Source organism: Leifsonia sp. 10L418, from assembly GCF_056395445.1.
Genome location: NZ_JBFTJN010000005.1, coordinates 114,314 through 168,890 on the forward strand (window position 1 = coordinate 114,314; position 54,577 = coordinate 168,890).

General features: G+C 62.5%; 58 protein-coding genes and 1 tRNA gene (2 of these 59 cut by a window edge). 31 read left to right on the forward strand and 28 right to left on the reverse strand.

All coding sequences use genetic code 11. From position 1 onward, the window contains the following. Window positions 1-665, forward strand: partial view of a hypothetical protein gene (locus AC1DCF_RS12165; RefSeq protein ID WP_477211230.1) — the 3' end only. 2,605 nt of this gene lie to the left of the window's left edge; 665 of the gene's 3,270 nt are visible here — the last part of the coding sequence; its start codon lies off the left edge, out of view; it ends in the stop codon at window positions 663-665. Between the two features lie 55 nt (window positions 666-720). Here the strand turns inward: AC1DCF_RS12165 and AC1DCF_RS12170 are convergent, their stop codons facing one another. Continuing rightward, window positions 721-2,325, reverse strand: coding sequence for an ABC-F family ATP-binding cassette domain-containing protein (locus tag AC1DCF_RS12170; RefSeq protein WP_477211231.1), 1,605 nt, complete (start codon window positions 2,323-2,325; stop codon window positions 721-723). A gap of 370 nt (window positions 2,326-2,695) precedes the next feature. On the opposite strand from AC1DCF_RS12170, the gene AC1DCF_RS12175 reads away from it, so the two are divergent. Then, window positions 2,696-3,064: a hypothetical protein gene (locus AC1DCF_RS12175; protein ID WP_477211232.1), complete on the forward strand. Its 369-nt coding sequence runs from the start codon at window positions 2,696-2,698 to the stop codon at window positions 3,062-3,064. A gap of 50 nt (window positions 3,065-3,114) precedes the next feature. Here AC1DCF_RS12175 and AC1DCF_RS12180 read toward each other — a convergent pair whose 3' ends face one another. Together AC1DCF_RS12180 and AC1DCF_RS12185 are read right to left on the reverse strand one after the other, a co-directional pair. Beyond that, on the reverse strand, window positions 3,115-3,840 hold the full coding sequence (locus AC1DCF_RS12180) for a potassium channel family protein (RefSeq protein ID WP_477211233.1): 726 nt from the start codon (window positions 3,838-3,840) through the stop codon (window positions 3,115-3,117). A 91-nt stretch (window positions 3,841-3,931) separates the two neighbouring features. Next, on the reverse strand, window positions 3,932-5,062 hold the full coding sequence (locus AC1DCF_RS12185; RefSeq protein ID WP_477211234.1) for a M24 family metallopeptidase: 1,131 nt from the start codon (window positions 5,060-5,062) through the stop codon (window positions 3,932-3,934). 146 nt (window positions 5,063-5,208) lie between these two features. Between AC1DCF_RS12185 and AC1DCF_RS12190 the strand changes: the two genes are divergently transcribed. The 3 genes from AC1DCF_RS12190 (at window position 5,209) to AC1DCF_RS12200 (ending at window position 6,685) form a co-directional block, all read left to right on the forward strand. Continuing rightward, a complete protein-coding gene (locus AC1DCF_RS12190) occupies window positions 5,209-5,541 on the forward strand; it encodes an ArsR/SmtB family transcription factor (protein WP_477211235.1) in 333 nt (110 codons plus the stop codon). A gap of 26 nt (window positions 5,542-5,567) precedes the next feature. Further along, entirely contained in the window at window positions 5,568-6,065 is a 498-nt protein-coding gene (locus AC1DCF_RS12195; protein WP_477211236.1) for an SRPBCC family protein, read from the forward strand. 179 nt (window positions 6,066-6,244) lie between these two features. Further along, a complete protein-coding gene (locus tag AC1DCF_RS12200; protein ID WP_477211237.1) occupies window positions 6,245-6,685 on the forward strand; it encodes a VOC family protein in 441 nt (146 codons plus the stop codon). Window positions 6,686-6,697: 12 nt separating this feature from the next. Here the strand turns inward: AC1DCF_RS12200 and AC1DCF_RS12205 are convergent, their stop codons facing one another. Continuing rightward, window positions 6,698-7,300 carry a hypothetical protein gene (locus AC1DCF_RS12205; protein ID WP_477211238.1) on the reverse strand — a complete coding sequence of 201 codons (603 nt, stop codon included), beginning with the start codon at window positions 7,298-7,300 and terminating at the stop codon, window positions 6,698-6,700. Window positions 7,301-8,131: 831 nt separating this feature from the next. Here AC1DCF_RS12205 and AC1DCF_RS12210 point away from each other — a divergent pair. Genes AC1DCF_RS12210 through AC1DCF_RS12220 form a run of 3 tightly spaced genes read left to right on the forward strand, consistent with a single transcriptional unit; the run spans window position 8,132 to window position 10,174 of the window. Beyond that, window positions 8,132-8,542, forward strand: a complete 411-nt coding sequence (locus tag AC1DCF_RS12210) for an SgcJ/EcaC family oxidoreductase (RefSeq protein ID WP_477211239.1) — start codon at window positions 8,132-8,134, stop codon at window positions 8,540-8,542. A gap of 43 nt (window positions 8,543-8,585) precedes the next feature. Then, the gene (locus AC1DCF_RS12215) at window positions 8,586-8,921 is read left to right on the forward strand and encodes a YciI family protein (protein ID WP_477211240.1); all 336 of its coding nucleotides are present in this window, start codon (window positions 8,586-8,588) and stop codon (window positions 8,919-8,921) included. Continuing rightward, on the forward strand, window positions 8,921-10,174 hold the full coding sequence (locus AC1DCF_RS12220) for an RNA polymerase sigma factor (protein ID WP_477211241.1): 1,254 nt from the start codon (window positions 8,921-8,923) through the stop codon (window positions 10,172-10,174). Before AC1DCF_RS12215 ends, AC1DCF_RS12220 begins: the two co-directional genes overlap by 1 nt. A 7-nt stretch (window positions 10,175-10,181) precedes the next feature. Here AC1DCF_RS12220 and AC1DCF_RS12225 read toward each other — a convergent pair whose 3' ends face one another. Further along, window positions 10,182-10,469, reverse strand: a complete 288-nt coding sequence (locus AC1DCF_RS12225) for a DUF1905 domain-containing protein (RefSeq protein WP_477211242.1) — start codon at window positions 10,467-10,469, stop codon at window positions 10,182-10,184. A gap of 222 nt (window positions 10,470-10,691) precedes the next feature. Between AC1DCF_RS12225 and AC1DCF_RS12230 the strand changes: the two genes are divergently transcribed. The 4 genes from AC1DCF_RS12230 to AC1DCF_RS12245 are packed head-to-tail and all read left to right on the forward strand — an operon-like array spanning window position 10,692 to window position 13,031. Beyond that, complete coding sequence (locus AC1DCF_RS12230; RefSeq protein WP_477211243.1) at window positions 10,692-11,084, forward strand: PadR family transcriptional regulator; 393 nt, start codon at window positions 10,692-10,694, stop codon at window positions 11,082-11,084. Window positions 11,085-11,086: 2 nt separating this feature from the next. Then, a complete protein-coding gene (locus tag AC1DCF_RS12235; protein WP_477211244.1) occupies window positions 11,087-11,455 on the forward strand; it encodes a DUF1048 domain-containing protein in 369 nt (122 codons plus the stop codon). Further along, on the forward strand, window positions 11,452-12,270 hold the full coding sequence (locus tag AC1DCF_RS12240) for an ABC transporter ATP-binding protein (protein ID WP_477211245.1): 819 nt from the start codon (window positions 11,452-11,454) through the stop codon (window positions 12,268-12,270). The genes AC1DCF_RS12235 and AC1DCF_RS12240 overlap by 4 nt, the downstream gene beginning before the upstream one ends. After that, entirely contained in the window at window positions 12,267-13,031 is a 765-nt protein-coding gene (locus AC1DCF_RS12245; protein ID WP_477211246.1) for an ABC transporter permease, read from the forward strand. Before AC1DCF_RS12240 ends, AC1DCF_RS12245 begins: the two co-directional genes overlap by 4 nt. A 90-nt stretch (window positions 13,032-13,121) precedes the next feature. Here AC1DCF_RS12245 and AC1DCF_RS12250 read toward each other — a convergent pair whose 3' ends face one another. From AC1DCF_RS12250 to AC1DCF_RS12270, 5 genes are all read right to left on the reverse strand, one after another. Then, window positions 13,122-16,712 (reverse strand): outer membrane protein assembly factor BamB family protein, encoded by a 3,591-nt coding sequence (locus AC1DCF_RS12250; RefSeq protein WP_477211247.1) that lies wholly within the window; start codon window positions 16,710-16,712, stop codon window positions 13,122-13,124. Between the two features lie 275 nt (window positions 16,713-16,987). Next, on the reverse strand, window positions 16,988-18,253 hold the full coding sequence (locus AC1DCF_RS12255; RefSeq protein WP_477211248.1) for a HupE/UreJ family protein: 1,266 nt from the start codon (window positions 18,251-18,253) through the stop codon (window positions 16,988-16,990). 208 nt (window positions 18,254-18,461) lie between these two features. Next, window positions 18,462-18,803 (reverse strand): cupin domain-containing protein, encoded by a 342-nt coding sequence (locus AC1DCF_RS12260; protein WP_477211249.1) that lies wholly within the window; start codon window positions 18,801-18,803, stop codon window positions 18,462-18,464. Continuing rightward, on the reverse strand, window positions 18,800-19,258 hold the full coding sequence (locus AC1DCF_RS12265) for a GNAT family N-acetyltransferase (protein ID WP_477211250.1): 459 nt from the start codon (window positions 19,256-19,258) through the stop codon (window positions 18,800-18,802). Before AC1DCF_RS12265 ends, AC1DCF_RS12260 begins: the two co-directional genes overlap by 4 nt. Window positions 19,259-19,365: 107 nt before the next feature. Then, a complete protein-coding gene (locus tag AC1DCF_RS12270) occupies window positions 19,366-19,788 on the reverse strand; it encodes an ASCH domain-containing protein (RefSeq protein WP_477211251.1) in 423 nt (140 codons plus the stop codon). Window positions 19,789-20,011: 223 nt separating this feature from the next. On the opposite strand from AC1DCF_RS12270, the gene AC1DCF_RS12275 reads away from it, so the two are divergent. Beyond that, window positions 20,012-20,230, forward strand: coding sequence for a hypothetical protein (locus tag AC1DCF_RS12275; RefSeq protein ID WP_477211252.1), 219 nt, complete (start codon window positions 20,012-20,014; stop codon window positions 20,228-20,230). A 753-nt stretch (window positions 20,231-20,983) separates the two neighbouring features. Here the strand turns inward: AC1DCF_RS12275 and AC1DCF_RS12280 are convergent. Together AC1DCF_RS12280 and AC1DCF_RS12285 are read right to left on the reverse strand one after the other, a co-directional pair. Beyond that, window positions 20,984-21,232, reverse strand: coding sequence for a hypothetical protein (locus tag AC1DCF_RS12280; RefSeq protein ID WP_477211253.1), 249 nt, complete (start codon window positions 21,230-21,232; stop codon window positions 20,984-20,986). Between the two features lie 157 nt (window positions 21,233-21,389). After that, window positions 21,390-21,854, reverse strand: coding sequence for a GNAT family N-acetyltransferase (locus tag AC1DCF_RS12285; protein WP_477211254.1), 465 nt, complete (start codon window positions 21,852-21,854; stop codon window positions 21,390-21,392). Between the two features lie 382 nt (window positions 21,855-22,236). On the opposite strand from AC1DCF_RS12285, the gene AC1DCF_RS12290 reads away from it, so the two are divergent. Together AC1DCF_RS12290 and AC1DCF_RS12295 are read left to right on the forward strand one after the other, a co-directional pair. Next, entirely contained in the window at window positions 22,237-23,190 is a 954-nt protein-coding gene (locus AC1DCF_RS12290; protein ID WP_477211255.1) for an alpha/beta fold hydrolase, read from the forward strand. Window positions 23,191-23,363: 173 nt separating this feature from the next. Continuing rightward, window positions 23,364-24,344 carry a Dyp-type peroxidase gene (locus AC1DCF_RS12295; RefSeq protein WP_477211256.1) on the forward strand — a complete coding sequence of 327 codons (981 nt, stop codon included), beginning with the start codon at window positions 23,364-23,366 and terminating at the stop codon, window positions 24,342-24,344. A gap of 12 nt (window positions 24,345-24,356) precedes the next feature. On the opposite strand, the gene AC1DCF_RS12300 is transcribed toward AC1DCF_RS12295, so the two are convergent. The 3 genes from AC1DCF_RS12300 to AC1DCF_RS12310 are packed head-to-tail and all read right to left on the reverse strand — an operon-like array spanning window position 24,357 to window position 27,930. After that, window positions 24,357-25,916: a multicopper oxidase family protein gene (locus AC1DCF_RS12300; RefSeq protein WP_477211257.1), complete on the reverse strand. Its 1,560-nt coding sequence runs from the start codon at window positions 25,914-25,916 to the stop codon at window positions 24,357-24,359. A 2-nt stretch (window positions 25,917-25,918) separates the two neighbouring features. Next, the gene (locus AC1DCF_RS12305; protein WP_477211258.1) at window positions 25,919-27,568 is read right to left on the reverse strand and encodes a SulP family inorganic anion transporter; all 1,650 of its coding nucleotides are present in this window, start codon (window positions 27,566-27,568) and stop codon (window positions 25,919-25,921) included. Next, the gene (locus AC1DCF_RS12310; RefSeq protein WP_477211259.1) at window positions 27,565-27,930 is read right to left on the reverse strand and encodes an ArsR/SmtB family transcription factor; all 366 of its coding nucleotides are present in this window, start codon (window positions 27,928-27,930) and stop codon (window positions 27,565-27,567) included. Before AC1DCF_RS12310 ends, AC1DCF_RS12305 begins: the two co-directional genes overlap by 4 nt. A 390-nt stretch (window positions 27,931-28,320) precedes the next feature. On the opposite strand from AC1DCF_RS12310, the gene AC1DCF_RS12315 reads away from it, so the two are divergent. The 4 genes from AC1DCF_RS12315 (at window position 28,321) to AC1DCF_RS12330 (ending at window position 34,668) form a co-directional block, all read left to right on the forward strand. Continuing rightward, window positions 28,321-31,587, forward strand: a complete 3,267-nt coding sequence (locus tag AC1DCF_RS12315) for an ATP-binding protein (protein ID WP_477211260.1) — start codon at window positions 28,321-28,323, stop codon at window positions 31,585-31,587. Between the two features lie 68 nt (window positions 31,588-31,655). After that, window positions 31,656-33,062, forward strand: a complete 1,407-nt coding sequence (locus AC1DCF_RS12320) for an FAD-binding oxidoreductase (RefSeq protein WP_477211261.1) — start codon at window positions 31,656-31,658, stop codon at window positions 33,060-33,062. A gap of 889 nt (window positions 33,063-33,951) precedes the next feature. Beyond that, window positions 33,952-34,461 carry a YciE/YciF ferroxidase family protein gene (locus AC1DCF_RS12325; protein ID WP_477211262.1) on the forward strand — a complete coding sequence of 170 codons (510 nt, stop codon included), beginning with the start codon at window positions 33,952-33,954 and terminating at the stop codon, window positions 34,459-34,461. A 45-nt stretch (window positions 34,462-34,506) separates the two neighbouring features. After that, entirely contained in the window at window positions 34,507-34,668 is a 162-nt protein-coding gene (locus tag AC1DCF_RS12330) for a hypothetical protein (RefSeq protein ID WP_477211263.1), read from the forward strand. 89 nt (window positions 34,669-34,757) lie between these two features. Here AC1DCF_RS12330 and AC1DCF_RS12335 read toward each other — a convergent pair whose 3' ends face one another. The 5 genes from AC1DCF_RS12335 to AC1DCF_RS12355 all read right to left on the reverse strand — a co-directional run bounded on the left by AC1DCF_RS12335 (window position 34,758) and on the right by AC1DCF_RS12355 (window position 37,462). Then, window positions 34,758-34,931 carry a CsbD family protein gene (locus tag AC1DCF_RS12335; protein WP_477211264.1) on the reverse strand — a complete coding sequence of 58 codons (174 nt, stop codon included), beginning with the start codon at window positions 34,929-34,931 and terminating at the stop codon, window positions 34,758-34,760. A gap of 83 nt (window positions 34,932-35,014) precedes the next feature. Next, window positions 35,015-35,197 carry a DUF2795 domain-containing protein gene (locus AC1DCF_RS12340; RefSeq protein ID WP_477211265.1) on the reverse strand — a complete coding sequence of 61 codons (183 nt, stop codon included), beginning with the start codon at window positions 35,195-35,197 and terminating at the stop codon, window positions 35,015-35,017. 82 nt (window positions 35,198-35,279) lie between these two features. Then, entirely contained in the window at window positions 35,280-35,576 is a 297-nt protein-coding gene (locus tag AC1DCF_RS12345) for a hypothetical protein (RefSeq protein WP_477211266.1), read from the reverse strand. A gap of 44 nt (window positions 35,577-35,620) precedes the next feature. Then, window positions 35,621-35,800 carry a hypothetical protein gene (locus AC1DCF_RS12350; RefSeq protein ID WP_477211333.1) on the reverse strand — a complete coding sequence of 60 codons (180 nt, stop codon included), beginning with the start codon at window positions 35,798-35,800 and terminating at the stop codon, window positions 35,621-35,623. Between the two features lie 285 nt (window positions 35,801-36,085). After that, the gene (locus tag AC1DCF_RS12355) at window positions 36,086-37,462 is read right to left on the reverse strand and encodes an Nramp family divalent metal transporter (RefSeq protein WP_477211267.1); all 1,377 of its coding nucleotides are present in this window, start codon (window positions 37,460-37,462) and stop codon (window positions 36,086-36,088) included. A gap of 387 nt (window positions 37,463-37,849) precedes the next feature. On the opposite strand from AC1DCF_RS12355, the gene AC1DCF_RS12360 reads away from it, so the two are divergent. Together AC1DCF_RS12360 and AC1DCF_RS12365 are read left to right on the forward strand one after the other, a co-directional pair. After that, on the forward strand, window positions 37,850-39,736 hold the full coding sequence (locus tag AC1DCF_RS12360; protein WP_477211268.1) for a transketolase: 1,887 nt from the start codon (window positions 37,850-37,852) through the stop codon (window positions 39,734-39,736). Window positions 39,737-39,804: 68 nt separating this feature from the next. Continuing rightward, the gene (locus AC1DCF_RS12365) at window positions 39,805-40,278 is read left to right on the forward strand and encodes a hypothetical protein (RefSeq protein ID WP_477211269.1); all 474 of its coding nucleotides are present in this window, start codon (window positions 39,805-39,807) and stop codon (window positions 40,276-40,278) included. Window positions 40,279-40,305: 27 nt separating this feature from the next. Here the strand turns inward: AC1DCF_RS12365 and AC1DCF_RS12370 are convergent, their stop codons facing one another. Next, window positions 40,306-40,572, reverse strand: coding sequence for a DUF7218 family protein (locus AC1DCF_RS12370; RefSeq protein WP_441791267.1), 267 nt, complete (start codon window positions 40,570-40,572; stop codon window positions 40,306-40,308). Between the two features lie 153 nt (window positions 40,573-40,725). Further along, the gene (locus tag AC1DCF_RS12375; RefSeq protein WP_477211270.1) at window positions 40,726-41,025 is read right to left on the reverse strand and encodes a hypothetical protein; all 300 of its coding nucleotides are present in this window, start codon (window positions 41,023-41,025) and stop codon (window positions 40,726-40,728) included. Window positions 41,026-41,494: 469 nt separating this feature from the next. Here AC1DCF_RS12375 and AC1DCF_RS12380 point away from each other — a divergent pair, with 469 nt between their 5' ends. Next, window positions 41,495-41,674: a hypothetical protein gene (locus AC1DCF_RS12380; protein ID WP_441791265.1), complete on the forward strand. Its 180-nt coding sequence runs from the start codon at window positions 41,495-41,497 to the stop codon at window positions 41,672-41,674. A 469-nt stretch (window positions 41,675-42,143) separates the two neighbouring features. Then, window positions 42,144-42,488 carry a hypothetical protein gene (locus tag AC1DCF_RS12385; protein ID WP_477211271.1) on the forward strand — a complete coding sequence of 115 codons (345 nt, stop codon included), beginning with the start codon at window positions 42,144-42,146 and terminating at the stop codon, window positions 42,486-42,488. A gap of 70 nt (window positions 42,489-42,558) precedes the next feature. Here the strand turns inward: AC1DCF_RS12385 and AC1DCF_RS12390 are convergent, their stop codons facing one another. After that, window positions 42,559-43,134: a DUF6328 family protein gene (locus AC1DCF_RS12390; protein ID WP_477211272.1), complete on the reverse strand. Its 576-nt coding sequence runs from the start codon at window positions 43,132-43,134 to the stop codon at window positions 42,559-42,561. Further along, complete coding sequence (locus AC1DCF_RS12395; RefSeq protein WP_441791262.1) at window positions 43,088-43,975, reverse strand: SDR family oxidoreductase; 888 nt, start codon at window positions 43,973-43,975, stop codon at window positions 43,088-43,090. The genes AC1DCF_RS12390 and AC1DCF_RS12395 overlap by 47 nt, the downstream gene beginning before the upstream one ends. A gap of 328 nt (window positions 43,976-44,303) precedes the next feature. Between AC1DCF_RS12395 and AC1DCF_RS12400 the strand changes: the two genes are divergently transcribed. The 5 genes from AC1DCF_RS12400 to AC1DCF_RS12420 all read left to right on the forward strand — a co-directional run bounded on the left by AC1DCF_RS12400 (window position 44,304) and on the right by AC1DCF_RS12420 (window position 48,560). Next, on the forward strand, window positions 44,304-45,431 hold the full coding sequence (locus AC1DCF_RS12400; protein ID WP_477211331.1) for a YihY/virulence factor BrkB family protein: 1,128 nt from the start codon (window positions 44,304-44,306) through the stop codon (window positions 45,429-45,431). Between the two features lie 640 nt (window positions 45,432-46,071). Continuing rightward, the gene (locus AC1DCF_RS12405) at window positions 46,072-46,893 is read left to right on the forward strand and encodes a hypothetical protein (protein ID WP_477211273.1); all 822 of its coding nucleotides are present in this window, start codon (window positions 46,072-46,074) and stop codon (window positions 46,891-46,893) included. Beyond that, on the forward strand, window positions 46,890-47,306 hold the full coding sequence (locus AC1DCF_RS12410; protein WP_477211274.1) for a phage holin family protein: 417 nt from the start codon (window positions 46,890-46,892) through the stop codon (window positions 47,304-47,306). The genes AC1DCF_RS12405 and AC1DCF_RS12410 overlap by 4 nt, the downstream gene beginning before the upstream one ends. Continuing rightward, complete coding sequence (locus AC1DCF_RS12415; RefSeq protein WP_477211275.1) at window positions 47,303-47,881, forward strand: DUF3618 domain-containing protein; 579 nt, start codon at window positions 47,303-47,305, stop codon at window positions 47,879-47,881. The genes AC1DCF_RS12410 and AC1DCF_RS12415 overlap by 4 nt, the downstream gene beginning before the upstream one ends. Before the next feature lie 145 nt (window positions 47,882-48,026). Continuing rightward, complete coding sequence (locus AC1DCF_RS12420) at window positions 48,027-48,560, forward strand: hypothetical protein (RefSeq protein WP_477211276.1); 534 nt, start codon at window positions 48,027-48,029, stop codon at window positions 48,558-48,560. Window positions 48,561-48,642: 82 nt separating this feature from the next. Here AC1DCF_RS12420 and AC1DCF_RS12425 read toward each other — a convergent pair whose 3' ends face one another. From AC1DCF_RS12425 to AC1DCF_RS12435, 3 genes are all read right to left on the reverse strand, one after another. Further along, entirely contained in the window at window positions 48,643-49,203 is a 561-nt protein-coding gene (locus AC1DCF_RS12425) for a GDSL-type esterase/lipase family protein (protein WP_441791257.1), read from the reverse strand. A gap of 718 nt (window positions 49,204-49,921) precedes the next feature. Beyond that, a tRNA-Arg gene (locus AC1DCF_RS12430) sits at window positions 49,922-49,993 on the reverse strand. A gap of 83 nt (window positions 49,994-50,076) precedes the next feature. Next, window positions 50,077-50,736, reverse strand: coding sequence for an iron ABC transporter ATP-binding protein (locus tag AC1DCF_RS12435; RefSeq protein ID WP_477211277.1), 660 nt, complete (start codon window positions 50,734-50,736; stop codon window positions 50,077-50,079). 241 nt (window positions 50,737-50,977) lie between these two features. Here AC1DCF_RS12435 and AC1DCF_RS12440 point away from each other — a divergent pair, with 241 nt between their 5' ends. The 3 genes from AC1DCF_RS12440 to AC1DCF_RS12450 all read left to right on the forward strand — a co-directional run bounded on the left by AC1DCF_RS12440 (window position 50,978) and on the right by AC1DCF_RS12450 (window position 53,919). Beyond that, window positions 50,978-51,382, forward strand: a complete 405-nt coding sequence (locus AC1DCF_RS12440; protein ID WP_477211278.1) for a cupin domain-containing protein — start codon at window positions 50,978-50,980, stop codon at window positions 51,380-51,382. Window positions 51,383-51,478: 96 nt separating this feature from the next. Beyond that, window positions 51,479-53,155 (forward strand): arginine--tRNA ligase, encoded by a 1,677-nt coding sequence (gene argS / locus AC1DCF_RS12445; protein WP_477211279.1) that lies wholly within the window; start codon window positions 51,479-51,481, stop codon window positions 53,153-53,155. Between the two features lie 2 nt (window positions 53,156-53,157). Further along, complete coding sequence (locus AC1DCF_RS12450) at window positions 53,158-53,919, forward strand: LmeA family phospholipid-binding protein (RefSeq protein WP_477211280.1); 762 nt, start codon at window positions 53,158-53,160, stop codon at window positions 53,917-53,919. A 102-nt stretch (window positions 53,920-54,021) separates the two neighbouring features. Here AC1DCF_RS12450 and AC1DCF_RS12455 read toward each other — a convergent pair whose 3' ends face one another. Then, window positions 54,022-54,577 carry the 3' portion of a hypothetical protein gene (locus AC1DCF_RS12455; RefSeq protein WP_477211281.1) on the reverse strand. Its footprint extends 236 nt past the window's final position, so the window shows 556 of its 792 coding nt (coding positions 237-792); the start codon falls outside the window, past its right edge; it ends in the stop codon at window positions 54,022-54,024.

Below are 54,577 nucleotides of genomic sequence, written 5' to 3' on the forward strand. Positions count from 1 at the left end.
GTTTGCCGGTCGCCGATTCAGGATGCACCGGGTCGCCGACGACGCAACTCATCGACGGTGGCTACGCCGAAGGCTCCGCCCTCGGCACCGTGGCCGATCTTGCCCCGAGCATTTCTGCGGCGATTCGCGACTACAACGCGACGGTCACCGGTGCCGACGGCGCCTATGCCGTCCCGATCCTGGTCTTCGTGCGCAACTCGGCCGGATTCGATCTGACCAAGAAGGCGGCCCAGGTGACGGCTGAACCGCTGGTGCCGCTCGTCGGATACAGCGCCACCGCCAGCCAGGCCGACCAGAACGCGTGGATTCAGCGGATCACAGCGAGCTTCGACGAATCCTGTGTGGTGGACAGCGAACGTGCTCCGTCGAGCGGGACTGCACCAAGCGGCAGTGCGCCGATCGAACCCGTCCGGCCGGCGCACGACTGCCCGACCACACAGAACAACGTCGAGACCTCGATCCCGTCCGGCGTGGTCGTGGTGGCACCATTCACTCGTCCGACGATCGTTCCACCGCTCGGCTGGGCGCTCTCGGAGTTCAGCAGCACGAGCCTCGAGAAGGCGCTAGAGAATGAGGTCGGGAGTGCGGCCTGCGCCGCGAACGGCGAGGGCTACGCACACCTTTGCGACCTTCTCAAGCTCGCCGCGACGCCAGCGACGCCCTGACAATCAGCGCACCGCACCGCACCGCACCGCAGCGCACCGCACCGCGGCTCGTCGACTAAGCGACCCGCAACTCAATCTCGCCCGGAAGGGCATTCTCCCCGCCGAATACCAGGTGCCGGTTCGCGATTTTGTCGGTGAAGAACCGGTCGTGGCTGACCACGATGACCGCGCCCGGAAAGTGGAGCAGCGCGCGTTCCATCACCTGAGTGCTCGACATGTCGAGGTGGTTGGTCGGCTCATCGAGCAGCAGAACGGATGCGCCCGACAGCAAACACTGCGCCATCGCGACGCGTGCCCGCTGGCCACCCGAGAGGTTGCCGATCTTCTGCTTGAGGTCGGCTTCGCTGAACTGGAACATCGACAGAAACCGGTTCACTGATTTGCGCGTCGCGGTGAAGGCCAGGCTGCCCGGCATCGCGTTGACCGAATGACTGACCGTGTCGTCTTCGTCGAGCTCGGCGAGCACCTGGTTGTACGAGACAACTCCGGCGCCGGGTGCCCAGGTGACCTTGCCGGCATCCGCCTTCTCTTCGCCGTTCAGCACCTTGAGCAGCGTGGACTTGCCGCTGCCGTTGGAGCCGAGCACGACGATGCGGTTGCCGCGGCGCACCTCGAAGCCGAGGTCGCTGAAGAGCAGCTTGTCGCCGTAGCCCTTGTCGAGTGACTCGACGCGGCAGAGCACATCCTTGATGTGCAGGCCGCTGTAGATTTCGGTGATGATCTGGTCGACCGGGCGCGGTGCGCGGTTCTTCTTGATGCTGGCGAGCTGGCTGCCGAGCTTGCGGCTCGACGCCTTCGCGGCCTCGCGGCGGTCGGCGATGCCCTCGGATTCGAATGCGAGCAGTTCAGATTCGTGCACGAACTGCGCCTCGAGCGTCTTGAGCCGGAACTGCTTCTGCACCACGTATTCGCCGAAGTTGCCCGGGTACTCATGCAGGTGAAAGTTCTCAACCTCGATGATGCGGGTGACGACGGCGTCGAGAAACTTGCGGTCGTGCGAGACGATGATCGCGGCGCCCTTGAAGTCGCGGAACCACGACTCGAGCCACTCGACACCGGCCACATCGAGGTAGTTGGTGGGCTCGTCGAGCAGCAGCACGTCGGGGTTCTCGAGCAGGATCTTCGCCAGGGCCGCGCGGTTGCGCCAGCCGCCCGACAGATCGTCGATCGGGCAGACGCGGTGGGCCTCGTTGAAGCCGAGCGTGGTGAGTGCGGTGTCGATGTTGCGCTTGTAGTCCCAGCCGCCGAGGCGTTCCATCTCTTCGAACAGTTCAGCCTGGCGATGGATGAGCCGGTCGAGTTCGTCGCCGCCGTCGGGGTCCATCGCGACAACCGCGATGTCGGCGTCGATCGCGGCCAATTCGGCTTCGATCGCCTTGATCGGGGCGAAGAGTTCGTCGAGAACCTCAAGAATCGTGGATGCGCCGTTCAGTTCGGAGAACTGGGAGAAGTAGCCGATCTTGACGCCGGCATCGACGGTGACGGTTCCGGTGTCCGGGGTCACCTGTTCGAGGATCAGCTTGAGAATGGTCGATTTGCCCGAACCGTTCTTGCCGATCAGGCCGACGCGGTCGCCGGATTCGAGGCGGAGGAACACCTCGCGCAGAATCTGGGTCTTCTCGAAGTTGACGTTGATGTCTTGCAGCCTGATCAGGCTCATTGCTGGTGTCCTCTCGCGGGGCATCCCTCTGGCCGTCGTCGCTCGTGTACGTCGCTCGTGTACGTCGCTCGTGTACGTCGCTCGTGTACGCAGTTCGTGGCACGTGTTTGAGAAGGTGGCACGTGTCTGAACACGTGCCGCGAGCGTCAACGCGTGCCGCGACGAAGTGGCTGGCCAGCTGGTGCTGGCCCGGAGGGCATGTGGCCCGGTTCGAGTCTACAAAGTGTTGCTGGGTGATTCGCCGCTGTTCGGTCCGGCTGTGCGGCGAGGTAACGGATGCCCAGCCCAGGTTTGTTGACGTGGTCAGGGCAATGGGCTAGCTTTCGAGCACCACTCACGCTCAGGGGGAAGTATGCGGATGGGATTCGTCATGCCGATCATTGGCATCCTTCTATTGGCCGGCTGCAGCGTCTCGCCGTTCAACGTTCTGAACGACGACCAGCGCATTGAGCTTCGGGACAGTTCAAGCGAGTACCAGCAGCAGGTGCTGGCCGACCTCTATGTCGACGAGGCTGAGTACCGCCAATCCGTCGATGACTGGCGACAGTGCGTGGTCGAGGCCGGAGCAGAACCGACAGAAATCGTGGAGCGCGGCAATGAATTGAGTTTCGACTTTTCCGCTGAACGGGATACTGAAGCTCAGCTTGCAACGATCAGCGTCCAGGCAGATTCTTGCCTGACCGAGTACCACGACGCGATTGGCCGGGTGTGGGTGTCGCAGGGAACTGAGCTGAACTGAGCCCGAGGGGCCCCGGTCGTTGTAGCCAGGGTTCAGTAGCGATCGAAACCCTAGTTGCTGCGTTCCGCGCCAGCCTGCCGATCGAGAGTCTCCTGCAGCCGAGTCAACTGAAGCTCCAACGCTTTAATCTCACCCCTCGTTGCCGCCTGGTCATCGACACCCTGTTGTGCAACTCGTTCGACGATCCACGAGGCAAGCGTCGCAGTGACGACGCCGAGGAGCGCGATACCGCCCAGCATCAAGCCGCCAGCAATGAAGCGACCCTGTGCGGTGACCGGCACGAAGTCGCCGTAGCCAACTGTGGCAATCGTCACAAACGCCCACCACGCTGCATCGCCGAACGTTGAAATTGATGCCCCGGGTGATCCTCGCTCGCTATCGAGAACTGCGAGGGCCGCAACGAAGACGAGCAGCGCTGAGGCACCCGCGATGTAGACGACGACTCGTCCGCGAAACGCCGCCCCGGCCGTTCTCTGGAGAACGCTGAGAAGAGTCACGAGCCGGAGAAGCCTGAGCGGCCTGAGGATCGGAAGGACCACGACGAGCAGATCAAGAATGTGGGTATAGAACCAACGCCAGCGTTGCTCGGCAAGAACCAAGTTCACGATGTAGTCAATCGCGAAGAAAGTCCACGTTGCCCAGATAGCAGTCTCGGCAAGGGCGGCCCGGGGGCCTTGAAGGTTACCGATGACTTCCCACGCGTAGGCAATGAGAAAAACGACGGCTGCGATAGTGAGCGGCCAGTCCATGGCTTTTCGCCAGCGGGCTTGATTCATGTGAAAACTCTAGGGCTCCGCTCGGTGCTGCAAACGCAACGGATGCGACCGGCGGGTGCGATCGACAGCACCCCCGCCCGGCCACCCATTCCTACTCGACCAGCCGCAACGTCCGGTCGCTGTTGTTGAAGCGCTCGCCGCCGGTTTCGGTAACCGTGACGATGTCTTCGATACGCACGCCGAAGCGCCCGGGGAGATAGATGCCCGGCTCGATCGAGAAGCACATGCCGGGCTTCAGCAGCTGCTCTTCGCCCTCAACCATGTACGGCGGCTCGTGCGTGGTGACGCCGATGCCGTGGCCGGTGCGGTGGATGAACTCCTTGCCGTAGCCGGCCTCGGTGATGACCGCCCGGGCGACCCGGTCGATCTCCTGGCAGGCGACGCCGGGTGCGACCGCGTCGAATGCGGCCTGCTGGGCGTTCCGCACGATTTCGTGCACATCCCGCTGCTCCTCGGTCGATTCGCCGACGCACACCGTGCGAGTCGTGTCCGACCCGTAGCCGTGCATCAGACCGCCGAAGTCGAGCACAACCGCATCGCCGACCTGGATCACGCGCTCGCCGGCCTCGTGGTGCGGGTTCGCCCCGTTCGGTCCGGAGCCGACGACGGTGAAGTCGACCTGCTCGTGGCCGAACTCGCGCAGCAGCCGGGCCAGGTCGGCGGCGACCTCGTTCTCTCGGCGCCCGGCGAACTGCACCTTCACGATCTCGTAGAACGTCGCATCCGCTGCGGCGCCCGCGAGTGCCAGGCGGGCGAGCTCATCGGCGTCTTTGACCGCGCGCATCATCGGCAGGCTTTGGCTCAGCGAACGGTAGCGGGTCTCCGGCAGCGTCTCCTGCAGTCCGAGCAGGTGCATCGCCCAGGCCGAGTCGGAGATGCCGAACTGGCCGTGCGGGCGCACGAATTGTTGTGCTGCCTCGTAGGGGTCCGTCCCATCCGTCCAATCCACGATCTCGACACTCGGCGCACCGGCAGCCGCTTCGGCGTCTGCGCGCTCCAAGATCGGCACCAGCAGGGTCGGCGGCTGGCCGGGAGCAAGCGCCAGCATGGTCAGCCGCTCGGTGATGGCGGTGGGTTGGTAGCCGGTGAGCCAGACAAGATCGGGTCCGGGCATCACGATGACACCGTCCAGCCCGGCGCCGAGCGCATCGGCCACGACACGCTCCATCCGTGCTGCATAGTCGTCACTCGTGAACGGGACCGGTTCCGTTTCTGGATTCATCGCGCGCCTCCTCAGCTGCCGTACCTACCTACTGAGGATCCCACTGCGGCTGGCCCCGGGGAAGCTGAACACGCGCCAGGCCCGTGCAAATTCGCCCATCGGGAAACCCTTGCGCGCCTCCACGCCGCGAACTAACATGCAACCAAATGGTTGTATCAAATCTGAGCGCACACGAGATCGATCGCATCTTTCAGGCAATGGCGGATGCGACGCGGCGCGACATCATCACCCGGGTGATGGTGCGTGAGCAGTCGGTTTCAGCGCTCGCCGCACGCTATGCGATGAGCTTTGCCGCGGTGCAGAAACATGTGGCGGTGCTTGAGCGAGCCGCACTCGTCGGCAAGGAACGACGCGGAAGAGAACAGATCGTGCAGGCCAATCCGGAGACGCTGCGGCGTGCAGCGCAACTACTCGACGCCTACGAACAGATCTGGCACGACCGGGCCGAACGCATGGTGGGCATCCTCGCCGAAAACTAACCGATATCCGAGAAGGGACAGAAATCATGACCGTACTCAGCTCTGAGAAAGACCTTGACTCATTGACGCTCACGTTCGTCGCCGGGTTCAACGCCGACGCCTCCCGGGTCTGGCAGCTGTGGGAAGACCCGCGCCAACTCGAACGCTGGTGGGGACCGCCCACCTTTCCTGCCACATTCGAACGCCATGAGTTTCGCGAGGGCGGCAGCTCCCGCTACTTTATGACCGGTCCGGAGGGCGAGAAGCCCCGTGGCTGGTGGGCCTTCACCGAGATCGACGCCCCGCGCCGGCTCGCGTTCGACGACGGGTTCTCGGGCGACGACGGAGAACCGGATGCCTCCATGGGGGTTGGGAGCGCAGTGGTCACCTTGGAGGAGCACGGCGACACGACACGCATGACGATTGTGTCGACGTTCTCCTCCCTTGATCAGATGGAACAAGTGATGGCGATGGGAATGGAAGAGGGGATGCGCGACGCCCTCGGCCAGATCGACGCGCTTCTCGCCGAGAGCGTGTCGGCCTAACTCGCGTTCGTGTTCGCTGGCCTCTCGGCCCGCTCGTGGTTCGGCCGCGGTGGTCGTCGCGGGCGGGCCGAGGTTCGTTGAACCAGCTGATGCGCCGTGCTAGGTTCCGATCAATTGCGGAGAGTCCGGCGGCAATCGTGTCGCCACAATTTGCTCGCGCAGTGATCGGATGGGGAGACATGGCTATTCAACGGATGGACAACGTCGCGATCGTTGTCGACGACTTGGACGCGGCTGTCGCCTTCTTTGCTGAGCTCGGCATGGAGGTGGAAGGCAGCGCCCACATCGAAGGCCCGTGGGCCGACCGCACCGTCGGGCTCGACGGGATCCGAAGCGAAATCACAATGCTGCGCACTCCCGACGGCCACGGCAGGTTAGAGCTGACCAAGTATCACGCTCCCGCGCTGTCTGGGGCTGGATCGGAAAACCCTCCGCCCAACACATTGGGCCTGCATCGCATCATGTTCGCTGTCGACGACATCGACGACACCGTCGACCGCCTGCGCACTCATGGCGCGGAACTCCTCGACGAGATCGCGCAGTACGAGAGCACGTATCGGCTCTGCTACCTCCGCGGCCCCGCGGGCATCATCGTCGCGCTGGCCGAGCAGATCGGCTGACGTCGGCTGCGCTCATTCGGGGCGCGGTCGGGTGATGATCTGCGGGTCGTCGGGCTTCACTTCTTTGGCGGTGCGATTCTTGGGTCGGTGTGGCAAGACCGGTTCGAACTTGAACCGTCGCGGGCCGCTCCACATTGCTGGCGGGGCATCGATCGCGTAGGCGAGCGCATAGGCCACCTTTTCGTAATTGACGCGCCATCCTCTGAAATGGGGCCAGGCCTGTTCCGGCGTCACCTCAATCGGAAAGTCGACGGTTCGCAGAATCTCCACCGCCGTTTGGAAATCCTCAAACGTCACGTCGATGGGGGAGTCGGGGTCGGGATCCTCGTCGACCGGGATGCGAACAGCCCGCGCAATTTGATTGAGGCAAGTGAATCCCATCCGAAGTACGAGTCGGGCGTGGATATGCGGGGCCGACTTCGGGCTCAACGAAAGTTGCAGCGCCGCGGCATCCATCACACTGAGCAGTGAGATAAGCCAGTTCGACTGCGCCGCCGGTGAGCGCAACCACACCAGGGTGAGGTAGGTGCTGTGGGACTCGGCAACTTCGGCAGCCCAGCGCTCCCAGCGCTGGTAGAGCTCGCCCAACTCTTGGGTGGTGTTCTGGGCCTCCATGCCGAAACGTGTGCGAACAAGGAGTTCGGGTCCCCAGGAGGGCGAGCCGGCTCTCGAGACGAGAAGTGTGACTTCCGCTTCGCGCCGGTTGAATGCGGCGTAGAGGGGGGGGCAGATATCCGACCTGCAAGGCGATGACGATCAGGCCGGTGATCGCGGCCGCATAGACCAACACAGTGTTGCCGGCGTTCGTCGGCTCTGCGTATCCCAGCGTGAACATCGCGGAGCCGGCTTCGCTGGCGGCCTTCCAGAAATCACCTTCGACGAACGGGAGCAGAAGCAGAATGAATGAGAAATTGAATATCGCAACCCAAGCGAGGAGGCGCACGAACAACGACATCGGGGACTGCCAGGCCAGCACCCGGTCGCGCACCACATAGGAAGAAATTGGCTTCGTGATGGCATGAAAGAACTTCATCGTGGCGCGGCCTGTTACCCGAGAAACAGCGCTGCGAGTGGATCGCGGCACGATCAGCGTTCCGATCACACTCATCCACGTGAGAAACAGCAGGACCGCCCCGACGGCAAAACACGCCCACACGAGAACTGTCACAGCGCTCTTTCAATAGTCGGAGACTCATCCGGCCAGGTTCGACGTCGAACTTCAGGGCGAACCTGGTGAGGATCGCATCATTGATTCCGCCGCGGGGTTTGTCAAGGGACGCGGAAGACCGCAGAGGTCGCTGGACCCGAGCGAGCGGGTCGTTGAAGGCCACGTCATGACTGCTTCGAAATATCTGGGCACCGTTGTCGATCTGCGCGTCTGCTCCGCGTCGTAGAGGTAAGGGCCCAAAGAGAAGGCTCACCGACAACGACGAACGGAACAGACCAATGTCGAACAACAATTCAGCCACCGCTCAGCTCGAGGCGACCGACGAGATTCGCAGTCTCTTCAACGAGATCTACACCGCCTGGGCCGACAACGATGCGGATGCCTTCGTGGCCCCATATCGAGAGGATGCCACGGTGGTCATGCCGGGCGCGTTTCACCGCGACCGGGACGAGATCCGCAGGTCTATGGCGGCCGGCTTTGGGGGCCTGCTCAAAGGATCCCGCACGGTCGATCAAACTCTGAGCATCCGCCTCATCGGGGACGCGGCGATCGTGGTCAGCAAGGCCGGCATTCTCATGGCGGGGGAGACCGAACTCCCGACCGAACGCGAAGTCATTGCCACCTGGGTGCTAGTTCGAGAAGATGGGCGCTGGCTCGTCGCCTCCTACGCCAACGCGCCGGCCCAGTGAAAATCAATCGTGCAAGCCAAGGTTCCAACGACGGGAGTACGGAATGTCAAAGTATTTGGTCATGATCTTCCAAGAAGAAGTGGCGACGAAAGAGGAAGCCGGCGAGACGGTCAGCGCCGACTACCTTGAGTTCATGCAGCGTCGTGGAGGATCTCTACTCAATGGCGCCGCGCTGGAGCCGCCGGAGACGGCAACGACCATTCGGCGCGACGGCGCCGGCGGATTCTCGGTGACCGACGGCCCCTTCGCGGAGTCGAAGGAGACCCTCGGCGGCTACTACCTGATCGAGGCCGCCGACCTTGACGAGGCGCTGGAGATCGCCAAAGAGATTCCCGCCGGCGTCGCCGTCGAGGTTCGGCCCGTGCGCGTGGCGAGCTGATGTCGCCGGCCGCCGGTTCGGAGGTCGCTGCTGCGGTTGCGGATGCGCACCGTCGGGAGTGGGCCTTCGTACTGGCGGCCACCGTGCGTGTCGCCGGCGATATCGACACGGCCGAAGAAGCCGTTCAGGATGCCTACGCCAGCGCGTTGTCGACCTGGGGAACGCGCGGGATCCCACAGAACCCGGGAGCATGGCTCACCGTGGCCGCGCGGCGACGCGCGTTGGACATCCATCGCCGCGCCGCGACAGCGCAGCGTGCGCTGCCTAAACTTCTCGATCCCGAGGCGAATTTGGCGGATGCCCCCGGTCACGACACCGAGGACATCGCCGACGATCGGCTGCGACTGATTTTCACCTGCTGCCACCCAGCCCTCGCGCTCGATGCTCAAGTCGTGCTGACCCTGCGGCTGCTCTGCGGGCTGTCGACGGCCGATGTTGCGCGGGCGTTTCTGCTGCCGGAGGCGACGACGGCAGCACGGATCACCCGAGCGAAAAAGAAGATCGCGGCCGCGAACATCCCGTATCGCGTACCGGCGGCGTCCGAGCTACGCGAGCGCATCGACGGTGTGCTGACCGTCGTCTATCTGGTCTACACGACTGGCCACACTGCTCCCTCGGGAGCGAACCTGATGCGCCGAGATCTCGCCGAGCGCGGACATGAGCTGGCCCGAATGCTGCGCGTGTTGCTTCCCGGCGACCGCGATGTCGCCGGGCTTCTTGCACTCGTGTTGCTCACGGATGCCCGGAGGGACGCTCGCGTCGATGACCAGCGTGAACTCGTGCTGATGGAGAACCAGGACCGGACGAAATGGGATCGATCGGCCATCGATGAAGGGGCGGCGCTGCTGCGGGAGGCTCTGAAGCAACGGCCTCCGAGTCGGTTCGCCCTGATGGCGGCGGTCGCGGCCGTGCATGACGAGAGCGAGTCGTGGTCAGACACTGACTGGCAAGAGATACTCGGCCTCTACGACCTACTCCTGGAAACGTGGCCGTCGCCGGTCGTTCAACTCAACCGGGCCATCGCCCTCGGCTTCGCAGTCGGCTATGCGGAAGGGTTGGCCGAGCTGGATGCGCTCGGTGCCGAACCGCAACTCGCGCGTTACCCGTATCTTGCCGCCGCCCGCGCCGACTTTCTGACCCGACTGGGCCGTCTCGATGAGGCGAGGGTCGCCTTCGAAGAGGCGCTGATCCTCACCGACAACGAGTCCGAACGACGCTATCTGCGCATCCGTCTGAGTGAACTGACGGGTTGACGACGGCTTAGGTGAGACGTTCCGACAGATGCACCGTCACGTCGTCGCCGACGTTCTTGCCGAGCTTCTTGCGCAGCTTGGCGCTGATTGAGAGCATGTGGCCGCCGGATCCGGTCGGCATCAGCGCAAGGGCCACCGGCTCGTCGTCGACGAGACCAACGACTTTGATGGCCTTGCCCGTTCCGAATAGCTCCACGGAACCCGGAATCTCCACGCAGGACCACAGGTCACCCTTGATCTCTATCCCAATCGGGCCGGTGAAGGTGACATCGAGGGGGCCGGGGGTTGTGCTCATGGCGTGAGTTCCAATCTGTCGCAGTCGAAAGCGCGGGCTTTGCAGACTCATCAGAGGCTACTCGCGCACGTTGGCGCATGGATGAACCTCTGTGAATCGGTGGCCACGGAGCGGCGAGAAAATCTTCTCCAGAATTTTGCTATTCAGTGTTGCTATCTACCGGTACTCATGCTTACTATGTACTGGTAGTCAGCAAGACTGAGTAGTTAGAAGGACGAGGCCATGGGTAAGCAAATGACCGAGATGCTCAAGGGCACACTCGAGGGAATCGTTCTTGCGACGCTCGCCGTGCAGCCGGCCTACGGCTACGAGATCACGGCGCGACTGCGCGATCAGGGATTCTCCGACATCGTCGAGGGCACCGTGTACGCCCTGCTGATCAGGATCGAACAGCGCGGCCTTGTCGACGTCGAGAAAGTCCCGTCTGAGAAGGGGCCGCCGCGCAAGGTCTACTCGCTGAACGCACTGGGCGGCGAGTACCTCGATGAGTTCTGGAAGTCCTGGGCCTTTCTCGCAGAACGGATCGAACAGATCCGTGACCACATCGAGCATCCGCAAGAAACACATCCACAAGCAACACCAGCACAAGAAGAAGAACAAGAAGAAGGAGCGTAATCATGGCGGCAAAATGGATCGAGACCCTCACCGGCTCGCTCGAGCAGAAGAAGCAGTACAAGCAGTACAAGGCCCGTATCGAGGCCCTCCCCGAGCCGTACCGCACCGCCGCGAAGGCATTCGAGCGGTACTTCATGTACTACGGGGGCATCACCGACGGCGACACCATAGTCAAGATGTTCGGTGACTTCGCCGATCTCTGGGAGCGCGCCGTCGTTGACGGAACGCCCGTGAGCGCGATCGTCGGCGACGACCCGGTCGAGTTCGCTGAGATGTTCACCCAGGCCTACGGCGGCACACAGTGGATTGACAAGGAGCGCGCTCGCCTGGTGAAGGCGATCGAGAACGCAAAGGAGGAGGAACGGCCATGACTTCGGAAGCAGCCATCCGCGTGCAGGGCATTGAGAAATCTTTCAAAGACCTCCATGTGCTGCGGGGCGTCGACTTCGATGTGCAGGCGGGGAGCATCTTCGCCCTGCTCGGCTCGAACGGTGCCGGCAAGACCACGCTCGTGCGCATCCTGTCGACGCTGTTGAAAGCCGACGCGGGTACCGCCACGGTGTACGGCTTCGACGTTGCTTCGAAGCCCGGCGAGGTGCGCGAGTCGATCAGCCTCACTGGCCAGTTCGCCGCGGTCGATGAAATTCTCTCCGGACGGGAGAACCTCGTGCTGATCGCCAAGCTGCGCCACCTCAAGAACCCGGGCGTGATCGCCGACGACCTTCTCGCCCGCTTCTCGCTCACCGACGCGGGAAAACGCCCGGCGGCGAAGTACTCGGGCGGGATGCGCCGCCGACTCGATATCGCGATGAGCCTGATCGGCAACCCGCCGATCATCTTCCTCGACGAGCCGACAACCGGACTCGACCCGCAGGCGCGCATCGAGGTGTGGCAGACCATCAAGAAACTCGCCAACAGTGGCACCACGGTGCTGCTCACCACGCAGTACCTCGACGAAGCCGAGCAGCTCGCCGATCGGATCGCGATCCTGCACAAGGGAACGATTATCCAGAACGGCACCCTCAGCGAACTCAAAAAACTCCTCCCGCCGACCGCGGTCGAGTATGTCGAGAAGCAGCCTTCCTTGGAGGATGTCTTCCTCGCGCTCGTCGGCGACACCGGCGAACTCGATTCCGACGATGACCGCGCCGATGGCACGGTCCCTGCAGGAAAGGAACTCCGATGACTACCTACGCCCTCGGCGACACCCGCGTCCTTACCGGTCGCTCACTGCGCCACATCCTCCGTAGCCCCGACACGATCATCACGACCGCGGTCACACCGATCGCATTGATGCTGCTGTTCGTGTACGTTCTGGGTGGTGCGATCAACACCGGATCCGACGAGCCGTACATCAACTACATGCTCCCCGGCATCCTGCTCATCACGATCGCGTCCGGGGTGGCGTACACCGCCTACCGGCTGTTCCTCGACTTGCAGGGCGGCATCTTCGAACGGTTCCAGTCGATGCCGATCGCCCGGTCGAGCGTGCTCTGGGCACACGTGCTCACCTCGCTCGTTGCAAACATGGTCTCTGTCGCGATCGTCATCGGCGTCGCGGTGATCATGGGGTTTCGCACCGGAGCATCCGTCGGCGCCTGGCTCGCGGTTGCCGGCATCTTGGTGCTGTTCACCCTCGCCCTCACCTGGCTCGCTGTGATTGCCGGGCTCTCGGCGAAGACCGTCGACGGCGCGAGCGCGTTCAGCTACCCGCTGATCTTCCTGCCGTTCATCAGCTCGGCGTTCGTGCCCACCGATTCGATGCCGGCCCCGGTCGCCTGGTTCGCTGAGAACCAGCCCGTGACCTCCATCGTGAACACCATCCGGGCCCTATTCGCCGAGCAGCCCGTCGGCAGTGACATCTGGGTCGCCCTCGCCTGGCTTGTCGGCATCCTCGTTGTCGCCTACGGCTTCGCGATTGCCATCTACCGTCGCAAAATCAGCTAATGCGGGGTGCCGCCCATGGGTGGTACACATCCCCGCGACGCATACCGCCCGCTTCCCCCAAAGGGGACGCGGGCGGCGTCGTCACTACACCTAAGACTTGGTGGCGACGAGGGCGTGCAGGGTTCCGTCATCGGTCAGGGCGAACACGATGTTTCCGCTTACGGACAGTGCAGAGGTGACAGCACCGCCGAGGTTGTATTCCGATAGGCGCTTGCCGGTGGCCCGGTCCAGCACCACGACGCGTCCGTCACGGGTACCGACATAAACGACTGACTCGGTGGCCAGCGCGTTTGCGGCCGGGGACCCCGGCCCGGCAGCTTTGCATCCGGCCGCGACATTCCATGGGTCATCCATCGGACTTTCGCCCGGCAGGTAGCCCACTGGAGTCTCCCACCGGGGGGCCTCAGGGGCGGCCGATGTGGTGTCGTATGCCCGGACCACGCCATCCAGGCTGGCCACGTAGGCCATGCCACCCCAGACCGAGGGACCGGTCACTGGCGGCGGCCCCGCCTGGCAGGCGCTGGATGTGCCCAGCTTTGCGTGCCAGGTCGTGGCGCCGCCGGACTTCGGGTTGTGTCCCCGAACACCGGAGACCGTCGCCGTCACCAATTGCGGGTCGCCACTAGTGGGATTCGTGAAGGTCGGGGTGGACTGACTGAACAGGTCGCCCGCTGTGTCCATCGTGGAGAGGAGCCCGCAGGTGCTCAAATCCATCTCGATGAGGGTCTGGCTGGAGCCGGAGTGCAGGTAGGCCGAGGTGGAACCAGGCTGGCGAACCACACCGCTGTGAAACTGGCCCCACCCTGCGGCGGCTGAGAAGCCGCCGGGCAGCTGCTCGCCGGTGGCGGCGTTGAGGCATTTGATCCGGTCCCATTCCTGGTAGACCGCGACAGCGGGGCGACCGGGCAGCTCGAACACGCTCACCGGTCCTCCTGCCCGGCCGTAGCGGCGGACGGTGGAGCCTTGGGTCTGCTCGCCGCTGATGGTCTCCCACGCAACCGCGCCGGTCTTCACATCCAGGGCGTACACGCGTCCGACGCCGGTGGTCAGGTACGCCTTGCCCTGATGGATAGTGGGGAAGGACTCAGCGTCGCCGTCGAGGTAGGTGCGCCACGCTTCCGCGCCCGTGCGGGCATCGTAGGCAAGCATCATGCTGTACGGCGAATCGAACGCCCGGGAGGCCACGATCACCTTGCCGTCGGCCACGGCCGCACCGTTGAGGTGGAATTGTTCTCCAGTGTTGGCAGACCAGCGCAGATCGAGTTTGGCACCGGGATCGTCCCCGCTGGCCGAACCGCCGGTCTCGTCACGACCCTGGCGCAACCAGTCCTGCCCTGGCTTGACCGTCGAGACTCTGGCATCCGCGAGGACAACAAACGCATTGACGACCTTCGGCCATTCCTTGCCGGCGGTGTCGACGGCCGTCATGGTCGCTGTGTATTTGCCAGGAGTCAATCCGGCGATGTGAGCAACGGCCCGCGTCCAGGAGGTCCTGGCCGCCGGGCAGGGCTCGGGCTTGCCCCCCGGGGGCGTGTAGCAATTGACGGTTCCGGTTGCTGTCGTGTTCGTCCCGAATGCCAGGGCGCCGTCCTGCCACACCACCTTGCCGTTTTCCTTCTTCGTCACGACCAGAGATGCCGTTGCGGGCGTCCGTCCGTCGTCCTCAACGAACACCTGTACTGGCACGCCTGCCTTGGCGCCATGGGTACTGCCGGCAGCGGGGCTGACCAGGGCGACGTCGTTGTTCACGCCGAACTGGCGGTGTGTGCCGCCGACGTAGCCCGTATCCTCGTTGGTCGCCGTGTCAGGGTCGTCCGTGATGCCGGCGAAGTCCACGATTTTGTAGTCGGGCCGGGCGGAGTCGAGGCCGTAGGTGCCCATGTTGTTGATCTCAACGGAGCGGGCGAACGCGCCGCGGCGGTACTCGGCCTGCTGGTTGTGGCCCGCGGCGAACATGCGAACGTCGTAGTTGGCCAGCTCGTCCACCGTCGGCTGCATCCCAGCACCGGGACCCCACTTGGTGAACAGCGAGCGGTGCGCGAAGACCAGCACCTGCTTGCCGACGGCGTGGCGGCGCAGATCTTCACGAAGCCACTGCAGCTGCGGCTCGAGGCCGGCGGAGTCGTAGTTGTTCTCCAAGACCACGACGTGGCGGCCGTTGCGGTCGAAGCTGTACCACTCCGGGCCCAGGTTCTTGCGCCAGTACTCCAGGCTGCCGCCATAGCCGACGGATGTCGCGGTGCCGCCGATATCGTGGTTGCCCACCACTGGATAGAAGGGGTGGCCAAGCTTGCCGTCGATCAGCCCGTTGCGCAGGATGTCGTAGCCAGCCTGCCGGCGCGGCTCCGCGGCATAGTCAGTGACTGTCAGGTCGCCGGTGGTCATCGTCATGGTTGCTTGCTTGGCCTCGGCCATTGCCTGCACATGCCCGGTCCACTGCGGCAGGGAAGAGGCTGCCGCTTGGTCGCTGGTGTTGCTGACCTCCACATCGGAGACGAGTGACCACTTTTCGGCCGGGTTGGCCGCGTTCTCGTCGGGCACCAGGGCGAAGTCCAATCCGGTGACGGGGGACGGGCCGGCCGGGACTGTGCGGAAGTACTGCGGTACGGAGTCCTCACGCAGTGCAGGGGTGTAACCGTTGGGCGAGACGATTGTGACCAGGTCCGTTTCTCGGCGCACCCGGTCGATTTGGAGGCTGTAGGTGCCGTCGGCGCCGCTCTCCGACCAGTTCTCGCCGTCCGTGACGGAGACGCCGGCCATCCCGGACTCGCCCGCGTCCCGCTTACCGTTCGCGTTGAGGTCGGTGAACACCGAGCCCTGAACGATGGCGAGATCCGTGCTGGACACTTTCGTGAGCGTGAAGCTGACGGGCGCGGCCAATGGCTCGTAGCCATCCTTGGCCATGAAATGTGCGCTCCAGGGGCCGGCACTCAACCCGCCGCTGCCCAAGGTCACGGATCCGTCGGCCTGAGGGGTGTAGGCCCATGTCCTTGCTGCCACGGGACCCGGAACGTCTTTCGGGCCGTAGATGCCAACCCAGTTGTTCGACGCCGGCGCGTCCGTGGAGTAATGGAATTCCAGTTGCTGACCAACCGACGGGTTCTCCGTGGTGAGGGACAGGCCCGGCGTCGCGGCGAGTGCCGCGGTGGGCGACAGCACGACCAATGCCGGTGCCAACGCAACGAATGCCAAACCGCTGCTGATGGCTACGCGCATGCGCCCGCTCGGGCTGCTCCGCTTTGGCCGGGCAGTAGGTGTCGAGGCACTCCTGCGGCGGGCCAAAATCGCGGCCGTCGCGAGGCCGAGGGCTGCGGCGAACAGAGCCATTGGCAGCATTGCCGGCATTCCGGCTGGCGTCGTGGCGTGTACCCCGGTTGCGTCAACGACGGGGTTCGAGGCCTTGGCGACGGTCGTGTGGCCATCGAATTCGACGACCAGGTTGGGCACGCCTGAAGCCGTCAGTAGGGAGGAGACGTCCAATTGGCTGAGTGTGCAGCCCCATGCCAGTTCGACGACGACGGTTCCGGGCGCGCCGCCGCTCGCACCATCCACCCCGGTAGCGGTGAGGGGGCAGCCAGCCGACAGCAGCCCCTCGGCCCACTCACCGGCCTGCTTGACGGGTACGACGTCGCTGCTGACCAGGAGCCGCCCGCTGGTGCTTCCGTTACCTGTGGTAACCACTAGTTCGCCGTGGTCACGGCTCGTATGGGCCGAGGCGGGACTTGCAGAAAGTAGTAGGGCCGCCATCGTCGCTATCAGGATGGCGATCAAAGTTCGACAGGAAGGGGACCCGCTGCGTGCGAAGAGCTGTTTCATGCTGGCAAACGTAAGTGGCCAATGTGACGACTCGGTATACCCCCGGTTATGGGGGTACGACCATCTGTAAATTTGCCGACGACGGCGGAATGGCATGCTCACCGCAGGGTGCAGGCACTCACCCGACCCTTTTCTGACGCCTAATTGACCGCGGTACTGACCTTGGTCTTGACTCCGGTCTTGCCGGTGATCTTCGGTGCCGCAAATCCGAGGAGGACCATGAGGGTCACAAACACGACGTAGGAGACCAACGGATACGTGGCGATGCGGTCGAAGAGTGGAGTCAACACTGAGTCCGTGCCAGTCCAGATGCCAACCGTCCAAGCAGCCGATGCCACAATGCCGAGACCGGCGACCACCCAACAGAACGGGCGGTAGTAGTTTCCGGTCGCAGCGACGTGGATGAGCGGGACGGTAAGTATCACGCCAATCAGCTGGGCCAGCTCGATTCCGATGTTGAAGCCGAGCACGGCCAGTAGTGTGTCCGTCATGTTGAGGTTCAGCTCGAGGATCGTCGTCGCGAACGCCATGCCGTGCACGAGCCCGAAGACACCGGCCAGCAGCACCTCACCATGCGCGAACATCGGTCGGACCAGGTTCCACGCCGCTGCGGCGATCGAGAGCGCGACGAATGTCTCGACGAGGCGGACCGGAGGAGTGAACCAGCCCAGGCTGACGATCAGCAGCGTGATCGAGTGCCCGACAGTAAAAGCGGTGACGATGGCGAGGATACGCTTCAGCGATGAGCGGAGACTGTCTGCGCGGGGGCTCCAACGCCACCCTGCAGCGCTCCGTTTGGCCACAAGTGGAGCCGACATCAGCAGTACCGCGAGAAACATCAAGTGGTCATAGCCATCCGCAATATGGTGCATCCCCTGCCCGATCATTGCCCCGACACTTGCCTTGGGGGAGTCCACGGCGATGTCCAGGGTCGATTGCGTCGCGGAGATGACGCCGAGCAGTTCGGGTTCACTTCCGTCGACGACGCGCGAAACGTAGACCTTGTGGTCTGTCAGGACGTCTGTCAGCAGCGAATAGTTCAGGGTGAAAGGGCCCGGCCCAGACGGAGGCACGGCGGCCAGGTTGACGATGAGGGCATCGGTTCCGTTGATACTGCCGTAATCGAGGGCCGTAATCGTGGTGGTGTAGGTGCGGTCGCCCGCGGTGAGCGCAACCTTGTTGTCGATGAGTCGTTCAATGTCTTCCGTGGGGATGGACCCTCCGGGCGCCAGGCCAAGGCCGGTGGCCTTGTTCAGCTGGTCGAGTTGAAGCTGCAGCGTCAGCGCAACGTTCTCAGCCTTGACATCGATCAGCACACCGGTTGTACCAACCGGATGGGCCTGGGCTGCCGTGGCTGGGCCGAACAGGACAACGAAGGCGATGATGAACATCACGAGACGGCGCATGCAAACTCCATCGATTAGCCGGGATCGGGCACCACACATTGCCTCATGACGCCCTGGATGCCTGAGGAACATTGCGTGAGTACATGGCGGCTGTGAGGTAAACGTTCGGGTTGCGGTGGGCTGCGACGAGGCGGGTCACGCAAATCGTCTGAGCGACGCGAGATCGAGCGGTGCGAGCGGATGGTGCCGCGTGCACAAACAGAACAGCTCAGTGTTCTTGGGCCACCGGCCTAAGCACTGGTTCTTCTCCGGGACTAGACAGGAAATAGCCCAGGAACGTGACGCCCTCGGAAGTCGCATCAAACCGATCGATCAGGATGCCCGCGGGCTCGTAGAAAACGTCTCCCACGCGCAGCACTGTTTCGGGCCCGCCATCGACCTGGAAGTAGACAGAGCCAGCTTCGATCGATCCAAAGACCGGGCCGTTGTGATAATGAGGGCCGCCAGCAACGTCGGGCAGCAAGGTAATGCGACGCACCTGGACGGATGCTGTCACCTTGTTGTCGAGAGCCTGTTCAAGAAGGGTTGCCCGTACAACTGGCTCAGTCATGCTCTGATCCTGTCTGAATCGACGGACTGGTACCTGAACAGGACGGAATCACGCCGCTTGAATCCAGAAGCCTCGTAAAGGCGGATCGCGGATTCTCGGGACGGGCGCGACGTCAGGTCCAGGCTCCGCACACCCACTGCCCGTGCTCTGACGATCATGGCCTCCAACAGCTGGCGGGCGATCCCTCGACCACGCGCGGCTTCATCCACCACGACGTCATCGATGTGCCCTCGGAGCCCCGTCGGAATCGGAAAGGTGACGAGTGTGGCCATGCCCACAACCCGACCAGCGAGACGCGCAAGGAAGAGATCGACTGACTCGTTCTCCACCATCCGATTGAGAAGGTCACGGTCGAACACCGCTGTCGTCGAGAGCTGCGGGAGTAACCTGTGAATTTCTTCTGCGAGATCGTCGTCGGCGAACGTGACGATTGAAATGGTCAACTCATCTTCCATAGGGAGAGGCTATCTGTGACGAAACAGCCTGCCCCCCTGCAGATCAATGGAGGAACCCTCCGCGCCGCCATTGGGACCAGACGAGTGGACGAGTGACGCGGTGTGGCTCAAAGCAACTTGGTGACGCGGAACCGTTCAAGGACCACCATCGTGTCGTCATTCACAGCGAACGATGGATCTCCAAGGAAGTTGCGCATCTCCTCACTGTGCCAGAACCGCTCGTGTCCAGCGCGCCAGTCAGCAACCGACGAATGTCCCTCGCCCTCGTCGCACGCATGTTCCAACGGAACGTCGGCCAGGCGAACGTGATGGACGGCTGTGGTCTCGATTACCGCGACCGCTTTCTCCGCCGAGTCGACAACAACTTGCCGTGCACCAAGGTGCGGAAACGACTCGTTCTCTAGCTCGTACTCCACGGCTATGGAGGTCGTCGATGTCTTACTCCCGTCGAGAATCGCGCAAACAAGCCGGTCACGTAACGGGCCGGGGAAGGCGAATTCAGAGCGAGGCAAATCGTCGTACTCGTTCATTCCTTGAGTCTGTCGGCAGCGCCAGAGGAAAGCGAGTCCCGCCCAGGAAAGAACCCCTATCGTACGAGGGCACGGCTCGGTCACCCGGCGTACCCACAGGCATTCCTGATCGCACGACGTCCGCTCTGACCTGACAGGCATCCCGACCCACCGTCACGTCGCTCGCCCGTTGGCCGAACCTCTACCGGTGACGGATGAGTCGGTCGCGGGTACGTTGGGAAACGTGACTAGTCGTACCGGGCGCATCGCCCTGATAACTTCCGGCGTGATCGCTCTGATCCTTGGTGGAGTGTGGGCCGGGCAGGGCATGAATCTGATCCCGGGAAGTGTCATGACAGGTAGCCGCATGTGGCTATTCATCGGGCTCATCATCGCCATCGTCGGCATCATCCTGATTGTGCTCGGCCTACGCCGGCCAGGGCACGGCCGCACGAGCAAGTGAGATCCCAACTGTCGCGAGCCTAGACGCTGCTCCGACGCACGCTAGACGAACCCCTAACGACGAGAAGCCTGGCCGTTCATTGGAGCGGTTGGCTCTTGATGGGCTTCCAGCGCGGAGCTTCTTGCACTGTCAGAGGGGGCACTCGTCGCAGCAAGATCGACGACCTGAGGTAGAAGAACGCCAATGACGCATCGACTAATGCACTAAGCACACCGGCAAATTTGAGGTCGCTCGGTCCTGAGACCGCCGCGAATATACCGGCGGCAAAGCTCAGGATGAGTAGTGATCCAATGACGAAACCGGCTCGCGGCCGAGAGGTCATCCTCCACGAGGCGCGGGGCGGGTCAATTGGTTCGCCAGCACCCCGGAAGGATCGCACCCCTACGAAATAGAGCAGGACGGTAAGCAGGTTTGCAACCACTGCGTAAATTGGATCAGGAAGTAGGTGCGAAAGAATTCCGCCGTTGAGCACGAAGAGCGATCCAACGCCGATCGCAATGTAGGCGATTTTCCAACGCGTCTTACGAAGGCGGAGCATGGGCTGAGCCTAGCGGGACGACAAATCTACTGGCGTCGTGGAGCCTGCGCAGGGTGCCGTAACAGGGACGTCGTGCGGGCGCCGAAACGACTGGATCAGCCATCGGAGCGGTGATCGGTAGGGGTCCGAAAAGAGGAACCCTCAACGGGGAGGTCTAGCTGGGAACTTGATACAGATCGAAAGCCAGGGCGACGCGGGGTCGCGCATCAGTAGAACTAGTTCGTCCGGCGCTTGGTCCGACGAGGTTTCTTGCGCGCTTTTCGGTCAGGCCCGAGCGGGGCAGAGTCAGATTCCGCACCTGGAAGAATGACGGGCACGAACGCTGACGACGAATTGCCTCCACCAGTTGCAGATTTTACGACATCAAAAACGATCAGAACCAGCGTCAAGGCGCCTTGGCCGATCAGGCGCGCAATGGAGAGCAACCGCCTGGAGGAAGTGTCGATCTGACGTTCAGTCTTCATGAGTTCTTCCTTGTTGGACTGCTGAGTGCCTTCTGGGTCCCGCGCATAACAGCCTCAAGTCCAGTCTCGCAGCACAGCCGGCCATGCTAGCCGCCGACCGCACGTGTCCGCTCCCGCCTTCTCTCTGACCGACCGGAATCGGAAGGCTCATCAGTCGTCAGGGCCGAGGCGGAGAGCTGGGGGCGCGTGGCGGTGCTACTAGGAACACATCAATCGAGTCTTCGCGCTCGAAAACGAATCCGTTGCGCTCGTAGAGGTGTCGCGCAGGGCTCCCTTGCAGCACGTTCAGTCGAAACGGACGATGGTCCTCATGCTCGGCCATGATCTGACGGAGAACCTGGCCGCCGAGGCCTCGGCCCTGGTGAGTCGGTTGTAGGTAGAAGTGCTCAATCCAGATCGAGTCGCCTTCCGGTCGAACGGCGATGAGTCCAGCCTTCTCGTCGTCTATTTGGATGACCGAGGTGTTGGCACTTTCGAATGCGTCCAGAAAACGTTGGCGGACCCGTAATGGATCCCATCGGACTAACCTTTCCAGATCGGCGCGCATGACTTCGGCTCGCAGCTCCGCCATCCAGAGGGCATCGGATTGCTTGCTGCGCGAAAGCGACCAATCGAAAGTCATGAGGTCAATGCAAGCGTACGAACCACGCACCCGTCGAAGGCGCGCGCGTAAGGCGGACGTTGAACGGACGCAATGGTCCAACTTGTGCGCCGTTTGCGCATGCCCCGCCCGATAAGGATTCTCACGCCGGGCCGACCACCGATTTCGTACCAAATGTCCACGCTCCAACCGAACACATGGGCACTCGTGGGGACGCGCCTCCGGGCACGCGCTTTTAGCGTGAGAACACTGCACTGTTCTGACCAAAGGAATCCCGCGTGCGCATCCTCTCGGTGCTCGAATCTCAGACCGAGCGAGCCGAGTCTCACACCCATCTCTCCCACGGGCGCGCCCGCTGGGCTCGTTTCAACGTTCCGGCCCACGACACAGAAATTGGATCCCCATGAAAAAGCCTCTCAGAATCGCCCTCACAACGGTCGGCAGCCTCGCCGCCATTGTTGCCCTGGCGTTGGCCGCCACTTCGATCATCAACGTGGTTGCGACCAACTCTGAAGCCGAAAGACTCGAACCCTACGGGCAATTCGTGCCTGTCGGCGGCAAGAAGATGAACGTGATGATCAGCGGCCAAGGCGACGAGACGATCGTGCTCCTGCCCGGTTTTGGCACCGGATCTCCCGCGCTCGACTTCTCGCCGCTGATCATGGAGCTCGAGTCGAGCTACCGCGTGGTCGTGATCGAGCCGTTCGGCTATGGCCTGAGCGACCCCACCGAGCAGGAGCGCACCACCCAGAACATCGGAAGTGAGGTGCACGAGGCGTTGCAGGCGCTCGACATCGACAAGTACATTCTGATGGGCCACTCGATCGCGGGCATCTATGCACTCGACTACACCACCACCTACCGCGACGAGGTCACCGCCTTTGTCGGCATTGACAGCAGCGTGCCGGGTCAGCCCGACGTTGACATGGGGTTGTCGACCGACGCGCTCAAGGCTGCGAAGTCGCTTGGCCTCCTGCGCCTGCTCCTGTCGACCAGCGGCGATATCTACGCGGACTCCCCGCACAGCGAAAAAGCCAAGGAGCAGATGCGAATCCTCACGTTCAAGAACTCGTTCTCATCGACTTATCTGAACGAGATGGGTCAGATGAATTCCAACTTCGCTGCGGCCCGGGGCACAACGTTCCCGAAGGATCTCCCCGTTTTGCTCTTCGCAAAGGCCGAGACGCCGGGGGTTTCGAATTGGGTCGAGCTGCACGAGGAGCAGGCGGCAAGCGTTGACCGCGGCGAGGACGTCATCCTTGACGGCTCCCACCACCTGCACCACACCCTGTCGAAGCAAATCGCGGAGGACACCCGGCGGTTCCTGGCCGAGGTGACGCCGGCTTCTGCGCAGTAGCACTCGCTCGACCGACGCCTCGCTCCATCGGCGCCCAGCACGGCGCCGTGAGGAGGGGGACTGTGCGCGAGAACGAACAGAATTGCCGTCCGGCACCGAGAGTGCCGATCAGTTGTCCTGCGTGCCTGACCGCGGATAGCGTGGACGAATGAGCGATCCTGACAGGGGCCCGCATGGCACCGATTGAACCGCACTCCACCGGACAACCAGAGATGGAGCGCGTGCCGATCGAACCGCAAAGCGTCGATGCGCCCCTGACACGCTCCGCAATTTTCCTCGTGCTTGGCGTTGCCGACGGAGACGACGCGATTGGCACAGTGCGCGGTGTGCTCGCCGATATTGACGGCCTCGTCAAGACGGTCGGGTTCCGGGACCTTCGCGCGCGACTCTCCTGCACCGTCGGAATCGGTAGCCAGGTCTGGACGGCGCTGACCGGGAGGGAACAGCCACTGGAGCTGCACCCCTTTCGTGAGATCGCCGGCGTCACGCACACGGCGATTGCCACGCCCGGAGATCTGCTCTTCCATATTCGATCCGACCGCCAGGATCTCTGCTTCGAGCTCGAGCGGCTGCTGCTCGAGTCGCTCGGTGCCGCCGTCGCCGTTGTCGACGAGGTATCCGGATTTCGATACTTCGATTCCCGCGATTTGCTTGGATTTGTCGACGGCACGGCCAATCCCGTCGGGCCGGGTCTCCCGGCCGCGACCCTTGTCGGTGAGGAGGACGCCGCGTTCGCTGGCGGCAGTTACGTCGTCGTTCAAAAGTACTTGCATCCGCTCTCGGCCTGGCAATCGCTGACCACCGAACAGCAGGAGGCGATCATTGGACGGCGCAAAGCCGACGGTCTCGAACTCGACGACGCGGTCACGGGGCAGAAGTCGCACAAGACGCTTGCCACAATCACCGACGACGCAGGTGAGCACGACATCCTTCGTGACAACATGCCGTTCGGGCGCCCCGGCAGCGCAGAATTTGGCACCTACTTCATCGGCTACTCACGCCACTTGTGGGTCATCGAACGGATGCTGGAACGCATGTTCATCGGGGACCCGCCCGGCACCCATGACCGGCTCCTTGATTTCTCTACGGCACACACCGGCTCCACATACTTTGTGCCACCCGCCACACTGCTTCGCGCTCTCGGCAGCTCATGAGTTGGTGACGACTCAATGGTGCATTTCGTCGTCGAGGGGGAGGGATGCAGCTGAGTGCTCCCCGTCGGTGAGCACATACTGCGCCATCATGCCTTGGTCTTCGTGCCACAGCATGTGGCAGTGGTACATGTAGGGGGTCGTCGGGTCGGCAAAGGAGCTGAACGGCACGATGAGTTCGACGGATTGCCCCGCGGGTATGAATACGGTGTCTTTCCAGCCCCGGTTCTGAACTGCCGCTGCTTCGTCATTCATGGCGTTGACCGCGAACTGAGTTCCGTGGATATGGAAGTTATGGGCACGGTCAGAGGAATTCGAGACCGTCCAGAGCTCGGTGGCGTTGGCGGCAATCATGGTATCGACACGGTTCATGTCCATCGCCCGGCCATTGATCGTCGTGTCGCCGAGTGTGAAATGACGCTCGGTGACGGCGTCCGCCTTGTGAGGGAGCGCTGTCGAGGACAGCGCGACCGGAAGCTCTCGTGTCGTCGCGCTGGTCGCTCGGGTGATGCGGAGAAGATCCAAGGTGTCTTCGGCGCCGGAGATGATGTTGTCGCCGTGACTCATGCCGAGATCGTGCGGCACAGAACGAAGAATCAGATCGGCGTTCCGGGGCACCGGAATGAGGATTTCGGCGCGTTCGGCGGGGGAGATCAGCAGACTGGTGAGCGGCTGGGGCGAGGGCAGAAGGCCCCCATCGGTGCCGACGAGGTAGAAGGTCTGCTGGGCATCGAGCTCCACGTTGTAACAGCGAGCCGCCGAGGCATTGAGGATGCGAAAGCGCACGAGGCTCGTGCTCGCCTGAAAGTGCGGCTGGTAGGTGCCGTTGACGATCACGGTGTTGCCGATTCGACCGATAGGCGCGGTGACAGGCGTCCCTGCAAGCGTGCCCCCGGACTGCACGGTGACATCCTGAATAATCAGCGGGATGTCATCCAAGCCGTAGTCGGACGGCAGGCCAGACGGCCTGTCCGACGACGCGTCGTCGATAAGGAACAGGCCGGCCATGCCTCGGCTGACCTGTAACTCGGTTTGCCCGTGCGGATGCGGGTGATACCAGAGTGTCGTCGCTGGTTGGTCGATCTGCCAGGCCGCAGTCCACGTAGTTTCGGGCATGATGCTCTGGTGTGCGGTGCCGTCCTGGCTAGCGGGCAGAATCATGCCGTGCCAGTGCGCTGTGGTCGGCATCGTGAGGTCGTTCGTGACGTGGATGCGCACGTGTTCTCCGCGAGCGGCTCGTATCGTCGGCGCAAGGTGAGTGCCGTTGAACCCCATCGTCGCGAACACGACACCGGGCACGAGTTCTGTTTCGCCTGCCTTGGCGCTCAGCCGGAAGACCCGTTCGCCGTCGACGATTTCCGACTCCAGCAGCGGCGGGATGCGCAGGGGAGTGGCGAACAATGACCCTGGGTTCTGCGGATGTCCCTCGGTGAGCCAGTACCCGCCCGCTCCGATGGCGGTGAGCGTGCCCAGGCCGACGAGGAACGTTCGACGGCTGATCCGGATCGGAGGTGGACCATCCGTTGGTGTCTGTTGGCCGCTGCCGCTGCCGCTGCCGCCGGCGCTCTTGCTCACGCTCATACGGTGGCGTTGGCCGCTCGACTGATGTGGGAGCGGGCGTGCGCGATCGCGGGCTCGAGTTCGACAAAGAGGTGGTTGGAGTGGCGGAGTGATCCAATCACGCCGAGTCGTTCAAGGACGTGCAGGTGTTCGGGCCTGATGCCTTTGATGAGCACCGTGACTCCGCGTCGTTCCAGGGCGGTGACGAGTTCGGTGAGGGTGTGCGCGCCGGTGGCGTCGATGAGTTGCAGTTGGGACAGGCGCAGAATCACAACCTCGATACCTTCGTGGGCATTGATGCGGTCGAGGATTCGTTCGGCGGCTCCGAAGAAGAGCGAGCCGTCGATGCGGAACAGTGCGATCCGTTCATCGCCGGCCACGGGGGAGCCCGGAAGCTCCTCGCGGTGAACTCCGCTGGCCTTGCTGAGGGCGCGCAGGGCGAAGAACGCGGCAGCCGCGATACCGATGCCGACGGCAATGATGAGGTCGAAACTCACCGTGATGATGGCGGTGAGCACGAACACGATCGCGTCGGAGCGGGTCGAGCGCATCACCTGCTTGATGACGGTGGGCGAGATCATCCTGGCCGCAGTGACCATGAGCACCCCTGAAAGGGCGGCCAACGGGATCACCGAGACCACGTTCGCGGCCAAATAGACGACGGCGAGGAGGGCGAGCGAATGCACGATCGCCGATGCCCGCGTTCTAGCGCCGGATCGCACGTTGACCGCGGTTCGGGCGATGGCGCCGGTGGCGGGCATCCCGCCGAAGAACCCCGACGCGATCGAGGCGAGTCCTTGTCCGACGAGTTCACGATCGGCGTTGACCGGGCCGGTGTCAGCCATGGACGCGGCGACTCTAGCCGACAACAGCGATTCGATCGCGGCCAAAGCCGCGACGGCGAAAGCCGGACCCAGCAGGCTCAGCAGGCCATCCGCATCCATCGTGGGCAACATCGGGAGTGGGAGCGCGTGAGGCAACTCACCGATCGTGTCCAATGGCAGACCGAGGAGGGATGCGACCAGCGTCACGATCACGATCGCCATGAAGGATGCCGGAAGTCGACCGCTGATGCGGCCGAGGAGCAGCATGATGAGCGCGACAGCTGCAACCGTGGCAAGCGGGAGGAGAGCGGTCGGCCAACCCGCGCCTCGAACAGATTCGATGGCGGCGATCACGGCATTGGTACTGTGCCCGGCGCCGCTCATACCGACTGCGGCAGGGACCTGCTGGAGAAAGATGATCACACCGATTCCGACGGTGAATCCCTCGATCACCGGCCAAGGAATGTAACTCACCGTTCGCCCCAGACGAAGTGCGCCGGCGAGCAACACGATGACGCCCGCGAGGATGCTGATGAGCACAACGGCACCGGCGCCGTGGCTGACCACGATCGGGGCGAGCACCACCACCATCGCCCCGGTCGGCCCCGACACCTGAACATTCGAGCCACCGAACACTGCGGCGACCAAACCGGCGACGATCGCCGTGATGAGACCTGCTTCGGCGCCCACACCGGAGCTCACTCCGAATGCCAAGGCAAGAGGGAGTGCCACAATGCCGACCGTGACACCCGCAACCAGGTCGCCGCGCCAGCTTTGGCGAAGCTCCCGATAGTCCCGAAGGCTGGGTAGCAACGATCTCATCGACCGCGATGAGGCTGTCATGGAGCAGGGGAGATCGCGGGCAGAGTAAGGGCCGAGGCCTGGTGTCTCTGCGAATCCTGGAGCAACTCCGAAAGCAATAGACGGGCCACTCGCAAGAGGTCGGCGACCTGAGGGAATGCCAGACGGTAGTAGACGACACTTGCTCGTCGTTCCGATACCACTAACCCGTAGCGGCGCAGCACCGAGAGGTGCTGTGAGAGATGCGAAGCCTCAAGTCCGGTTTCAGCGAGCAGGTCTGAGACAGGTGCCTCCACGACACCCGCGAGAATCTCGAGCACCCGGATGCGATAAGGATGGGCGAGGCCCTTGAACAGATTCGCCTTGATCTCGTACAGGGGCCGCTCATCGCTGCCGAATGCCATGCGTCTCCTCGTGAATTCGTTGTGATTCTGCGAAATGGTGACTTGATAGATTCATCATACCGCTCTGCCAGGTCTTGATTCGGTCTGACGCTTCCGTTCGAGCGTGCGTCTTGACGGATTCGTCCGAGAGCAGAGGAGGGTGATCGTTTCCAGCTGGCTGCAGATTCCAAGCCTCCCGGATCCAGAGCAGGTCGACAAGAGCGTGCGGATTGTCCTCGACAGTAATCACCATGTCGTGCGACCAGAGGTTCCCTGGAATCGGAACAGACGAACGCATCGCACCTTCCGTCGAGCATCGGCTGCCTGCGGGCGGCGCGAGGTCAGGGGCAGCGGTGCGCGGGAAATTTCTTTGTTCGACAACACCGGGAGACGGGCGGATACTGAAAGATCATGAAGCCTTCCCACAGCGGGCTGCGTATCCAGTTGCTCGGCTCGTTCGCCGTTCAAATTAAAGGGAACACCGTCGAGAACGGCCGCTGGCGACTGAGGAAGGCTCAGGCCCTGGTGGCGATGCTGGCGTTGGCGCCCAGTCAGCGTCGTCGTCGCGAACAGGTATTGGACCGTCTGTGGCCCGACCTGGGGCCGGTGGCCGCCGCACGGAATCTGCATCAGACTCTGTACGTCGCGCGTCAAACACTCGCGGGGCTGGGAGCCGGAGACGACGGCTTACTCGCCATCCGCGGTGGAGAAGTCGTGCTCGATGACAGGGGCCCGGTCGCAGTCGATGTGCTGCAGTTCGAGCGTTCGGCCGTGGCAGCGTTGGCCTCCGGTGTCGAGGCAAGCCTGCGCGAAGCGGCCGACTTGTACAGCGGTGACCTTTTGCCCGATCTGCCGGATGCGGATTGGCTGATGACGCGGCGCAATGAGCTCCGGGAGACCCATCGGGAGGTACTGGTGAAACTGGGGTCCATTGCGGGGCGGCGCGCACCGGAGGAAGCGTTGGCCATCCTCACCCGTGCGCTCGAATCCGACCCGCTCCACGAGGGGGCCGTGCGCGCCCAGATGGTGGTGCTGGCTGGAATGGGCCGGCGCTCGGAGGCACTGGCCCGTTATGAGCGGCTGGTCGAGGACCTCCTCGATGCGTTCGGGACCGACCCGGACGCCCGTACGGCGGGACTGTTTCGCGAGTTGTTGACCGGTTCGCCGCCCGAAGAACGCCCCCACCAGCCCGCCGACCAGTCCGGCAACGAAGACGCCCTCGGCTCTCTCCCCTCCCCGTTGACAAGTTTCATCGGGCGCGAGCGTGAACTCGTTGACGTCGAGCGGCTGATCGGCCGTGCCCGCCTACTCACCCTCATCGGGGCCGGCGGCAGCGGCAAGACCAGGCTGGCGCTGGAGGCCGCGAAGAACGTTCGTTCCGGTTTCGTGGACGGGGTCTGGTTCATCGACCTCGCGGGGGTTGGGGAGTCGCTACTGGTGGCCGACGCCGTAGCCGAGGTGCTCGGGTTGGATTCCGGCGCGGCATCAAACCGCGTACAAGCGCTGGTCGACCAGCTGCGGCGACGTTCGCTGCTCCTCGTTCTGGACAACTGCGAACATCTGCTCGTGGCCTGTGCGAAACTCGTCGTCGCGTTGCTGGCCGGATCTTCTGGGGTTAAAGTGATGGCCACTAGTCGGGAGCCGCTCCATGTCGACGGCGAGTACACCTTCCGTGTGCCGTCATTGACGGTGCCTTCGCCCATCGGGACCGACGCTCCCGACCTGGCCGAGCTGGGCCGACTGCCCTCCGTTCGGCTTTTCGTTGAGCGGGCAGCGCAGGTCCGGCCGGGGTTTGCTCTCGACCTCGGCAACGTCCGCGGCGTGACCGAGTTGTGCCGACGGCTCGACGGGATGCCGCTGGCCCTGGAATTGGCGGCGGCCAGAACGGCCGTTCTCGAGCCTGCCGAGATCGTGCAGCGGCTGGGCGATGCCTTGTCCATCCTTGGTGCAGGGACCAACGGCGTTACGCGGCATCAGACGCTGCGCAGCACCCTGGAATGGAGCCACGGCTTGCTCACCAAGCCGGAACAGGTTCTGTTGCGTCGGCTGTCGGTGTTCGCGGGTGGATTCACTCTCGACGCCGTAGAGGCAGTCTGCGCTGACCCGCCCCTCAAGCAAATCGAACTGCTCGACCTGTTGGCCAGGTTGGTGGACAAGTCTTTGGTGATCAGTGAAAGAAGTGCCGCCGGGACCCGATACCGGCAGTTGGAGACGGTCCGCCAGTTTTGCATCGAGAATCTCGATCGTGCGGGTGAGGCGGCTCAGCTGTCGGCAGCGCATTGCGCCTATTTCCTTGCCTTCGCCGTCGCCCGCAATCCCGAACGGGCCACCGGAGTGGTCATCGAACAGCCGAAGCTGCTCGACCGTGAGCACGACAACTTGCGCTCAGCGCTGCGCTGGTCGTGCGCCCACGAGCCAGAGACCTCGCTCCGGCTCGCCGCGAGCCTGTGGCGGTTCTGGTTTCTCCGCGGTCACGCGATCGAAGGAGCGCGCTGGGTGGAGCGTGCCCTGGCGGTGGCACCGGACCCGACCCGGCCTCGCGCGGCCGCCCTGATCGGTCTGACCGGACTGGACAGTAGGCAGGGTCGCAGCGATCGGCATCGGGCCCTCGGTGCGGAGGCCCTGGCGATCGTGCAACAGATTGGCCAACCCGACGAGGTGGTAATGGCCCGGCTCGTTGAGACCTCACTCGCCTGGGGCACTTTCGACCTGGACGAGGCCGAACAGCTGGCAGCCGACATCCACACCGAGGCAGTCGAGAGGGGCAGGGCCGAACATGCCGCTGCCAGCAGTTGGCTTCTGGGCCAGTGCGCGTTGTCCCGTGAAGACGGATCGTCCGCCGCCCGTCACCTGAACATCTGCCTGAGCGAACTCGCCCAGTCCGATACCAGCGCTCCACCTTTCTTGCCGGTGATCACGCCGAGCCTGCAACTAGTCCCGATCGCCGGACGGTTGGTCCCCTGCGTCGAGGAGACCATGCTGTTGGGCAGGCGGGTCGGCGTCATCCAGGCCAAAGGCTATGTGCTGTCCGCGCTCGGCTACGCGGCCCGGCTGTCGGCGGACCCGCCGTCGGCGACATCCGTCGTCGCGGAGGCAGCCGAACATTTCGCGTGGCTGGGCGATGACCTGGCCCGGGCGCAGGCGCTTCACCAGCTGGGCTGTATTCAGCGCGACTGTGGCGACCACAGCGCGGCCGATGAGGCCCTGTCTTTGGCTCGGGAGCTCCGGCACGGCCTGGGCGACCGGCGGGGCGAGCTGCTGACCGAGCTTAACCTCGCCCTGCTTCGCGCCATGGGCGATGACATCGACCGTGGCCTGACAGACGCTCGGCGTTGCCTTTCCACGTTCGAGTCTGCGGGAGACCAGGTGGGGCTGGGCGCTACCCTGACCATTCTGGGGGCTGTCGAACTTATCTCCGGGGAGGTTCGGGCAGCGCGGGAAATGTACAGGCGCGCGGCCGAGAGGGTGGCCCCTTGGCTACGACTCACCGGCTGGCAGCGGTTGATGGTCGCCGAGCTGTCCAACGAGCTCGGCGACCAGCATCGGACGACCCGCGAAATTGACAGCGTTGCGGCGATTTTCGACCGAACGAGATGCGTCATCGCCGGTCAGCGACTGGCCGCACTGCGCAGGCGGGGCCAGGGTGGCGATGTTGAGATCGTGTTGAGTTCTCGTTGAGGCCGGTTCAATAGCGTTGCTCCCGGATCTGGCAAATGGATCCGACAAACAAACAGGAGGAACGCATCATGACAACGACTCAGACTGGGTCGACCCGCATCGGGGAGGCCACCATCGCAGAGTTCGCAGCGGGCCTGCGCGGCAGGGTCGTCCGGCCGGGCGACGAGGACTATGACCACGAACGCAGCGTCTGGAATGGGGCCCATGATCGCCGCCCGGCGCTCATCGCACGCTGTGCGGGTGTGGCCGATGTGATTCGCACGGTCGATTTCGCCCGCAGCGAGGGGTTGCCGCTGGCTGTTCGCGGCGGCGGCCATTCGATCCCCGGGTTTTCCACCGTCGACGACGGCATCGTGCTGGACCTTTCGCTGATGAAGGGGATCCGGGTCAGCCCTGAACGCCGCCGCGTGGCGGCGCAGGCCGGCTGCACCTGGAAAGACGTGGACGCAGAGACCCAGCAATTCGGGCTTGCGGTGACAGGTGGCCTGGTGTCCTCGACCGGTATCGCCGGCTTCACCACCGGGGGCGGCATCGGCTGGCTCATGCGCAAACACGGACTGGCCTCCGACAACATGGTCGGCGCCGACGTCGTCACCGCTGACGGGCAGTTTGTTCACGCCAGTGCCGAGGAGCACCCCGATTTGTTCTGGGGGCTGCGCGGCGGCGGCGGCAATTTCGGTGTGGTGACGTCGTTCGACTATCAATTGCACGAAGTGGGGCCCACCGTCCTTTCCGGCCTGGTTTTCTACCCCGCCGATGAGGCGGAGCAGGTGTTGCGTGGCTATCGGGCGGCTTGCGCGGCGGCCCCTGATGAACTGACGACGCTGGTCAACATGACCACGGCGCCGCCGGTTCCGTTCCTGCCAGAATCGGTGCACGGCAAGCCAGTCATCGCTGTGGCAGGGTGCTGGTCCGGCGATCCGGATGCCGGCGAGGCCGCCACCGCCCCCTTCCGGTCATTGGGCACGGTTATCGCCGATGTTTTCGCGGCCAACCCATATGCGGGGTGGCAGCAGGCGCTGGACCCGCTGTACCCGCGCGGTGTGCACAACTATTTCCGCTCGGCATTCCTCCGCACCGTTGACGACGCGTCCGTGCGCGTGCTGCTGGACTCGTTTGCGGCATTGCCCAACGCTCTGGCGGAGATTCACCTGCACCACCTGGGCGGTGCGGTGGGCCGGGTTCCGGCCGACGCAACGGCCTTCGCGCTGCGTGACCAGGGATTCGTCGTCAACGTTATTGCCCGCACACCGACGGCGGAAGGCTTTGCGGATGTCGTTGAATGGGCCCGGGGCGTGACGTCCGCTCTCGGCCCGGACGCTGCGGCCTACGTGAACTTCACCGGTGAGACCAATGCGGCGCTGGTCAGGGCGTCGTACCCGCCGGACACCTACCGACGTCTGGTGGAACTGAAGAACGAATACGACCCCACCAATCTGTTCCGGTTGAACCAGAACATAGCCCCCACGGTATAAACGCATTGCCATCGTCGGTCCCGCCTCAACCGCGGGGTGCGTTCCATGCGACTGGCGACCGTGAACTGGCCGACGGCATGACTGTTCCAAGCGACGCCGTCCGCTCAGGCTATTGCCGCGGCGGGAGCCGGACGTGCAAGCGCCATCGCGACAAACGGATGGCTAATTAATAATGACCTCGATGTCGCATCCGGGGATCGATCGAGACTGAGCCCCCTCAGCGCATCTCGTGTAGCCAGGAGCACCACGATGTCCAATTCCTCTGCCAACCAGACCTCGGTCGCCTCGGCGCCCGAGTCGCCCTCGGTCTATGTTCGCGCCGTGAGCCCTTTCGGGCGGTTCGTTCAAACCGGCTGGGTCGCGCTCGCCCAGAGTGCGTTACGGCGAGGAAACGATCAGCGAACCCTCGCCACTTCGTATAGACCGCCACCGTGGTAGATGCTTGTTGGGATCTGTGTTCTCCGGCTCGGCAGCATCGAAGGGACCGCTCCAGCGGCTTCCCGCGAGTAGCTGCGAGAGTTTCAACGACTGTCGGTTCGTCAGATCCGAACAAGACGCCTGCGACTAGGGCCGCTGCGATGTTCGGCGCAGCCGGAGGCGCGTGGTGTCGGTTAAGGCGATTAGTCAGTGGTCTGCGGGGCGTTCGAAGCCGGAATGGTACGCGCGGGCCGCGCCTTCTACTACCCCTTTCTGGTTCGGATCTTCCAAGGTTGACTAGTGCGTATACCGACAAAAACGAGGTGGGACGGCTGGGTGGGACACCTGGCTTGCGTGGGGAATTCAAGGTTCGGTTCGACAAACCGTTCGAAACCCAGCCCATAGCGTTATCGCATCCCAGAAGAATTCTCCCTGCCACCTCGTAGACGAATTCGAGATGAAGGGAAGATCAATGTTTGAACACTTCAATACTCCGGAAGAGCTCTTCAGCTACAAGCTTGGCTCGGCGCTGACGATGGAACGGGACTCCCTGGAGATGCTCGAAACGCTCGAGACGACGACTCCGCGTGTGAGGTTGAAGGAGCTTTTCAATACACACGCTGCGGAAACGCGCCACCAAATTGAGAACCTTGAGAGGTGCTTCGCTCTTCTGGGTGAGGAGATCCACGATTTTCCCTCGCCGACTACGAAAGGCCTTGCAAAAGAAGGCAAGGCGTCAATCGCGAAAACCGAGCCCAGTATCGTCGACGCGGTTTTGCTCGCCGGCGGCCTAGAGACTGAACGATATGAAATGGCCGTCTACGAAACTCTCATGGTCAACGCCAAGGCCCGGGGCGCCGCTGAAGTCCTGGGTCTGTTGAAGGAGAACTACGACCAAGAGGTCGCAGCAAGCGAGAAGTTGTTGAAAGCCGCGGAAATGATCTCCGCGGAGGGCATCGCCAAGGAGATTCCATCCCGTTAGGGCATCGCATGGAACTGGTGAGTTGCACCACACGAGAGGAATGAAATGAGTGACCCGAAAGAGGAGAGCGAAGTCGCTGAGGAGGATCTCGTCGTGCCCTCAGCCGAGAAGCCTGAAGAGGATGAGCCCAGGAAAACCGATCGTGCGCACGAAATGGCCGAGAGTATGGCCGACGACGACGACAGCGAGGATGGGGACCTGCCGTGACCTGAGCGAATCTGTGTAGGCTCCGATGCCAGCAGGTCGATAACAAAGGGAACCCCGCCGATCATGATCGGTGGGGTTCTTCCATTCACTCAGTGTTTGAACGCATCCTTGACCTTTTCGCCGGCCTGTTTCAAATCAGCCTTCGCTTGGTCGGTCTTGCCTTCTGCGCGGAGTTCGTCGTTATTGGTTACGTCGCCCACAGCTTCCTTCGCCTTGCCGGTTACCTCGTCGGCTGTGTTCTTAACCTTGTCCGCCTTGCTCATGGTTTCCCACCTCCTCTCGTAGTTCCCGAGCCGATCAATAAACTCTTCGTGACTTTCAGGTGCGACGGCCACCACGCTCTCGACTACTCCGCCAAGGCCACGTCAACATCTCTCAGGCCATTGAAGTTACGAGCCGGGAGATCGCGAAGCAGCTGGACCATATCCGTCGGCGCTCCGTCTCCACTTGCGACTCGTACAAGGTCATCGCGATCTGCGGGGTAGTCGATGCCGGTCAAGTACTTTTGAACATCACTTGATAGGACCATCTTTATCGAGCTCCAGTTTTGCGGTGCTAGGAACAAAATGGGGTAATTCGGTAATGGCAGAACAAACGGGAATGCGCACGGTTCACGTTGGTTTATCGGAGCTCGTTGAATCGCCCGTGAAATGGGCGATCGCCGAGTTCAAAGTGTCAAATTGAAACCACTCGAAGCCCGTTCCGACCTGCATCACTTCGAATCGATCGACCACTCTTTCAATGAAGCCGAGCAGATGATGCGCATCATGCTCGCGGAATCGTCTATCGCAAACTCGCCACTGAGAATCCGAGATGGACTGGACGAGAATGTCATTTTCAGACGCGGTCGCGGACACGGGAGGAATTGAATTGCCCACGCCGTCGATGCCATAGAAAGCGTTACGCATAGTGCCTCCATCGATCAGCGATATCAACACATGGCTGATCGGCGTCAAACGCTGGTGTTGCTTCGCCCTGAGATGTATCGGAGCAGCCACAGGATGACAGCGATGACGAGAAGGATGATGCCGACCCAGATCAACCATTGAACGGCTTGGACAAACCCGCCGAAAAAGATGAGAACAATCGCGACGATCGCGACGATGACAACCAATGTAGTCATTTCAGTCACTCCCCAATCCTCGGATACGACGATCCTGTAACGGCAGCATCTGAGAGATTCCATCGCGCTCGAAAGATCCTGATCTCCACATCGCTGGAGCCTCGTTGACGGCTCGAAAGACGTTTCTCGAATGCAGTACAGAACAATCGGTTTGAATGCTCCTATTACAAAAGGGAACTGTGTCTCTGTCAAGGGTGAGCGCCCCGGCCCGATGGATCTGGCTGTGCAGGAAGCGCGAACTGAGATGCGCGCATTCGTTATTTCGAGGTAGATCGGCGATATCCGCCCCCTCGGCTACTTACCAGTGATTGTGAACCAGATTCCGGCGATCCCGGCGACGCACATGATGAGGGTGATTCCCCATCCGAGCGTGCTGGCGAGCTTGCCGTTGCGATACTTGCCCATGATCTTCGCGTCGCGTGCTATCAGCATTGTCACGATCAGAAACGGGCCCGCCGCAATCCCGTTGACCACTGCGCTGAGTACGAGGAGACCGATCGGGTCCACACGGAACACGCTCAGGAGGGTGCCGAGAAGCGTTCCGGTACCGAGGAGCGTGTAGAAGACGGGTGCTCTTCGCGGGGAGCGTTCGAGTCCCCAGTTCTTGCCGAGAAGGCCAGCCATCCCTGCGGATCCGGACGCGGCAAGGACCGGCACCGCTAGGACGCCGGATCCGATGAAGCCAGCGGCGAATAGATACGTCGACGCGCTCCCTGCGATTGGTTCAAGAGCTTTCGCGGCATCGGCCGCGCTCTGCACGGTCTTGCCATTGACACCAAGCGTCGCTCCCGTCGCCACGATAATGGCGAACATGATGAGGGCCGAGAACGCCATTCCGGTGAAGACATCGATCCGACTGTTGCGGAGCTTCCGGACGGCTCCTAGAGAACTTCGATCGTCCAGCGCTGGTGCTTGGCTCCCCTTGAGGTCCTCTGCGCGCATTTCCTCAATTCGGTTTGCGCTCTGCCAGAAGAACAAGTAAGGCGAAATCGTCGTGCCCAGGATGGCGACGACCAGAACAACGTAGGCGGGTTCGAGGCTGATCTGCAAACCCAACAGTCCGGAAAGAACGTCCGCCCAGTCCACGTGGGATACGAACAAGACGGCGACATACACCAACAGGGCTAGGCACAACCATTTGAAGATCTTCGAGATGAACTCGAACGATCCAAAAATCAGTGTGAGCCCAATTGCTATTCCGGCAAGGGCACTCCAGACCTGGGCAGGACCGGCCCCGACCAAGTTCATTCCCTCTCCGACAGCCATGAGGTCGGCGGCGATGTTGAGGACATTCGCCAGGATGAGTGCTGCAAGGAGGATGGCGAGGACGATTCGAGCTCTGCGATCGAACTTCTCACGCATGAGAGCGCCGAGACTCTTACCGGTGGCAACTGCTGTTCGGTCGCAAATTTCCTGCACGGCCATCATCATCGGCAGAGTGACCGGGACCGTCCAAAGGAGACCATAGGAGTACGTCGCACCGGCCTGCGCATACGTTGCAATGCCAGACGGGTCATCGTCCGATGCTCCGGTAACAATTCCTGGCCCGAGAACTGCGAAGAAACGAACGATCGGAGAACGCTTCTTCTTGCTGGACTCGTTCGGCTCCTCGTCCTTCTCAGGGCGTCCGTCGGGCTGAATGCCCCCGGCCGGTTCGGTGTCCTGCCCCATAGCCACTCCTGACGTAGATCCGCCAATTGCGTTGTTCACACTACGCAGCGCTGTGTCGGCGGTCAACGATCGTCATCCTGCCACCGTGGGGTACCAAATGGGCCGGGGTCGTGGTTCCTGTATCTTTCTGGGAATTGCTTGTCCGCCCGTTTCACCAGGCGCAACATGAAAGCGTCGCGTCGAGTGTGTCCTCGTGCGCGACCAGGAGGATCAGTGATCCGACCTCAATCTGGAACGCCTAATCCCGTCGAGCAAATCCACCTCGGCGCAAAATCCGCTGGACGGTATCGACCGCGACTCATGGGGAACGCGGCCTGTCGGCAATGACTGCCGGTGGCGCGGGGGCGCGCTACAACATGTTTGCTCTCTCGGAAAGGACCGATTGAAATGACGGCAATGACGGCAATGACCAGCGAGCAGCTGGACCTCGCTCGGCACCTGGCTATCCAACTTCGCGTGGATTCGATCCGGTGCAGCACCCAAGCGGGTTCCGGGCACCCGACATCCTCATTGTCGGCGGGCGACCTGATGGCGGTGCTCCTGGTCGGTCATCTTCGGTACGACTGGGCGGCACCCGAGGGGCCCAACAACGACCACCTGATCTTTTCGAAGGGGCACGCCTCCCCGTTGCTCTACTCGATGTACCGGGCCGTTGGTGTCGTCGATGAGAAGGAGTTGGTTTACAGCTATCGCCAGTTCAATTCTCGTCTAGAGGGTCATCCGACGCCCCGCTTGCCGTGGGTGGATGTCGCCACCGGGTCGCTGGGGCAGGGACTGCCGGATGCGGTCGGTATCTCCTTGGCCGGAAAGTACTTGGACAAGCTTGATTTCCACACGTGGGTGCTCTGCGGTGATAGTGAAACGGCGGAGGGGTCGGTCTGGGAGGCGCTGGACAAGGCGAGCTTCTACAAGCTTGGCAACCTCACCGCCATCGTCGACGTCAACAGGCTCGGCCAAAACGGACCCACCGAGTTGCAGTGGGAGATGGACCGTTATGCCCGACGGGTCGAGGCCTTCGGCGCACGTGCCATCGTCATCGACGGTCACGATCTGAACGCGATCGATGGCGCACTGACCCAAGCCCGATCCAATCCCGATCAACCCACCGTCGTGTTGGCCCGCACCATCAAGGGAAAAGGTGCTCCGGAGATCGAAGACAAGAACGGCTGGCACGGGAAAGCGCTGCCACCGGACCTGGCTGATCGCGCCATTTCCGGGTTGGGCGGCGTGACTCACCTCAGAATCGCCACGGCCCTCCCCGAAGCCGGCACGTCGGCCATTACCCCGAACCCTGATGCTCCGGTGACCGTGCCTACTTGGGACGTCGGAGAGAAGGTGGCGACACGGGCAGCGTTTGGTGCCGCGCTTTCGGCCCTCGCCGCACGACCGACGGTGGTCGTGCTCGACGGCGAAGTCGGCAACTCGACCCATGCTGGCGAATTTCGCGACGTATGCCCGGAGCGCTATTTCGAGATGTTCATCGCCGAGCAGCAACTCGTGGCATCTGCAGTGGGCTTGGCCGTGCGTGGCTACATCCCCTTCGCCGCGAGTTTCGCCGCGTTTCTCGTTGCGCGACCATACGACTTCATCAGAATGGCCGGCGTCTCCGAGGTGAGCATTCGGCTGGTGGGCACCCATGCCGGAGTTGAGATTGGGCAGGACGGGCCGTCCCAGATGGCGTTGGAGGATATTGCAGCGATGCGCGCCATCCATTCGTCGGTGGTCCTCTATACCTGCGACGCCCCGTCGACGGCCTCGCTGGTGCGAACGATGGCTGATACCGAAGGGATCGTCTATCTCCGTGCCACGCGTGGAGCGTACCCAGTGATTTACGCGTCAGATGAGCAATTCCCGATCGGCGGATGCAAGGTTCATCGGGCCGGACCGAACGACGACGTGACTCTCATCGGTGCGGGCGTGACCGTGCATGAATGCCTTGCTGCGGCCGAGGAACTGGCGAAAGAGGATGTGGCGGCTCGGGTCATCGACTTGTACTCGATCAAACCGCTCGATCGGGACACTCTCGTTGACGCATGCAGAGCAACTGGTAGTCGCCTGATCACCGTCGAAGACCACTATCCGGAGGGCGGTCTGGGCGGTGCGGTCGTGGAAGCCCTCGCCGACGCCGACCTGCCAGATTTGCACGTCAGAATTTTGGCCGTCAACGGCCTTCCCTCGTCGGGCGAGCCTGCTGAGCTTCTCAACGCCGCGGGCATCTCCGCGCGCCACATCGTCGAAGCGGCACGTAACCTCGTTGGAGTTTCCGCGCGCTAGTCGTCCGGCGACCAGCGGAGTTTACTGGGAGCATCCTTCCTCCGGAGACGAAAAGTGGTGGATATCTCATGGGCACAACGTCGTTGGTTTGGATCATTGTCGGAATTGTTGTTGTCGTGATAATCGTCGGATTGATCGTCTACTTCGCACGCCAACGTAAGCAGGAGCAACAGCGTGCTGCTGATAGGCAGAAGGCCGCTAATCTGCGTCAGAATGCCCAAAAGGTTGAGTTGGATGCGCGTGAGAATGAGGCGAAAGCTGCCCGCGCCCGCGCAGACGCGGAGCAGGCTGAGGTCGACGCGGAGCGACTGCGCCGGGAGTCCGCCCAGCGCGAGGCGGATGCCCAGGGCCAACGCGTCGACTCATATGATCAGGCCAAGAAGGCTGAAACACTGGACCCGACAGCCGACGACCGACCTCGCGGAGATTACCCGGGCACGTCGCCCCAGGCCAACGGTGACTACCCTCGACATCCGACCGAGCAAACTGATCCTGGTGAAGAATATCCGCAGACGGATATCACAAGTGGCGGAGATCGCTAGCGCGAAAGCGAACGGCCTATGCAACACTCAATGGTTTCTCAGCAGATCGATGAGCTCACTCTTGCGCATGCGCGAGTAGCCGCTCAAGCCGAGCTCGCTGGCCCGCTTCCTCAGTTCTGGGACGGTCTGCTCGTCATAGTCGATGGCGGTTCCGCCCTTGCGCCCGATAGCCGATCGTCCTTGCTTGGCGGCAGCGTTCGAGATTCGGGCGGCTTTCTCTTTGGAGGCTCCGTCGTCACGAAGGGCCTCATACAGTTCCGGGTCTTTGAGCCGGGAAGTCTTGTCCTTGGGCATCAGGACACCTTCTTTCTGTTTCGCTCTCTGTTTCGGTCGGGATAGGTCCTCGTCGGTGCCAAGCACCTGGTCAGTGAAACCCAAAGATGAGGCTATACATTTGCGTCACTCGAATTGCGAAAACTGACGGATCCGTCTTTTGCCTTCGCTCGGTCATCGCATCGACTTGCGGCCGAGAGCGAGGCCGACTACAAAGGCGGCCAGTGCCGTGGCGGCCACGACGAGAGCAGGTCGTTCGCGCAATTGTCGGCGTAAAAAGCCTGCCGACTCGTCGAGAGAACCCTGAACGAGTGAGCCGACGTCGGGCGCCGACTCCCCGGTGCGGGATGCGACATCCCCAACAGCTTCCGCGACGTTGCCGGCCATTCCCTTCAGCTTCTCCGCTGTTTCGTGGGCAAGGCGGGCAGGCCCGCCTTTAGTTGGGTCGAGTGGGTTGTCGCCGGTTGAACTCATGATGCCTCCTACTTCGCGATTTGGTGAGCGAATCTTGCCGAGGCTCTGCGGGCTCGAGCTTTGGCTCGGCGGCGCATTGCGGTCCGTTGCCGCTTGGCTTTCGGGTCAGTGAAGAGACGGACAAGCTGGTGACCGACGGATTCGCCCTTCGGGCGGCTGACCCGGACGCCAGCGATGAAACCAACGAGTGCGCTCCACAGAATGACGCTGCGTAGTTGCATAACGACCTCCCATGGCCGGACCAGTGGAACGAACGATGAAGCGATCACGTAGTCCCTGTCGGTGCTGCGACGAGGATGCTTCCACGGTACGCGCGCCTGTCAGATCTGACGAGGGGTGATTTGGGTAGGTCTGGAGGCTCTGCGGCCGGACCTCCGCGCGGGCGCGAGGGGTTGCGACACTCTTGCCGGCAGTGGAAAGCCTGCCTAGCCTGATCCGTAGATTAAGAAGCAATGAGGAGGTTGAGCACATGAGCGACCCGATGAATGAGAACCCTCCTGACGAGGAGGAAGGCACGACGCCGGAACGCAACCGGGCAGAAGAAATGAAGGGCGATGCTCTCGGCAACCCCATCCCTGATCTCGATGAAGTCGGAGACGGCCCCGAAGGCACAGACGACGACTTCGACGATGAAGACGACGAAAGCTAATGAAGACCTCGTAGAGCGGCCTTCACGCCCAGCTCCGGTCTCTGGATCGCCGCGCTGTGCCTCGCTTCCTTTCGTTGGGCTGTTTGCGGTCGTAAACTGGGTCATAACCGGGGGATGCGTCCCGAAGGTCGTCCCATAGATCTCGTTGAGGAGATCTGGACGCGGGCGATAACCGCGCAACCCCCCGGGGGTGGGCCATGGTCGGGGTGACCCACCCCTTCGTTTGAACGCGGCAGCACGCCTTCAAGACGGACCTTCTCCCTTGCTAGCAACTCCTCCGGCAAAGCTCTCATACATGCCCCGGGCAAGTCTCTTTCGGTTGGGCTAAGCGCGGCGTATAGTCGCCGTGAATCTGGACGGCCGAGACAGTGAGGATGTTCATTCGCAGCTCAAATAGCGGCTCTCGCATTGCACGTCTATGCGAATCGGTAAGGAACCGCGCGCCGTCCCCTCACCCTGAGGAGAAATGATGACGGTGAAACTGAACGGCGCCGCGCTCACCTTTGCCCGCAAACTCGTCAGCAATGGCAAGGTTGTTCGTGACGAGCGCGACGCCTGGAGCGAGGATGCGCCCTCCACGGACGAACAGAACGACTTCCTCCAGAACCAAGGGTGGGGTGAGTATTCTCGATGGCATTTGGGAATTGATACCGATAAGCCAGCTCACACGAAGGGTCGCTACAGCTTTCCCTTCGGCGACTTCTCTCGGGTGCATCGTTGCGCGGTCATCTCCCTTGAATCGCGCGCCGCACAAAACGATCACGACGATATTGCGACCGCGTCCAAGAACTTGCTGAAGCTCATCGATTCATGACATCGTCCGCGACGGTATCCCACTCATGGCAGTGCCTCCGAGCTGCGGCGGTGTGTGTACTGCGGCAGACTTAATACCCCGGACCGCGATGCCGAGCGGAGCGGGGGAGCACCACGAGAACAAACGCGAGCAGCACGACAATGACGGTGCCGGCGATAACACCGGCGAAGAGACCAGCCACGACGTCGAAAATGAACAGGACGACGCCGCCGGTCAAAAGGGCGACAAGGACAAGCGTGGCATCCAAGAGCCGATTACCGATTTCGACTGTCTGCCTTTTCTCGTGATGCCTGAACAGGGTTCGATGCAAGCTCACCGGTGCAAGGCCGACAGCCGTCGCCGAAGCGGCGAGGATCACGAGTGTGAGATACACAGTCATCTGGAAGTTGTCCAACTCTGCGAAACGCTGCTGGAAAGCCACGGTCAGAAGGAATCCGCTGATGATCTGGGTTCCCGTTTGTGTCACCCGAAGTTCCTGAAGAATATCGTTCCAATTCCGATCGAATCGTTCGTTTGGAGTTTCCTCGCGCCCGTCACCGGCTTGTGAAGAGCGGGGCGGTATACCCATAGGTAAATTCTTCTCTCTTCGAACCGGTGCTTCAGAGACCCTTCCCGCCAGTGACTGGGATGACCGCTCCCGATACATAGGATGCGTCGGTGGATGCCAGGTACACGTAGGTGTGGGCCAATTCTGCGGGCTGTCCTGCCCGGCCGAGCGGCGTGTCTTGGCCAAACGTGGGTAGCTTGCTCGGCCACGATGTGGCTGGAATGAGCGGTGTCCAGATTGGGCCAGGAGCGACCGCGTTCACCCGAATTCCTCGAGACCCGACCTGCAGCGCCAATGCTTTGGTGAACGCCACAAGGGCCGCCTTCGTCATTGCATAGTCGATCAGGTTCGGGGACGGGTTGAATGCTTGAATCGACGAGGTGGTGATGATTGAGGAGCCTGGGCGTAAATGTGGGAGCGCCTCGCTGGCAATCCACAGAGTGGAGTACAGGTTTGTTTCCATGACGCGTGTGAATTCGTCGGTACTGAGATTCTCCAGCCCGTCTCTGTTCTGCTGGTATGCCGCGTTGAGCACCAGGATGTCGAGTCCGCCCAGCTTTTCGATGACTGTGGCAGGAAGCCCTCGGCTGAAGCCCTCATTGCGGAGATCTCCGGGGAGTAGGAGCGCTTCTCGGCCGGCGCCTCGCACCAGCGCTACCGTCTCTTCTGCATCGGCCTGTTCTTCGGGCAAGTAGGTGATCGCGATATCGGCTCCTTCGCGGGAATACGCAATGGCTACCGCACGCCCAATGCCCGAGTCGCCCCCGGTAATGAGCGCCACCCGGCCAACAAGTCGGCCGGAGCCGACGTAGGTTTCCTCGCCGTGGTCAGGTCGCGGATCCATCAATCCAGTGAGTCCCGGCTGATCCTGTTGCTGTTCGGGAAAACCCTCAGTTCGATACGTCGTGACGGGGTTTGCGTTGTCCCTTGCCTGAGCCATGGCGGTCCTCTCCCTCGCGTGTAGGTTGTTTTTGGCTTGAGTTGGTCGCGGTCGGAGCGTGCCTGTCTTGCCCACTTTTGCTGCGCGGAAAAACTGGTTCTGTTTGCGTCAGTCGGCCGCTTCGCCTCGTTCGACGCAAGTGTAGGCCTGGCCTTGGAACATCGGAACGGCCTTGAAATTCCCGCGCACCTTGAGAGCATCGTGTTGTGATTCGTGGCGTGCCTGGCGTAGTCGGCAATCCCAAACGGATCATCACCCGCTACGCCAGCGACCCAATTGGCTCAGGGCGAGTCGCGGGCGTAGGCCACCCCGAAATATCGGCACGTTGATGCGAAGGGAGCGGACCATGTCAGATGATGCTCGGAGGAATCAGGGAGAGAGTCGCCACGACAGCGTCGCAAAGGAGCAACGCGCTCCCGACGCTGAGGACAATCGCAAACCTGACGCGATCTCGGAAGTGGTGAAGCCTGCCTGGAGATACATTTTCAAGCGCACCCTGCACGAATTCTCCCGGGATGGATGCACCACGCTCGCTGCCGCTCTCACGTATTACGGCCTTCTGGCACTCTTTCCCGCGTTACTGGCGCTCGTGTCACTTCTCGGGATTTTCGGTCAGGCTAAGCAGGCCACCGACGCCGTCCTACAGATTGTGGCGAGCGTGGCGGATGAGTCGACAGTGAGGATTATCCAGCAGCCCATTGAACAATTGGCCAGTGCGCCGGGGGCCGGTTTCGCCTTTGCTGTCGGCCTGCTCGGGGCGATCTGGTCCACGTCGGGCTACGTGGGCGCATTCGCCCAGGCCATGAACCGCATTTACGAAGTCGACGAGGGCCGTCCGCTGTGGAAGCTCCGCCCGGTGATGTTTCTGATCACGGTGGTGATGCTCGTGCTGGCAGTCGTCGTGGCACTCCTGCTCGTCATATCAGGGCCCGTCACGAAGGCAATCGGCGATGCCGTCGGCCTGGGTGATGCTGCAGTGCAGCTGTGGAATTTTGCCAAATGGCCGATCCTTATCGCCTTCGCCATTGTCATGATCGCCGTGCTCTACTACGGCACTCCGAACGTCAAGCAGCCCAAATTTCGGTGGATCAGCGTGGGCTCAGTGATCGCCCTCGTCGTGCTTGCGTTGACGTCGTTGGCCTTCTTCTTCTACGTGGCGAACTTCGGCCACTACAACAACACCTACGGCAGCATCGGCGGGGTAATCGTGCTCCTCCTGTGGCTGTGGCTGGCAAACCTCTCGCTCCTTTTCGGAGCCGAGTTTAATGCCGAGATAGAACGAGGCCGGGAACTCCAGGGCGGGATCGAGGCGGAGGAAACTATTCAGCTTCCGCCACGCGACACGAAGCAGAGTGAGAAGGCACGCGAGAAGGAGAAAAGGGATGTCGAAAGCGGCCGGGCTATACGGGAGGAGCAGGCTGCCCCGCCTTCAGATGGTGGCAGCGAACCCCGGTGAAAGCCCTGATCCTGGGCCAGTAGGGTGACCGAAAGACGCACCCGACAGCATTCGGTTTCGGAGCGCCGTCAGCCATTCTCACATCCTCATTTTGGGCATTCCACCTCTTGACAGAGAAAAAAGTTTGCCCCCACAATGGGTGTCAGAAATCGACGTTTTCAACCGATGGGAGGGATGAAGAATGATGCACGATGTTCCTCAAGGCCTGGCCATTCGCTGGAGCGACAGTAAGGGAATGCGGGCCGCGCAGCCTCGGTGATCTCCATGTGCAGGAGGTCGGCGATGGAACGTGGCGGGTGCGTGATAAACGGCTGTCCGAGCATGGCGCATCCTGCGTGACCGCCTCATTCAGCGCTGCTGCCAGCAGTTTCGTCTAGCAAAAGCCAGACAGTTTTGACGTAGCGAGTAAGTCCAAATGGCCATGTAGCGGGCAACTGTAGCGGGCAAGTAGACCACCAGGCGCACAGTCGCCGTCAAGACGGTTCGAATGCTTGCCATCGGGGCCTGAGCTGACGCCCTCGTTTCAAGGGGCCCTCGCTCCTTCAAAAATACGCATGCGCAAATCCAAATACCCATGCGAAATCGACCGACGAACCATGCCGTTTGGCGTGCCAGCCGGATCCAGAGAAAGGGAAATGACATGTCGAATCTTTACCCGCCGGTTCCGCCCCGAGAGGACGACGCAGTGACCGGCCTACCTAGCGAAGAGGTCCTACCGCCGGTTGCCGGCGAGGAATCGGTGATTGTTGCGACCCCTAGCGCCGGCGACCGTTCTTCTCTCGTCAAGGACGAGGCAGCTCATCTTGGCGAGCAGGCGGCGGAGTCGGGACAGAGAGTTGCGGGGGTTGCCAAAGATGAGGCCGCGAAGGTCGCCTCCGAAGTGAAGGTACAGGTCAGCGACCTCTTCTCCGAAGCCAAGGAGGAGCTCTTCGAGCAGGCAAGCACCCAGCAGGAACGTGTCGCGGCTGGCCTGGTTTCGATCAGCGACGAGCTCCAGCGCATGGCTGACAACTCCGAAAAGGACGGCATGGCTACCGACCTTGTGCGGCAGGCTGCGGCAAAGACCGGAAGCGTTGCGTTGTGGCTCGGTGATCGTGATCCAGGCTCGCTCCTTGAGGAAGTGCGCAGGTTTGCCCGGGAGAAGCCCGGTACCTTTATCGCGATCGCCGCTGCTGCGGGCGTGCTGGCTGGTCGGCTTACTCGGTCGGTTGCCAGTGGATCCGCTGAGTCGCAAGCGAGCGCAGCGGGTCAGACCCTCTCCACGGACGCCGTGGCGCCGGCCGGCGTCACTCCCGGCTCGACCACGGCAGGCTCGGTCGGCAGCCGGGGTCCCAGGTACTCATCGGTCAACATCGACCCAGATATCCAAGCGGGTTCGGCTACACCGATCTACGACGGGGCGTCCCTCGCGCACGGTCAGCACGCCGGTGTCCAGTCGACTGAAGGTGGCGAACGGCGATGACTGACGCCCCTACCCCTTCGGAGGAACAGGCCGCGAAGAACTCTCTGGGCGACTTGCTCGGCGAGGTCACGCGTGATGTTTCCACGCTGATCCGGCAGGAACTCGAACTCGCCAAGGCGGAGCTGCGTGAATCTGCCACTCGCACCGGCAAGGCCGCCGGAATGTATGGTGCCGCGGCATACGGCGGCACGATGACGGTGTTCTTCCTGTCGATCGCTGCCTGGTGGGGCCTGGGCTACCTCATCGGCAACGCCTGGTCAGCCGTCGTGATCGCGGTGGTGTGGGCCGTCGTGGCCCTCGTCCTGTTCCTGTCGGCCCAACGCAAGATGAAGACCGTCAAGGGTGCCCCCCAGACGGTCGACACACTCAAAGAAATTCCCGAAACACTCAGAAGAAATGAGGAAAACCGATGACGAACAGCGACCCGGACCAGATTCGTGCCGACATCGAGCGCACGCGGTCCGAACTCGGAAGTGATGTGGACGCCTTGGCGGACAAGGTGACCCCCTCGAAGATTGCCCACCGCCAGACGGAGAAGGTGAAGAGCGCCATCGGCAGGGCGACGGAACGCGTGATGGGGTCAACGGCAGATGTTCGTGAAGCGGGATCTGATGTGGCCGATGCTCTCGCCGATGCCCCGCACAAGGCGGTCGAGAAGGCCAAAGGAAATCCGCTGGCTGTGGGCCTGATCGCATTCGGAGTGGGCTGGCTCGCCGCGTCGCTGGTCCCGGCCAGCACAAAGGAAAAGGAGATCGCAGAGTCACTCACAGACGCCGCCGAGCCCCTCATCAAAGAAGTGCAACGCGCGGCGATGGACATAACTGACGACCTGCGCGAGCCTGCCGAGGAGGCAGCCGAGGCTGTGAAGGAGACAGCCATCGAAGGGGTCGACGCAGTGAAGTCGGAAGCGACATCCGCCGTCACAGATCTGAAGGACCAGACCGTCGACGCGACGCAAGCCGTCCAGGAGGGAGGCTCACGGCCATAGACGGGAGACGCCACAGGCGCAATAGTGTCCACGCCGTCGGGTCGCCGAGATACCGACGTGGTCTGATCTTGCCGACGGCAGGACAGTTACCCGCTTCGCTTCGTTCGAAACGCCCTCGTTCCGCTCTGAAATTTAGTCATCGTAGATGGCAGATGTCGACATGAATGACGTTCGGCGCGCTGAAGAGCGCTGCCACCACTGGTTCGGAGCCTCCTGTGACGAGGACTCCGAACCCCTCGACGAATGCCCACCAGAAAGGCTCGTCCCGCTCGAAGGCCGCTGCAAAATCAAAAAAGAAGTGAGATCGACATGTGCCGGTTGGCTCGGCACGGGCAGGTGCAGATCAAACCGGTTCAAGCCCAAGCCCAAGCCCAAGCCCAAGCGCTTGCTGGTGCCGGTGAATCAAGGAAATGGATGGAGCGCGAACGTGAATGAGGCAGGTCAGGTTCCTGGCAAAGAGGATGCTCATACGCAAGACAAACCGGTCCTGGACCAAGACGACGTTTCCGAACGAACAAAGCTGAGTGGGATAGTCGCCCAGACTCTCTCCGACCTCGGAGGACAGCATCCTCTCACCGACATTGAGGCGGTCGTTCGCCAACGGAGCGCCGAATCCGGACTCAGCTCTTCCTCCGAGGAAGTATCAGCCGCAGTACAGGAAGCGATCGGGGACCGATAGCACCGAGGGCATCTCCACGTAGGCGCCACAAGCCAAGGAATTTCACACCTGGAGCGGGTAGAGCGCACCGCTCAGAAGTAACTCAGGCCTGCTGAATCTGGATCGCCGACGTCGTGAATGGCAGTTCGAACAGGCTTTCCAGGATGGGCTTCAGTTTGGTCCGCCATGCGTCGTAGCCTTCAGCGCTCAGATGAAGTCGATCCGTTGAGAGTGCGTGACCAATTTCACCGTCCGAATCCGCCAACACCGCCCACAGGTCGAGATACTGCGCATATTGAGTGGGCGCGAACTGCCATAGGTGACGATTAATGGACTGGATCGTCTCAGCAAACTCACGCTCGCGCGGAAGAACGGATTGCAGCAGGATACGTGTCGTCGGCAACTGCCTGCGGATCGAACACAAGATTGTTTCGATATTGCGCACGATGTACTCGTCTGATCGGTGCCAGCTCAGATCGTTGGCGCCAATCTGCAGAACGACGGCGTCCGGTTGGAGAGCGAAGACCGCGTCCAGTCGTCCCTTCAGCTCAGCAGTGGTGTCTCCGCTTACTCCCAGATTATGTATCTCGAAATCCGGGAACCATTCTTGCCACAAGCCTCCCTCGATGAGCCCGTCACCGAGAAAGGCGATTGATCTCAACATCGAGACCTCCTATGCGCATCATGCGTCGAGCACGGGCGGGAAGCCGAAGCCACTTTGCGTCGCGGCCTCTGCGGCGCAGGTTCGCGGGATGCTTGGTGCTGAAGAACGTTATCTGGCGTATTCCTTGGACCACGCTGTCGCCGCTATCGTAACGCTTCCACCCCCCGTTTGGGGGTAGATCTGTGCTGTTGCAAAGCAGCGAGTCGATGCTCGGCTCAAAGGCCGGCCGACAAGCGTACGAACCAGATGTCGGGTGGCCCTGCCGTGCAGAAGGCTGTCTCACAAGTCGGACACTTGGCTCAGGAAGATGGCCACAGCCGGGCGCTCAAACCTGATTCGAGCTTCGCGATCGTTTCCAGGTCAGGCCAAACACGACCATCAAGGATGGAGGCGAGCGTGACGTGCACAAGCCCGCACTCCGCAGCCGCGGCACGAAGGCTTCGCTCTCCAATGGAGGACTTCAGATTGAGGGCGAACTGTCTAGCGACCTCCCCAGGCGCTGTAGACGACGGGGAATCCGGCCAAGACTCAGTCAGGTCACGCGGTTTCGCGCGAGTCGGCCTAGACATCCGATGCACCCGAAGTGACGCTGGCCAGCGAGCTAGGAATCAAGCTCGCCTCCAAAGGTCTCATCTACGGGGGAATCCTGAGTTGCGTGGTATTGCGCAGTCCGAACTAGGTGGCAAAAGTCCGAACTAGGGTGTCACGTGACAAAATGTGCCCCCACGCAGATTCGAACTGCGGCCCCTGCCTCCGGAGGGCAGTGCTCTATCCCCTGAGCTATGGGGGCCAGGGTGGTCACTACGTTACCAGTATCTGAGAGACGAAAATCCGCCACTCGCGACGGCCCCGGTAACGAAGCGACCCGCGAAACTACCCCAGGTGCGACAACGCCGAAGCCACAAGGGTCTGCGCGTCGCCTGGCTCGAAGAACTCGGTCGAGCTCACCGTTACCCAGTGAGAGCCGGACAGCACCTGTGCGGTGCCCACTCCATCGGCAACGCCAAAGAATCCCTCGATCGGCGGCGGGCCATAGGTCGGAACGATCTTGCTCGACTTCAGCGCCTGATCGATCAGCGTGGTCTGCAGTACGTCGTTCGGCTGCGTGACCGACACCTCGATGATCGCGCCACTGGTCTGGTTGAGCCAGCCACACGCCACACCGTCATACTTCACCGCAGTCTTCGCTGCAGCGCCACTCGGCTCGAAACCCGGGTCGGTGCCGTAATTCGGGTTGAACGCATAGACGTCGTCCGGCGTCAGAATCTCGTCGCAGGTGAGCGTGACCGGGGTTCCCGTTGCTTCAGGCGTCGGCGTCGGCGTCGGAGTCGCGCCGGGGACATCCGTCGCACCGGGGGTCGCCGATGCAGCGGCGGAGGGCGTCGTCGATGAGCCACCCTTCGGCGGCTCTGCGGCGCAGGCGGTCAAGGCAAGAAGCACGAGCATTCCGGCGGCCATGGGAGCGACGGCGCTCCGACGAACGCGACGGCTGGTTGACGGGCGGATGCGTGTAGAAGGCATGAGGGCTGGCACGGGTTTGACCTTAGCAAGCGATCTATGCCGTTCCGGCTATTCAACTTCACGACGCGACAGGTTGCCAGACTCGGGCCACCAGCCTGCCGCCGCCACGCCACCCGGTTGACAGCCGTTCGGCCCGGAATAGCATGAAATGAGCGGCCACGTGCCTGCTCGAATGTCGGCGTGGCCAGCGCAGATCCAACCCAGATCAGATCGAATCCACAATTCCATCAGAACGCAATCCAAGGAGATTGTCATGGCCGACAACGTCGTGAAGCGCCTGGAAGTCAAGTCGCTCGACTTTCCCGACGACCGCCGCACCCCCGATATGACCACCATCGAAGTCAACACTCTTGGCGACTATTCGATTGGACGTCTCACGTTCGAACCCGGCTGGAGTTGGTCGGGCTGCATCAAACCGATCGTCGGTACCGAGCACTGCGAGGTGAACCACGTCGGGTACTGCATCTCGGGAGAGATCGAGGTCGAAACCATCGATGGCACCCGCATCTTGATTACCGCGGGCGACACCTACACAATCCCGCCGGGTCACGACGCCCACGTCGTCGGAGACGCCCCGTTCGTCTCGCTCGAACTCGTCAGCGCACCCATCTACGCGATGGCGGACACCTCTCATCTGCAGAGGCCGCGACTGAGGTAGCAGTACGTAGGCGCCCCTGATCCTGCGTGGCCAACCGCGCCCACGCGAAGCCGCCGTTTTCACGGCGTTCAGCTTCGCGCCCGTAAGATTGAGCGTGTGACTCCTGCTGAACTCTCCCAAGCCCTGTTCGACCTCGTCAACGCGCTCGTTGAGCGACGACGCCAGGCCGGGAACGAGATCGCAGACCTCGGCCTCACTCTCGCCGATGTCACCCTCGAACGCCCGCGCAACCGCGACCACGGCGACTGGGCTTCCAGCATCTCGATGAAGATCGCCAAGCCGCTCGGATCGAACCCGCGCGAGGTCGCCGCCGAACTTGCCGCCGGACTCGAAGCCCTCGACGGCGTCGCATCCGTTGAGATCGCCGGCCCCGGGTTCATCAACATCCGTCTTGAAGCCGCCGCCGCCGGCGCGCTCGCGAAGACCATCGTCGACGCCGGCAGCGCATACGGTACCGGGCACATGTACGACGGTATCAAGATCAACCTCGAGTTCGTCTCGGCCAACCCCACCGGACCGATCCACATGGGCGGCGTGCGCTGGGCCGCCGTCGGCGACAGCCTCGCCCGCGTGCTGCAGGCCGAGGGCGCGGATGTCACGCGCGAGTACTACTTCAACGACCACGGTTCGCAGATCGACCGCTTCGCTCGCAGCGTGCTCGCCGCCTACCTCGGCGAGCCCACGCCGGAAGACGGCTACGGCGGAGCGTACATCGCCGACATCGCCGCCAACGTCGTCGCCCTGTATGACGGCGACATTGCCGCTCTGCCGCGCGACGAGCAGCAGGAAGTCTTCCGCGCGGTCGGCGTCGAGCTCATGTTCACCGAGATCAAAGAAAAGCTGCACGGCTTCGGCGTCGACTTCGATGTCTACTTCCACGAAGACTCCCTGCACGAGTCGGGCGCGGTCGAACGCGCCATCGAGCGCCTGCGCGAACAGGGCCACATCTTCGAAGAAGACGGCGCCATCTGGCTGCGCACCACCGACTTCGGCGATGACCGCGACCGCGTCATCATCCGCTCGAACGGCGAGCCCGCCTACATCTCGGGCGACATCGGCTACTACCTCGACAAGCGTGAGCGCGGCTTCGACCAAAACCTCATCATGCTCGGCGCCGACCACCACGGCTACGTCGGCCGCATGATGGCCATGGCCGAGGCGTTCGGTGACACCCCCGGCGTTCACCTGCAGATTCTGATTGGCCAGATGGTCAACCTGCTGCGCGACGGCGAGCCCGTGCGCATGTCCAAGCGCGCCGGCACCATCGTCACCCTCGACGACCTCGTCGACGCCGTGGGTGTGGATGCCGGTCGCTACGCCCTGGTGCGCTCGAGCAGTGACTCGCAGCTCGACATCGACCTCGACCTGCTCGGCAAGCACACCAACGAGAACCCCGTCTTCTACGTGCAGTACGCCCACGCACGCACCTGTTCGGTGGCCCGCAACGCCGCCGCATCCGGTGTCGACCGCTCGGTCTTCGCCCCCGAGCTGCTCGTGCACGACAGCGAGTCTGCTCTGCTCGGTGTGCTGCAGGAGTTCCCGCGCGTCGTCGCCCAGGCCGCCGAACTGCGTGAACCGCACCGCGTCGCTCGCTACATCGAAGAGGTCGCCGGCTACTACCACCGCTGGTACGACAACTGCCGCGTCATCCCGCTCGGTGAAGAACCCGTCACCGACGTGCACCGCACCCGCCTCTGGCTGAACGACGCCACCGGTCAGGTCATCCGCAACGGCCTCGGCTTGCTCGGCGTCTCCGCTCCCGAGAAGATGTAGTCATGGCCGCCACCGTGAGTCGCCGCAACCGTGTTCTGATCATTGTCGGCGCCTCGGTGGTCGCACTGATCGTGCTGTTCTTCGTCGCCGATGCGATCGCGCGCAGCGTCGCTCAGAGCAAGGTCGAGCAAGAGATCTCCAGCAACCTGCCGGAGGGCGTGACCGGCGACGTCAACGTGGCGATCGGCGGATTCTCGGTGATCGGCCAGTTCTTGGCCGGCAGCTTCGAGCAGGTGCAGCTCACCTCATCGAACCTCGCGGTGAACGGGGCGACGGCTGTGGTCGATGTCGTGGCGAAGGATGTTCCCACCAACACCGCGAAACAGATCGGCACGGTCACCGGCACGATCGATCTCGACCAGAAGTCGCTGAACACGCTGCTCAGCCAGGCCGTCAACGTTCCGGATGCGACGCTGGAGCTGCGCGACGGTGACGTGAGCTACTCGGGTTCGATCGAGGTGTTCGGAACGTCGATCGGTTACACGGCGACGGCGGTTCCGCAGGCGGCCGGCGACACGCTGTACCTCACGCCGACCTCGGCGGAACTGACCAGCTCGCTCGGCTCACTCGACGTGAGCGGGGTCGTCAACCTCATTCTCGGGCAGAAGCCGGTGGCCATCTGCGTCGCCGAGTACCTGCCGGAAGGTGTCACCCTGACCGGCGTCGACGTCACGCCGGAGCGCCTGCAGATCACGTTGGCGTCGAACACGCTGTCGCTGTCGCCGGATGCCCTGAACACGTTGGGCAGCTGCTCCGCGGGTTAGCGGCCAGTAGTCGAGCCCGGCCGGTGGTCGAGCTTGTCGAGACCTCGCTCGCCGTTCTCGAGACGCTGGCTGGCGATCGCTCCTTAACAGGCTCGATCACCGCTACTTTTCATCGTAGATAGAAAGCCTGCTTCCGTCCCAGCGCACTTGTGCACCGGGACTGGAGAAGAATTCCAGTCCTGACGCGGCGAAGACCTCGCTCGTTTTGCAGATGTAGTCCGACGTTCCGTCGCTTGGGTACGCCATGTACAGGCAGTATCCGCCTGCGCTGGTTCTCGCGACCCAGAGGTTCCAGGGGAATTCGCCCGGGACTTGCATGACAAGTCGGGCGGTCGCCGGGTCGATCGAGCTGCCCGATCCGAGATCGGCAACCGGATACGGGAGCTCGTCCGCTGCGGTTCGTTCGCCGTTGAACCAACGCTCTGCGGCTTGGGGATCAGCGGACCAGTCGCGCTCAGCAAACGGCACGACGGCAGGGTGGCTCGTCGGCGCCGCTGACGGACGAGCCGCTGAATCCGACGCACTGCCGCTCGCTGCGGCCCCACCGATCGCTCCGATGACGACCAGGCCAACTGCGACCACTGGGATCAGCCAACGGGGAGCTCTCTGAAGCAGGCGAGGGGGAGAGTTTGGCTCGACGAAGCCGTGGATTGGGGCC

Coding starts and splice junctions, on each gene's coding strand:
- AC1DCF_RS12425 (WP_441791257.1), bottom strand. CDS start 49,203: ATGTTGAGATCAATCGCCTTTCTCGGTGACGGGCTCATCGAGGGAGGC.
- AC1DCF_RS12245 (WP_477211246.1), top strand. CDS start 12,267: ATGACTACCTACGCCCTCGGCGACACCCGCGTCCTTACCGGTCGCTCA.
- AC1DCF_RS12270 (WP_477211251.1), bottom strand. CDS start 19,788: ATGAACGAGTACGACGATTTGCCTCGCTCTGAATTCGCCTTCCCCGGC.
- AC1DCF_RS12185 (WP_477211234.1), bottom strand. CDS start 5,062: ATGAATCCAGAAACGGAACCGGTCCCGTTCACGAGTGACGACTATGCA.
- AC1DCF_RS12310 (WP_477211259.1), bottom strand. CDS start 27,930: ATGGCATTCGGCAGCGATGAGCGGCCCCTGTACGAGATCAAGGCGAAT.
- AC1DCF_RS12440 (WP_477211278.1), top strand. CDS start 50,978: ATGGCCGACAACGTCGTGAAGCGCCTGGAAGTCAAGTCGCTCGACTTT.
- AC1DCF_RS12345 (WP_477211266.1), bottom strand. CDS start 35,576: ATGCGTAACGCTTTCTATGGCATCGACGGCGTGGGCAATTCAATTCCT.
- AC1DCF_RS12395 (WP_441791262.1), bottom strand. CDS start 43,975: ATGGCTCAGGCAAGGGACAACGCAAACCCCGTCACGACGTATCGAACT.
- AC1DCF_RS12215 (WP_477211240.1), top strand. CDS start 8,586: ATGTCAAAGTATTTGGTCATGATCTTCCAAGAAGAAGTGGCGACGAAA.
- AC1DCF_RS12410 (WP_477211274.1), top strand. CDS start 46,890: ATGACTGACGCCCCTACCCCTTCGGAGGAACAGGCCGCGAAGAACTCT.
- AC1DCF_RS12335 (WP_477211264.1), bottom strand. CDS start 34,931: ATGAGCAAGGCGGACAAGGTTAAGAACACAGCCGACGAGGTAACCGGC.
- AC1DCF_RS12200 (WP_477211237.1), top strand. CDS start 6,245: ATGGCTATTCAACGGATGGACAACGTCGCGATCGTTGTCGACGACTTG.
- AC1DCF_RS12390 (WP_477211272.1), bottom strand. CDS start 43,134: ATGTATCGGGAGCGGTCATCCCAGTCACTGGCGGGAAGGGTCTCTGAA.
- AC1DCF_RS12255 (WP_477211248.1), bottom strand. CDS start 18,253: ATGCGCCGTCTCGTGATGTTCATCATCGCCTTCGTTGTCCTGTTCGGC.
- AC1DCF_RS12380 (WP_441791265.1), top strand. CDS start 41,495: ATGAGCGACCCGATGAATGAGAACCCTCCTGACGAGGAGGAAGGCACG.
- AC1DCF_RS12450 (WP_477211280.1), top strand. CDS start 53,158: ATGGCCGCCACCGTGAGTCGCCGCAACCGTGTTCTGATCATTGTCGGC.
- AC1DCF_RS12290 (WP_477211255.1), top strand. CDS start 22,237: ATGAAAAAGCCTCTCAGAATCGCCCTCACAACGGTCGGCAGCCTCGCC.
- AC1DCF_RS12210 (WP_477211239.1), top strand. CDS start 8,132: ATGTCGAACAACAATTCAGCCACCGCTCAGCTCGAGGCGACCGACGAG.
- AC1DCF_RS12375 (WP_477211270.1), bottom strand. CDS start 41,025: ATGAGTTCAACCGGCGACAACCCACTCGACCCAACTAAAGGCGGGCCT.
- AC1DCF_RS12265 (WP_477211250.1), bottom strand. CDS start 19,258: ATGGAAGATGAGTTGACCATTTCAATCGTCACGTTCGCCGACGACGAT.
- AC1DCF_RS12325 (WP_477211262.1), top strand. CDS start 33,952: ATGTTTGAACACTTCAATACTCCGGAAGAGCTCTTCAGCTACAAGCTT.
- AC1DCF_RS12230 (WP_477211243.1), top strand. CDS start 10,692: ATGGGTAAGCAAATGACCGAGATGCTCAAGGGCACACTCGAGGGAATC.
- AC1DCF_RS12365 (WP_477211269.1), top strand. CDS start 39,805: ATGGGCACAACGTCGTTGGTTTGGATCATTGTCGGAATTGTTGTTGTC.
- AC1DCF_RS12340 (WP_477211265.1), bottom strand. CDS start 35,197: ATGGTCCTATCAAGTGATGTTCAAAAGTACTTGACCGGCATCGACTAC.
- AC1DCF_RS12330 (WP_477211263.1), top strand. CDS start 34,507: ATGAGTGACCCGAAAGAGGAGAGCGAAGTCGCTGAGGAGGATCTCGTC.
- AC1DCF_RS12190 (WP_477211235.1), top strand. CDS start 5,209: ATGGTTGTATCAAATCTGAGCGCACACGAGATCGATCGCATCTTTCAG.
- AC1DCF_RS12180 (WP_477211233.1), bottom strand. CDS start 3,840: ATGAATCAAGCCCGCTGGCGAAAAGCCATGGACTGGCCGCTCACTATC.
- AC1DCF_RS12260 (WP_477211249.1), bottom strand. CDS start 18,803: ATGACTGAGCCAGTTGTACGGGCAACCCTTCTTGAACAGGCTCTCGAC.
- AC1DCF_RS12315 (WP_477211260.1), top strand. CDS start 28,321: ATGAAGCCTTCCCACAGCGGGCTGCGTATCCAGTTGCTCGGCTCGTTC.
- AC1DCF_RS12170 (WP_477211231.1), bottom strand. CDS start 2,325: ATGAGCCTGATCAGGCTGCAAGACATCAACGTCAACTTCGAGAAGACC.
- AC1DCF_RS12305 (WP_477211258.1), bottom strand. CDS start 27,568: ATGACAGCCTCATCGCGGTCGATGAGATCGTTGCTACCCAGCCTTCGG.
- AC1DCF_RS12225 (WP_477211242.1), bottom strand. CDS start 10,469: ATGAGCACAACCCCCGGCCCCCTCGATGTCACCTTCACCGGCCCGATT.
- AC1DCF_RS12240 (WP_477211245.1), top strand. CDS start 11,452: ATGACTTCGGAAGCAGCCATCCGCGTGCAGGGCATTGAGAAATCTTTC.
- AC1DCF_RS12220 (WP_477211241.1), top strand. CDS start 8,921: ATGTCGCCGGCCGCCGGTTCGGAGGTCGCTGCTGCGGTTGCGGATGCG.
- AC1DCF_RS12415 (WP_477211275.1), top strand. CDS start 47,303: ATGACGAACAGCGACCCGGACCAGATTCGTGCCGACATCGAGCGCACG.
- AC1DCF_RS12420 (WP_477211276.1), top strand. CDS start 48,027: ATGGCAGATGTCGACATGAATGACGTTCGGCGCGCTGAAGAGCGCTGC.
- AC1DCF_RS12280 (WP_477211253.1), bottom strand. CDS start 21,232: ATGAAGACTGAACGTCAGATCGACACTTCCTCCAGGCGGTTGCTCTCC.
- AC1DCF_RS12195 (WP_477211236.1), top strand. CDS start 5,568: ATGACCGTACTCAGCTCTGAGAAAGACCTTGACTCATTGACGCTCACG.
- AC1DCF_RS12370 (WP_441791267.1), bottom strand. CDS start 40,572: ATGCCCAAGGACAAGACTTCCCGGCTCAAAGACCCGGAACTGTATGAG.
- AC1DCF_RS12205 (WP_477211238.1), bottom strand. CDS start 7,300: ATGGAGGCCCAGAACACCACCCAAGAGTTGGGCGAGCTCTACCAGCGC.
- AC1DCF_RS12405 (WP_477211273.1), top strand. CDS start 46,072: ATGTCGAATCTTTACCCGCCGGTTCCGCCCCGAGAGGACGACGCAGTG.
- AC1DCF_RS12400 (WP_477211331.1), top strand. CDS start 44,304: ATGCGAAGGGAGCGGACCATGTCAGATGATGCTCGGAGGAATCAGGGA.
- AC1DCF_RS12175 (WP_477211232.1), top strand. CDS start 2,696: ATGCCGATCATTGGCATCCTTCTATTGGCCGGCTGCAGCGTCTCGCCG.
- AC1DCF_RS12320 (WP_477211261.1), top strand. CDS start 31,656: ATGACAACGACTCAGACTGGGTCGACCCGCATCGGGGAGGCCACCATC.
- AC1DCF_RS12285 (WP_477211254.1), bottom strand. CDS start 21,854: ATGACTTTCGATTGGTCGCTTTCGCGCAGCAAGCAATCCGATGCCCTC.
- AC1DCF_RS12295 (WP_477211256.1), top strand. CDS start 23,364: ATGGCACCGATTGAACCGCACTCCACCGGACAACCAGAGATGGAGCGC.
- AC1DCF_RS12360 (WP_477211268.1), top strand. CDS start 37,850: ATGACGGCAATGACGGCAATGACCAGCGAGCAGCTGGACCTCGCTCGG.
- AC1DCF_RS12385 (WP_477211271.1), top strand. CDS start 42,144: ATGACGGTGAAACTGAACGGCGCCGCGCTCACCTTTGCCCGCAAACTC.
- AC1DCF_RS12355 (WP_477211267.1), bottom strand. CDS start 37,462: ATGGGGCAGGACACCGAACCGGCCGGGGGCATTCAGCCCGACGGACGC.
- AC1DCF_RS12235 (WP_477211244.1), top strand. CDS start 11,087: ATGGCGGCAAAATGGATCGAGACCCTCACCGGCTCGCTCGAGCAGAAG.